General features: G+C 50.6%; 31 protein-coding genes. 16 read left to right on the top strand and 15 right to left on the bottom strand.

What is annotated here, in order from left to right:
- Positions 1–145: 145 nt before the first annotated feature.
- Positions 146–877 (bottom strand): tetratricopeptide repeat protein, encoded by a 732-nt coding sequence (locus H7U12_RS20730; protein ID WP_186641741.1) that lies wholly within the window; start codon positions 875–877, stop codon positions 146–148.
- A gap of 208 nt (positions 878–1085) precedes the next feature.
- Between H7U12_RS20730 and nudK the strand changes: the two genes are divergently transcribed.
- Complete coding sequence (gene nudK / locus H7U12_RS20725) at positions 1086–1673, top strand: GDP-mannose pyrophosphatase NudK (RefSeq protein ID WP_186641739.1); 588 nt, start codon at positions 1086–1088, stop codon at positions 1671–1673.
- Between the two features lie 97 nt (positions 1674–1770).
- On the top strand, positions 1771–2358 hold the full coding sequence (locus tag H7U12_RS20720; protein WP_186641737.1) for a histidine phosphatase family protein: 588 nt from the start codon (positions 1771–1773) through the stop codon (positions 2356–2358).
- Positions 2359–2439: 81 nt separating this feature from the next.
- Here the strand turns inward: H7U12_RS20720 and H7U12_RS20715 are convergent, their stop codons facing one another.
- Positions 2440–3657: an MFS transporter gene (locus tag H7U12_RS20715; RefSeq protein WP_206683967.1), complete on the bottom strand. Its 1218-nt coding sequence runs from the start codon at positions 3655–3657 to the stop codon at positions 2440–2442.
- A gap of 369 nt (positions 3658–4026) precedes the next feature.
- Here H7U12_RS20715 and H7U12_RS20710 point away from each other — a divergent pair, with 369 nt between their 5' ends.
- From H7U12_RS20710 to H7U12_RS20700, 3 genes are all read left to right on the top strand, one after another.
- Positions 4027–6456: an outer membrane beta-barrel family protein gene (locus tag H7U12_RS20710; protein WP_186641735.1), complete on the top strand. Its 2430-nt coding sequence runs from the start codon at positions 4027–4029 to the stop codon at positions 6454–6456.
- A gap of 187 nt (positions 6457–6643) precedes the next feature.
- Entirely contained in the window at positions 6644–7924 is a 1281-nt protein-coding gene (locus H7U12_RS20705; protein WP_186641733.1) for a sensor histidine kinase, read from the top strand.
- A 9-nt stretch (positions 7925–7933) separates the two neighbouring features.
- Complete coding sequence (locus tag H7U12_RS20700) at positions 7934–8659, top strand: LytR/AlgR family response regulator transcription factor (RefSeq protein WP_186641731.1); 726 nt, start codon at positions 7934–7936, stop codon at positions 8657–8659.
- 152 nt (positions 8660–8811) lie between these two features.
- On the opposite strand, the gene H7U12_RS20695 is transcribed toward H7U12_RS20700, so the two are convergent.
- A complete protein-coding gene (locus H7U12_RS20695) occupies positions 8812–9810 on the bottom strand; it encodes a phosphotransferase (RefSeq protein WP_186641729.1) in 999 nt (332 codons plus the stop codon).
- 148 nt (positions 9811–9958) lie between these two features.
- On the opposite strand from H7U12_RS20695, the gene H7U12_RS20690 reads away from it, so the two are divergent.
- On the top strand, positions 9959–10852 hold the full coding sequence (locus tag H7U12_RS20690) for an SDR family oxidoreductase (protein ID WP_186641727.1): 894 nt from the start codon (positions 9959–9961) through the stop codon (positions 10850–10852).
- A gap of 332 nt (positions 10853–11184) precedes the next feature.
- Here H7U12_RS20690 and H7U12_RS20685 read toward each other — a convergent pair whose 3' ends face one another.
- Positions 11185–12069: a carbohydrate kinase family protein gene (locus H7U12_RS20685; protein ID WP_186641725.1), complete on the bottom strand. Its 885-nt coding sequence runs from the start codon at positions 12067–12069 to the stop codon at positions 11185–11187.
- 245 nt (positions 12070–12314) lie between these two features.
- Here H7U12_RS20685 and lpdA point away from each other — a divergent pair, with 245 nt between their 5' ends.
- Both lpdA and H7U12_RS20675 read left to right on the top strand, forming a co-directional pair.
- Complete coding sequence (gene lpdA / locus H7U12_RS20680) at positions 12315–13709, top strand: dihydrolipoyl dehydrogenase (protein WP_186641723.1); 1395 nt, start codon at positions 12315–12317, stop codon at positions 13707–13709.
- A 247-nt stretch (positions 13710–13956) separates the two neighbouring features.
- Positions 13957–16425, top strand: a complete 2469-nt coding sequence (locus tag H7U12_RS20675) for a TonB-dependent receptor domain-containing protein (RefSeq protein ID WP_186641721.1) — start codon at positions 13957–13959, stop codon at positions 16423–16425.
- Positions 16426–16547: 122 nt separating this feature from the next.
- Here H7U12_RS20675 and H7U12_RS20670 read toward each other — a convergent pair whose 3' ends face one another.
- Together H7U12_RS20670 and H7U12_RS20665 are read right to left on the bottom strand one after the other, a co-directional pair.
- A complete protein-coding gene (locus tag H7U12_RS20670; protein ID WP_186641719.1) occupies positions 16548–16850 on the bottom strand; it encodes a YMGG-like glycine zipper-containing protein in 303 nt (100 codons plus the stop codon).
- A 109-nt stretch (positions 16851–16959) separates the two neighbouring features.
- Complete coding sequence (locus tag H7U12_RS20665) at positions 16960–17730, bottom strand: thermonuclease family protein (RefSeq protein WP_186641716.1); 771 nt, start codon at positions 17728–17730, stop codon at positions 16960–16962.
- A gap of 360 nt (positions 17731–18090) precedes the next feature.
- Between H7U12_RS20665 and H7U12_RS20660 the strand changes: the two genes are divergently transcribed.
- Positions 18091–19401: an ammonium transporter gene (locus H7U12_RS20660; protein WP_186641714.1), complete on the top strand. Its 1311-nt coding sequence runs from the start codon at positions 18091–18093 to the stop codon at positions 19399–19401.
- A 406-nt stretch (positions 19402–19807) separates the two neighbouring features.
- On the opposite strand, the gene H7U12_RS20655 is transcribed toward H7U12_RS20660, so the two are convergent.
- Both H7U12_RS20655 and H7U12_RS20650 read right to left on the bottom strand, forming a co-directional pair.
- Positions 19808–23476, bottom strand: coding sequence for an AAA family ATPase (locus H7U12_RS20655; protein ID WP_186641712.1), 3669 nt, complete (start codon positions 23474–23476; stop codon positions 19808–19810).
- Positions 23477–23548: 72 nt separating this feature from the next.
- Positions 23549–26098, bottom strand: a complete 2550-nt coding sequence (locus tag H7U12_RS20650) for a KAP family P-loop NTPase fold protein (protein ID WP_186641706.1) — start codon at positions 26096–26098, stop codon at positions 23549–23551.
- Positions 26099–26768: 670 nt separating this feature from the next.
- Here H7U12_RS20650 and H7U12_RS20645 point away from each other — a divergent pair.
- Entirely contained in the window at positions 26769–27299 is a 531-nt protein-coding gene (locus tag H7U12_RS20645; RefSeq protein ID WP_186641704.1) for a YMGG-like glycine zipper-containing protein, read from the top strand.
- A 130-nt stretch (positions 27300–27429) separates the two neighbouring features.
- Entirely contained in the window at positions 27430–27894 is a 465-nt protein-coding gene (locus H7U12_RS20640) for a YybH family protein (protein WP_186641702.1), read from the top strand.
- A 585-nt stretch (positions 27895–28479) separates the two neighbouring features.
- On the opposite strand, the gene H7U12_RS20635 is transcribed toward H7U12_RS20640, so the two are convergent.
- The 4 genes from H7U12_RS20635 to H7U12_RS20620 all read right to left on the bottom strand — a co-directional run bounded on the left by H7U12_RS20635 (position 28480) and on the right by H7U12_RS20620 (position 31001).
- The gene (locus H7U12_RS20635) at positions 28480–28806 is read right to left on the bottom strand and encodes a HesB/IscA family protein (protein WP_123127280.1); all 327 of its coding nucleotides are present in this window, start codon (positions 28804–28806) and stop codon (positions 28480–28482) included.
- A gap of 20 nt (positions 28807–28826) precedes the next feature.
- Entirely contained in the window at positions 28827–29234 is a 408-nt protein-coding gene (locus H7U12_RS20630; RefSeq protein WP_186641700.1) for a hypothetical protein, read from the bottom strand.
- 16 nt (positions 29235–29250) lie between these two features.
- Positions 29251–29664 (bottom strand): Fe-S cluster assembly scaffold IscU, encoded by a 414-nt coding sequence (gene iscU / locus H7U12_RS20625; protein ID WP_181304155.1) that lies wholly within the window; start codon positions 29662–29664, stop codon positions 29251–29253.
- A gap of 122 nt (positions 29665–29786) precedes the next feature.
- Complete coding sequence (locus H7U12_RS20620; protein WP_305123081.1) at positions 29787–31001, bottom strand: IscS subfamily cysteine desulfurase; 1215 nt, start codon at positions 30999–31001, stop codon at positions 29787–29789.
- 119 nt (positions 31002–31120) lie between these two features.
- Between H7U12_RS20620 and mce the strand changes: the two genes are divergently transcribed.
- Both mce and H7U12_RS20610 read left to right on the top strand, forming a co-directional pair.
- Positions 31121–31522, top strand: coding sequence for a methylmalonyl-CoA epimerase (mce, locus tag H7U12_RS20615; RefSeq protein WP_186641698.1), 402 nt, complete (start codon positions 31121–31123; stop codon positions 31520–31522).
- A 749-nt stretch (positions 31523–32271) separates the two neighbouring features.
- Complete coding sequence (locus tag H7U12_RS20610) at positions 32272–33702, top strand: CCA tRNA nucleotidyltransferase (protein WP_186641696.1); 1431 nt, start codon at positions 32272–32274, stop codon at positions 33700–33702.
- Between the two features lie 92 nt (positions 33703–33794).
- On the opposite strand, the gene H7U12_RS20605 is transcribed toward H7U12_RS20610, so the two are convergent.
- From H7U12_RS20605 to H7U12_RS20595, 3 genes are all read right to left on the bottom strand, one after another.
- On the bottom strand, positions 33795–34883 hold the full coding sequence (locus H7U12_RS20605; protein ID WP_186641694.1) for an alpha/beta fold hydrolase: 1089 nt from the start codon (positions 34881–34883) through the stop codon (positions 33795–33797).
- A gap of 192 nt (positions 34884–35075) precedes the next feature.
- Entirely contained in the window at positions 35076–37559 is a 2484-nt protein-coding gene (locus H7U12_RS20600) for a PspC domain-containing protein (RefSeq protein ID WP_186641692.1), read from the bottom strand.
- A 2-nt stretch (positions 37560–37561) separates the two neighbouring features.
- On the bottom strand, positions 37562–37900 hold the full coding sequence (locus H7U12_RS20595; RefSeq protein WP_186641690.1) for a PadR family transcriptional regulator: 339 nt from the start codon (positions 37898–37900) through the stop codon (positions 37562–37564).
- Between the two features lie 285 nt (positions 37901–38185).
- Here H7U12_RS20595 and H7U12_RS20590 point away from each other — a divergent pair, with 285 nt between their 5' ends.
- The 3 genes from H7U12_RS20590 to H7U12_RS20580 all read left to right on the top strand — a co-directional run.
- Entirely contained in the window at positions 38186–39265 is a 1080-nt protein-coding gene (locus H7U12_RS20590; RefSeq protein ID WP_186641688.1) for a putative type IX sorting system protein PorV2, read from the top strand.
- Positions 39266–39287: 22 nt separating this feature from the next.
- The gene (porU2, locus tag H7U12_RS20585; RefSeq protein WP_186641686.1) at positions 39288–44270 is read left to right on the top strand and encodes a putative type IX secretion system sortase PorU2; all 4983 of its coding nucleotides are present in this window, start codon (positions 39288–39290) and stop codon (positions 44268–44270) included.
- Between the two features lie 171 nt (positions 44271–44441).
- The coding region (locus H7U12_RS20580) for an acyltransferase family protein (protein WP_186641683.1) at positions 44442–45503 on the top strand (1062 nt) is incomplete at its 3' end.

Below are 45503 nucleotides of genomic sequence, written 5' to 3'. Positions count from 1 at the left end.
AAACCCGCGCCATAGTAAGGCCATAGAAAAAGAACCATAAGAGATTGTCCCAACAAAAGACCAGAACTGCCATGATCAGCAGGAGAAATTATTCCCTACCTCCTTCTAAGAGGGACGAAAGAGTTGTCCTACAGTACCCGTGAGCTTACTTGCAGAAACGCTTGAGCAGGTCATTGGCCTGCGGAGAACCCAGTTCAAAGGCTCTTTGCCAATCGGCGCAGGCGGCTTTCTTGTTTCTGCGGGTGTGGTTCAGAACGCCGCGGTTATAGTAGGCCTGCACCATGTTCGCGTCCAGGGAAATGGCTTTGTCATAGTCTTCCTTGGCGGGGTTGTACTGCTTCTGGCGCATGCGCAGGTTGGCGCGGTTCAGGTAAGCCACGGCGTAATCGTCCTGCAGGGTGATGGCCTGGCTGAAATCCTGGGCGGCCCCCTTCATGTCTTTGAGGCGGGCGCGGTTGAGTCCCCGGTTGTTGTAGGCTTTGGCGTAACTGGGCTGGTGCGTGATGGCCTGGTTATAATCCTCGATGGCTTGTTTGTACTCGCCCCGGTTCTGCTTGATGTCGCCCCGGAATTTGAACGACTCGGCATCATTGGGCACCAGGTTAATGGCCTGGGTGAAATCGGCGAAAGCGCCGTCAAAGTCTTCCATCTCGTACTTGGCCACGCCCCGCAACCGGTACAGGCTGCCGTCGTTGGGCTTCTTGGCGATGGCGGCATCGTACTCGCGCACGGCCCCGGAATAATCATCTTTGCTGGCCCGCTCCAGCCCCTCGCGGTAGTGGGTTTTCGCGGTTTTGCAGCCACTGGCCGCCACCGTCAGCAGCAGAAAAAAGAGATAGATACGGGCCAAAGGTCTGGTTGAAGAAAGCAGTCGCATATTGTTGTTTTAACTCCTGCTACATACTGTTTTTATAACATATAGTTATAGGTAAATATTTTAGCCGAACGAGGCGAATGCCTCAAAATCTGGCTACAAGCCTGAAAAACAAGCAGGAATACGCCGGCAGATTTCCAAATGAACGCCGCCTGATGTTATTTTAAGCCTACTTTCTCTTAAAAGGTGAAAAACCTATTCCGCACGACACATGCCTGACACCAACGTAAAGAACATCAGAAAAGAACTTCTCTCCAACAACTGGTACACCCTGCACAAAGTCACCTTTGACTACCGGAAACCGGATGGCACCTGGGAGACCCAAACCCGCGAAGCCTATGACCGGGGCAACGGCGCCTGTATCTTCCTCTACAACCGTAGCAGCAACAACATCCTGCTCACCCGTCAGTTCAGGATGCCCACCTACCTGAACGGCAACGCAGACGGCCTACTGGTGGAGACCTGTGCCGGATTGCTGGACAACGACAACCCCGAGGACTGCATCCGGCGCGAGACCGAGGAAGAAACGGGATACCAAGTGTCTGAGGTACGGAAAGTATTTGAAGCCTACATGTCGCCAGGTTCGGTCACGGAGAAGCTCTACTTCTTTGTGGCCGAGTACAGCAAGGACATGAAAGTGACCGAAGGCGGCGGCCACGCCGAGGAGCAGGAGAACATTGAGGTGCTGGAACTACCGTTTGCTGAGGCCCTCCACATGATGAATACCGGCGAGATCAGAGACGCCAAAACCATCATGCTGCTGCAGTACGCCCAATTGCACCACCTTCTGGCGGTGTAAACTCGTTTCAGGGCTCTTTTCAGGAAAACAGACCCAAAACAGGTGCTGGAAACGTGCCGGAATTGCCTTACTTTGGGTCTTCTAACTTCTGTTCACCATGAAACACCTCAAGCCATTTCTTCTGCTGGGCATCTGCTTCCTCACCATTTTCTCTTTGTCTAACTGCTCGGCCCAGAAAGCGTCCTCGGCCTCGGGTAAAAAAACGGGCTCTAACGGGGGCACGGTCGTGTACCTGGTGCGGCACGCTGAGAAAGCCCCTTCCTCCGGAGCCATGACCGATGACCCGGACCTGTCAGAAGCGGGATTGAAGCGGACCGAGGCCCTGAAAACCCAATTGGCTTCCGCGCCCATCGCGGCCTTCTTCGCCACCAAATACAAGCGCACGCAGCAAACGCTGGCGCCGTTGGCTTCGGCCAAAAAACAAACCGTCCAGCTCTACGAGGTCAAGGATAACGCGGCGCTGGTGCAGAAAATCAAGCAGGAATACCCTGGGAAAACCGTGGTAGTGGCCGGTCATTCCAACACGCTCTTGCCCTTGGTGGAAGCCTTCGGCGGAACCAAACCTTTCGCTGAGATCGCCGACCATCAATACGATTACCTGTTCAAAGTCACGCTGCAGGAAGGGAAAGCGCCATTGGTAGACGTGCAGAAGTACGGGGCAGCCTCGGTGGCTCCAGCCAACTAAGCGTTCCTTTAGCTGAACGAGCCATTCGTTTCAGGGCTGTTTTCGTGAAAACGGCCCTGAAACGAATGGCTTCTTCTTTTCTTATCCTTGCTCCACCCCAGAATACACGGTTTTGTCGGCGCGCATGAAGAGCAAGTGCAGGGCCAGCGCCAAAGAGGAAAAGATCAGCCCCACGGCTACCACGCCGTTCCATTGCCAGAGGTGCCAGGCCTGGCTCGCGAGGAACGTGCCGGAGGCGCCGCCCGCGAAATAGGTCACCATGTAGATCGTGTTCAGGCGGTTGCGGGCCTCGGGGATGAGCGAGAAAATGAACGTCTGGTTGGAGATGTGCGTGGCCTGAATGCCCAGATCCAGGAGAATCACGCCAATCACCAAGCCAATGATGCTGCTGCCAGAGAACCCGAACACCACGTAAGAGACCACAATCATCGCGATGCTGATGGTGGTCACGGTGAAGGCATCGCCTTTGTCGGTGAGTTTGCCCATGTAACCCGCGGCCAGCGCCCCGCCCGCGCCCACCAACCCGAAGAGTCCGGCCACGTCACTGCCGGCGTTGAACGGCGGCTCTTCCAGCAGAAACACCAGCGTGGTCCAGAACGCCCCGAAGGTAGCGTAACACAGCGCGCCCCGCACCGCCACCAGCCGCAGCATGGGTTGTTCCTTGATGAGGTGCACCAGTGATTTCATTAGGTTTTTGTAGGTGCCTTTGAAATCCGGATGAACCTCGGGCAGAAGGAAATAGAGCGCTCCCCACAACACCAGCATCATGCCCGCGGCAATGTAGAACATGGCGCGCCAGCCCAGGTGCACGCCCACAAACCCACTGATGGTGCGTGAGAGCAGAATCCCGATCAGCAGGCCGCTCATCACAAACCCCACCGTCCGGCCCCGGGCCTCGGGCTTGGCTAGATGCGCCGCCATGGGAATCAATAGCTGCGGCACCACTGAGGTAGCGCCAATCAGGAAACTGGCCGCCATCAGCATCTGGATGTTCACCGCGAAGCCCGCCAGCAGCAAGGCGATGATAATGGCGGCAAAATCTACCATGATCAGCCGTTTGCGGCGCAGCATATCGCCCAGCGGAATTATGAAGAGCATGCCCACCGCGTAGCCAATCTGGGTGAGCATGGCCAGGCTACCCGCCGAGGCTTCGCTCACCTGAAACGTTTCTGAGATGCGGCCCAGCAGCGGCTGGTTGTAGTACAGGTTGGCCACCACCAAGCCGGTGGTGATGGTCATGACCCAAAGGTTGAGCTTGGTGAGTTCTGGGTGCGCGGGAGAAGAGGTTGGAGTTGCCATGATAGAAGGAAGGCCACCGACAGGTACATTCTTACCTAGGATTTCCGGAGCGGCCAATTAAAGTGCGAGTATACGGCTCTTCCGTTTGTTTGTCTATACCGTTACCTGCTTTCTTCCGGAGGCAAAAGATCCGTTGGAAAATTGCCTCGGAATCATAAGAGAGGCTGCCGAAAAGAAAGGAGCCGTTTCAGGGCTATTTTTTAAAAAGACAACTAAAACGGAGGGCCTGATTCCCAAATTCAGGACTCATTTGAACCGGAGAAATCAGGAATGTAAGGCGTTGGTACCGGGCAAAGGCCCGTTGGTGTAGAAGTTTTCGGGCGGTGGGGCAGAAGGAATAAGTTTGATCATTCCTTAACCAAACGCCCTATGAAAACCTCTACTTTCGCCAAAACCATCGGAGCAATTTTACTTGGTCTCACCGCCTTCACCGGCCAGGCTCAGGTACACCCCGGCAAGATAAGCGGCACCGTGAAAGACAGCCTGCACCAGAACGTGCTGCCGTATGCCACCATCCAACTGAAGAAATACACAGACGCTGCCTTTGTAGAAGCGGTGATTTCTGATGACAAAGGCAATTTCCAGCTGGCCAACCTGCCCCATGGCCTCTACTTTATAACCGCCGATTACCTGGGCTACAAGAAAGTGAAAGTAGACTCGCTGCGCGTGGGGGAAACCGATGCGGCGAAACCACTGGCGCTGTTCCTGCCCCTGGATGCCAAGCTGTTGAAGGCCGTGACGGTGACTGGCTACAAACCGTTCATTGAGCAGCAAGCCGATAAACTGGTGCTGAACGTAGCCGATAGCCCATTAGCGGCCGGAGGTACGACGGATGAAGTCATCACCCGGGCACCGGGCGTGGTGGAGCAGAACGGGAATTTCCAGGTGCGGGGAAGAACCGCGCTGGTGTTGATTGACGGCAAGAATACCAACCTCAGCGGCGAGGACCTGAAGAACTTCCTGAGCTCCATGCCTACCAACGGAGTCTCAAAGGTGGAAGTAATCGCCAACCCGTCCGCGAAGTACGATGCGGCGGGCGGCGCGGTCATCAACATCATCACGGCTAAAAACAAGAATTACGGCACCAACGGCACTCTGACCCTGGGCACCGGTATCGGGCAGAAAGCCCGTTACAACGGCGGCCTCAGCCTGAACCACCGCACTCAGAAACTGAACGTGTACGGCAGCTTGGACCGCCAGCACAGCCAGCCGTTCACCACCATCACCTCAGACCGCATGCTCAATGAGGAAAGCCGAATTAGGGAGCGTTCCCACGAGGTGAGAACCCAGGACAACAACTCGTTCAAAGCAGGGCTGGACTATGATTTCAGCAAAAAGTCATCGGGCGGCATTCTGGTGCGCGGCATGCTGAACCAGCGCCGGCGCGTGGGTACTACGGTTTCGCGGGTAAGCCAGGGGGAAATGCCCGGTGACCTTTCTACCGTGGACATTTCGGGTAAAAGCCGGGTGGTGAGCCCCTCGGTGAACGTGTTCTACAAAACGCTGCTGGACACCGCGGGAACCGAGCTGCGGCTGGGCGCCGATTACTTCAGCTACGGCAAAGACTGGCAGAACCAGTTTTCCACCCGGTATTACCACGGCGGCGGAGAAGAAGCCCAGCCCGCCTCTTTCCTGCGGGATAACTCCCCGGCTAGCAACAGCATCCAGACGGTGACGGCCGACTTGGTGCATCCTCTGAAAAAAGGCTCCCTGGAAGCCGGCCTGAAAGCCACTTTCACCAAAACCGACAATGACATCTTCTGGGAAGGCCGCACCGCCGCAGAAGGAGACTGGGCCGTGGACGCCGGTAAAACGAACCACTTCGTGTACCGCGAGAACATCAACGCCGCCTACGCCACTTACAATACCACGTTCCGGAAAGTGAGTTTGCAACTGGGGCTTCGGGCCGAGCAGACCAACACCAAAGGCACTTCCCTTACGTTGGAGCAGGAAAACGAAAGAAACTATTTCAACTTGTTCCCGAGCGTGTCTGGGCAGTATGCGGTGTCAGGGAAACAGCAGGTGGGCGTGTCTTACCGCAAGAAGATAGACCGCTTCCGGTTCGATATCGTGAATCCGTTCGTGATGTACCTCAGCCAGTACTCGTACGCCCAGGGCAACCCCAACGTGCAGCCGTCCATCTCGCACAACTTTGAACTATCACACACGCTCAATAACTCCCTCTTCACTTCGTTGAGCTACGGCCGCCATCTGAACGTGCTGTCTGAAGTGGTGAAGCCGCTGGAAGGCACCAACGCTGTAGTGAGCTCCTACGCCAACTTCAACAGCGCCGACCAGTGGAGCGGGACCATCACCCACATGAAAGGCTTTTACTCCGGCAAGTGGAACACCAGCAACACCGTAGGGTTTCTGTACGCCCAGGTATTTGCCAACGGCGCCGCCCGGTTCCGCGATGCCCGCGGCTCCTTCATGCTCTCCAGCAGCAACACTTTTCAGCTAGGCAGAGGTTTCAAAGCCGAAATCTTCGCTTCGTACATGTCACCCATGACGTTTGGGGCCTATGCCTTCAAGGCGCAGTACAGCGGCAACGTGGGCCTCTCCAAAAGTGTGCTGGAGAACAAAGGCACCCTCACCCTCAACGTGGCCGATGTGTTCAACACCCGTACCACCCGCTATGAGACCGAGTCGTTTGGGGTGCGCAGCCTCAGCGAAAACAAAACCGAGAGCCGTCTGGTGCGCCTCAACTTCTCTTACCGTTTCGGGAACAAAAACGTGAAAGGCAGCAAAAACCGCAAGACGGGCAACGAGGAAGAGAAATTCAGAATGGAAAGCAACTAGCCTTCTAAAGCGAAAAAAGTAATCCTTCCGCTTTGGGGCCGTTTTACCGAAAACGGCCCCAAAGCGGAATCATGGCAGAGTTCCGGTTTCCTGGTAAAGGAATCTTCCAGATATGTATTCAAGCCATGGCCCCGCCGGAGAGATGCTGGAGAAAGGACAAGCTCACCCACATATAAAAGCTGTTTACATGGCGAATTCCCAGAAGTTGCCCATCTCTACATCCATCAAGTCCGCAGGAAAATCAGCGGGGGATTTTCGTTTCTCTGGATTTGGCAATACATTTAGGAACAAGCTTCCCCACCTGGCGGGGCGGCTTTCTTCTCTGACCGCATCACTGGAAATGGCTCTTTGGCAGTATATAAAAAAACACCGCGTGGTTCTGGCGCACCTAGGCGTGTGGCTGGGTTTTCTGGGCATGTGGGCTCTCACCTCGGTGTCCTTCAAACTGAGTGCGCTGGGTTTGCTGGGCATGTGCGTCACGTTTCTGCCGGCCGCCTTCGCGTTCTATGGCAGCAATTTCCTGCTGTTTCGGTATCTGCCGGGGCAGCAGTACCGGAAGCTGATTTTGGCCGAGGTCTTGTTCTTTGTAGGCTGTTTTGTGGTGCTGGTGTTCACCATCCACGTGTGGCGACCCCTGGCGTTCCAGGACGAAGTGATGTGGCCCACCCTCCGGACGTTTACGGCCTGGGCGTACTGGCGCGATTCGCTCTGGCTCTACGTGCTGCTCTCGGCACTATCTTTAGGCTATTATTACCTGCGGCAGACCGGCAAGAAAACGCGGGAACTGAAACTTACTCTGCAGCAGAAACTGGAAGCCGAGAAAGGCAAGCTGGAGGCCGAGTACGCGTTTCTGCGGGCGCAAATCAATCCGCACTTTCTGCACAACACTCTTAATTTCTTCTACGCCAAATCATTGGGGCACTCAGACGAACTCTCAGACGGCATTCTCACCCTCTGCGACATCATGCGCTACTCCCTGGAAAGCGACGAAGACCAGAACGGCACCGTGCTGCTCACCAAAGAAGTAGAACACCTGCGCAACGTCATCAAAATCAACCAGCTGCGGTTCAGCCACCGCCTGCAGATCGATTTCCAACTGCGGGGCGAGTTGCACGGCTTGCGCATCATTCCGCTGGTCTTGATTACGATGGTGGAGAACGCGTTTAAGCACGGTGAACTTACCAATGCCGCGCATCCGCTGCGGTTCACCTTAGAAGTTGACGCGCAGAACCAGCTTTTCTTCACCGTGGCCAACAAAAAACGGAGCGGCCCCAAGGAAACCTCGCACGGCATTGGGCTGGACAATACCCGCAAACGGCTGGCCGCCGCCTACCCCAACCGGCACCTGCTGGAGGTGCAGGACCAGGAAGATTTCTACACCATTGCCCTGCAAATTCAATTACCGGCGGTCGCCCAGCCATCAACCAACGTTCACGTATCGGCCGTTCCGGCGGCCTTTTCCAACTAGCCTACTTCTATGAACTGTCTCATTGTGGACGATGAAGAACACGCGCAGGAGGTCATCAAACACCACCTGAAACAGGTGCCCGCGCTGCAACTGGTGGGCGCCACCACCAATCCGCTGGAGGCGCTGCAAATTATCAACTCCCAACCCATTGACCTGGTGTTTTTGGACATTCAGATGCCGGAGCTCTCGGGGCTGGACGTGGTACGCGCTATTCGGGGCCGGTGCAAAGTGATTATGACCACCGCTTACTCAGAGTTCGCCGCCGAGGGTTTTGACCTGGAAGTGGTGGATTATCTCCTGAAGCCCATCTCGCTGCCCCGCTTCCTGCGGGCCGTGCAACGCGCCTTGCCGGTGGAAGCAACTGCTCACCAAGTGCCCAACGCGCTGGCCGAGCCGCTGGAGAATGACTATATTTTTGTGAAAACAGAGCTGAAAGGCAAGATGCTCAAGATTAACCTCCCAGACATTGATTACGTGGAGGGCATGAAAAACTACGTGGCCATTCACCACAACGGGCACCGCACCTTGGCGCTCCTGAACATGAAAGCCTTGGAAGAACGCCTGCCCGCCAAGCAGTTCATGCGCGTGCACAAGTCCTTCATCATCGCCCTGAACAAAATCACCGCCATTGAGGGCAACCAGATCCAACTCCAAAACATCAAAACAGACATCACCCTGGGCGACACGTACCGCAGTGCTTTCCATGACATCATGCGCAAGAAACTGATGCAGTAGAGTTTCGCCAGTTCCTGTTTTAAGCCCGTTTTTAGAAAAGAGGCCTGAAACCAGGTTTAGGTGGGTACGTGATTTGCTGCCTGCCGCAAGAAAGAGTATGGGTTAGGCTGTTCTTGCCGATTTCTGTTGGTAGGCAGGAGGTAAATTTCAAGTTAAGCTTTCGCCCAATACTTTTGCGTGAGTTGTCTGATCAATTGCATGCGAGCCTTCAACCTGTGGGGCTGCAACAGCGGGAGAAAGTGGTCATGGGTGGCGTAAAAGCCTTGGTAGAATACCCAGAAACCCAAGGCCAGGTAGGGCATGGCGGCCAGTTCCTCCTCTGAGAGCGTACGAATTTCGCGGTAAGCCGATAGAAAAGTGGCGAAGGCCTGGTCAGCGGTTTCCTGCATCATTTTCCCATAGTGCACGTCAAGGCACAAGTGTTGCCAGAAGACCATGACATCGTTGACCAGATACCCACGGCCCAGAAAATCGAAGTCAAAAAGGGTGAGTTTCTCGTCGCCGTCAAAGTGGAAGTTCTTCGGGAAGAAATCATAGTGGCAATAGCCAAAGGAGAAGGAACTGGTGTTGAATTGCTCCAGGCGCTGCTGGGCTTTCTGAGCCGCTTCCTGTAGCCACAAGTAATCTTCCCGGTCTTCAGAAAAGAAGTCCTTTATGGCTTGGATAGGCTTGGTAAGCGTGGTTTCAGCATCCAGGATTAAACGCGCATCGCTTAAGGGAAAGGAGGCAGAAACGTTATGAAACTTGGCCATCTCTCTACCCAAGAGTTGTAATTGTTTTTCGTTCAGAAGGGGCACCCTGCGGCCCGGCGCATAGGTGAACAACACGGCCGGTCGGTTTCCTTCAGCAGCGGGTAAGGTTTGGATCACGTGACCGGCTGCATCAGAAATTGGGTAGGAGACCGAGACTTCGGCTTGCGCTAAGGCAAGGAGCAGATCCGTTTCAGCTTGAACCTGGGCGTAGTTTCTATGCGAGGCGCGGTACACCCGCAGGATATAACGGGCATCCGCTGCGGTGATCAGGTAGGTATCGTTCACGCCTCTGGTCAGAAACTTGCCTTGCACCGTGCCCAGGTTGTACTGCTCTGATACAAAGGAGGCAAGCGCGTCGGCACGTAGGGTGGAATAGGCGGTGGGAAAGACGGAAGTCATGGCACGGTAATGTTAGGGAATAAATACTGAATTTGCCCGAGATGTTTACTTATCGTTAAAATTGGGGGCTTACACTGGTTTGGAGATCAACCCTTTGCCTTCGCTCTCGTTTCAAAATGGGTGTTATTGTTCCAACCATTTTGAAACTATGAACCAGGAAGAAGAAAACAAACAGCAAGATCCTACCCAAAAATTTGATGCGCCGCCATTCTCTGAGTCCACCCAAAGTGAGCCGGGCGAAGAATCAGAAATGAAGATCAAACCCGATCACGGCGAGGAATCCTACAAGGGATCGGGGAAACTGGTGGGCCGCAAAGCCATTATCACCGGCGGCGACTCGGGCATCGGCAAAGCCGTGGCCATCGCGTTCGCCCGCGAGGGAGCCGATGTGCTGATCTCGTACCTGAACGAGGAGGAGGACGCCCGCGATACAGCCCAATGGGTTGAAAAGGAAGGCCGGAAAGCCATTCTAGTGCCCGGCGACATCAGCGACGAGGCGCACTGCAAAGCCATTGTGCAGCGCGCGGTGGACGAGTTCGGGCAGATTGACATTCTGGTGAACAACGCCGCCTTCCAGATGGCCCGCGAAAGTTTGCAGGACATCCCCAGCGATGAGTTCGACAAGACGTTCAAGACCAACATCTACGCCATGTTCTACCTGTGCAAGGCCGCCGAGCCCCACATGAAGCCGGGCAGTACCATCATCAACACCACCTCGGTGAACGCCTACAAACCCTCGCCCATGTTGCTGGCCTACGCGGCCACCAAAGGCGCCATCCAGAACTTTACGGCCAACCTGGGCCAGATTCTGGCGGACAAAGGCATCCGGGCGAACTGCGTAGCTCCCGGCCCCATCTGGACCCCGCTCATTCCGGCCACCATGCCCGAGGAGGCTGTGAAAACTTTCGGGAAAGATACGCCGCTCAAACGTCCCGGCCAACCGGTGGAATTATCAGCGATTTACGTGTTGCTGGCCTCCGAAGGTTCCAGTTACATGACCGGCTCCACCATTCAGGTCACCGGCGGTACGCCCACAATTTAGGGCTGATTTCAGGAAAACGAGCCCAAAGCGCTCCTTCCGGTTCAGACGGGAGGAGCGTTTTCGTTTTAAGGGTTGTTTTAGGAAAAAGGAGCCATAAAACGTTATTTCTTTTGATGGGGCTTTTGCTTTTCTATGGCGCGGAAGTGGTATTAAAGTAAATTCTCCTCTCTTTGTCATCCTGAAAGGACTTTGTAGGCAAACGGTAATAGCGCTTACTACAAAGCTTTTCTAGTTCGTCCACAAGATCCTTTCAGGATGACAAAAGAGAGAGGGGAAACCTGAACATAAATCAGCAAATGCCATAAGTCAGCAACTGCCATTATCACCAAGTGCTACTCAATACCCAGGGTTTTCCTGATTTCAGCGGAATAGGTGGGGATTGGGCCGCGTTGCGATGCCACGTAGCCGCCCAGTTTGTTCGCCAGAATAGCGGCGTTGGCCGCCGTTTCTCCGGTGAGGTACTTCAACACGAAGGCCGCGCTGAAGGCATCTCCCGCGCCAATGGCATCGGACACCGTCACCGGCTCAGCGGGGGAGAAGGAAAGTTGCCCCTGCTCATACACGAAGCAGCCCTGCGCGCCCGCCGTGATGAGGATGACCTGCGGGCCATAATCCCTCGTAATCTTTTCCGCAAAAACTTCCAGCTCCAGTTCCTGGCCGTAGAGCAGGCCGGAAAGCGCTTTGGCCTCGTCTTCGTTCAATTTCAGGATGGTGCACAGCGGGAGCGATTCCCGGATGATTTCCGGGGTGTACGATTCCTTGCGCAAGTTGACGTCGTAGAAAATGTGGGTGAAGGGTTGCTGCTCAATGAGGTGCCGTACCGTTTCTCTGGAGGTCTGGTTCCGTTGCGCCAGGGTGCCGAAGTACAGCACATCATAGGTGATGCTCCAGATGTCCTCGGCGTTTTCGGGGAATTGGATGTAATCGTAGGCTACTTCTGGCAGGATGGTGTAGTCGGGTTGGCCTTTCTCCAATGTTACCTGCACGGTGCCGGTGGGGTGCTTCTCATCGGTCTGAATCAACGTCGTCTGCACGCCCAGTTCCGCTATCTGCTCTAGTGCCTGTTGGCCCAGGTCATCTTTGCCCACGGCGGAGAAAATATAGGCCTCGGCCCCGCACCGGGCAGCGTGGGCGGCAAAATTAAGGGGAGCGCCTCCCAGGTAAGGAGCCTCCTCAATGAGGTCAAACAGGATTTCACCGAAGGAAAGAATTTTCATGCGCGTAGGGGTAAGTGCAACAGGGATCAGGGCCTTTCTGCTAAGTTAGGATTGTTTCTGCAACCGGCGGCACCCTTGGCCCGGAACAAGCCGAAAAGATGAAACGGGAGCATCGGCTTTGTGGCTTGCCTGCGTTTAGGGCCTTCTTTTCAGAAAACAGGGCCTAAACGGCTTCTGAGTTATAAACTTGGCAAAAGCCCGATTATGATGTAGCTTTGCCTGTACATAACCTTACATCCAGACACATGGCATCAAAATATGATTTGATAGTGGTGGGAAGCGGCCCCGGTGGTTACGTAGCCGCCATCCGCGCATCACAATTGGGTATGAAAGTAGGCGTGGTGGAGAAAGCTGAGTTGGGCGGTATCTGCCTGAACTGGGGCTGTATCCCTACCAAAGCCTTGCTTAAGAGCGCACAGGTATTTGAGTACATCCAGCACGCCAAAGACTACGGCATTAACGTAGGCGAAGCCAGTGCTGATTTTGGAGCGGTTGTAACGCGTAGCCGGGGCGTGGCCCAGGGCATGAGCAAAGGCATCCAGTTCCTGTTCCGCAAAAACAAGATTGACCATATCGCCGGTTACGGCAAACTGAAGGGCCAGGGCCAGCTGGAAGTGACGTCTGAAGACGGCAAAGCCGAGATCTACGAAGCCGCCCACATCATTCTGGCCACCGGTGCCCGTTCGCGCGAGCTGCCGAACCTGCCCATTGACGGCAAGAAAATCATTGGCTACCGCCAGGCCATGGTGCTGGAAAACCAGCCCAAGAAAATGGTGGTGGTAGGTTCCGGCGCCATTGGCATTGAGTTCGCCTATTTCTACAACGCTATGGGCACCGAGGTGACCGTGGTGGAGTTCCTGCCCAACATTGTTCCGGTAGAAGATGAAGAGGTTTCCAAGCAACTGGAGAAATCCTTCAAGAAAGCCGGTATCAACGTGATGACCAGCTCAGAAGTGCAGTCTGTAGACACCAGCGGCGAAGGCTGCGTGGTGAAAATCAAAACCGCCAAAGGCGAAGAAACGATTGAAGCCGATGTGGTGCTTTCTGCCGTGGGTATCCAAACCAACCTGGAGAACCTGGGTCTGGAAGAGCTTGGCGTAGGCGTAGAGCGCGGCCGTGTCTTGACGGATGATTTCTACCGCACCAACGTACCGGGCGTGTACGCCATTGGCGATATCGTAAAAGGCCCTGCCCTGGCGCACGTCGCCTCGGCGGAAGGTATTATCTGCGTGGAAGCCATTGCTGGTCACAACCCAGAGCCGCTGGATTACAAAAACATCCCGGGCTGTACGTACTGCTATCCAGAAATCGCGTCGGTTGGCTACACCGAGAAAGAGTGCCGTGAACTGGGCCGCGAGATTAAAGTGGGCAAGTTCCCGTTCTCGGCCTCGGGAAAAGCCAGCGCCGGCGGAAACAAAGACGGTTTTGTGAAAGTGATTTTTGACGCCAAGTACGGTGAGTTCCTGGGAGCCCACATGATTGGCGCCAACGTAACCGAGATGATCTCTGAGATTGTGGTGGCCCGTAAACTGGAAACCACCGGTCATGAGATCATTAAAGCCGTTCACCCGCACCCTACCATGTCTGAAGCCATCATGGAAGCTGCCGCTGCCGCCTACGGCGAGGTGATTCACTTGTAGTAACGTCTGACGTATCATTTTGCAAAGGCCTGGGCTCTGCCCGGGCCTTTTGCGTTTTAGGGCAGTTTGGATAAAACAGGCTCAAAACAGAAACGATTTTAAGTTGTTGTATGAAAAGAATGAGATGGAGTTAAACCTTTCGTGTTAAGCAGACTCTAATAAGTTCAGATTTTCTAAATCAGAAGCGCTTTGTGGCCGTTTCTGTATAAAGATAACTAATCCAATACGCGTACTTTATTCCTCCTGCATGAAACATCACCTCTCGTTCTTTCTCCTTCTCTGCTGTATTTCGCTCCTTAGTACCACGGCCTTTGGCCAAGGTAAAATCACCGGTAAACTGCAAGATGCCACCACCAAACAACCGGTGGGCTACGCCACGGCCGCGTTGCTGGCGGGCGCAGATTCTTCCATTGTGGCCAGTGCCCTGGTAGAAGGCGATGGGAGTTTTGTCGTGGCTCCGGTGGCTGCCGGCCGCTATCATCTCAAAATATCGTTTGTGGGGTATGCCACCCGCGTGATGCCCAACATTCAGGTGACGGCTGCTGCGCCTAACGTGAACCTGGGGGTAATTGCCGTGCGGTCGTCTAGCACGCTGTTGAAGGCGGTGGAAGTGGTAGGGCAGCGGGCGCAGGTGGAATACGGCCTGGACCGAAGAGTGTACAACGTGGGGCAGGACTTGTCTACGGTGGGCGGCACGGCGGTGGATGTGATGCAGAACGTGCCCTCGGTGACGGTTGACCAGGAAGGAACCGTGAGCATGCGCGGAACCTCCAACATCACTATTCTGATTGACGGCAAACCCTCGGCGCTGAGCGGCCTGGGGCTGGACCAAATTCCGGCCAGCACCATTGAGCGCGTAGAAGTGATTACCAATCCCTCGTCTAAATACGACCCCAGCGGCACGGGCGGCGTTTTGAACATCATTCTGAAAAAAGAGAAGCAAAGGGGCTTGAACGGAGTGGCATCGGCGAACGCCGGAATAGGCAACCGCTACAACACCTCACTTAACCTGAACTACCGTTTCGGCAAATTGAACCTGTTCACCAACTATGATTTCCGGCAAGATTACAGAAAAGGCACCGGAAGCGTGTTCCGGACTAATTACAGGAGAGATGATGCTAAACCAGATTCCACTTCTTATCTGGACCAGGAGTCGGAAAACGAGAACCGGCGGGGAAACCATAACGTGCGTTTCGGGGCCGATTATCAGCTAACGGATAAGCAAAGCATTACGGGATCGGTGCTGTACCGCTACGGCTACCGCGAGAATGAAGGAAACACCTTTTACCGCTTCTTAGAGGAAGACCGGTCGCTCAACAGCACCTCCACCAGAACCACTTTCGGGGACGAAACCAGTCGGCTTTTTGAGTACACGCTGGGTTACCGGAAAACCTTTGACCGTGCCGGTCGCGAGTTGACCGCCGATGCCGTTTTCAACCACGAGGAGGAAACCGGGCAAGACGATTTCAGGCGGTTGTTCTACAACGCGGAAGGGGGCGAATTGGCCGATAAAAGTGAGTTGCAGAAAAACGAGGGGCTGGAAAAAGAACGGGAATTCTCCCTGCAGGTAGATTACGTGCACCCGTTCAGCGAGAAAGGCAAATGGGAGGCCGGTTACCGCAGCACCTTTGAACGCAGCGACGAAGACGTGCAAGCCACTGACTTCAACCGAAACACCGGCCGCTATGAAAACAGCATCAACCGCACCAACCATTTTATCTATGACGAGTGGGTGCATGCCGTGTACGGAAACTACGGGAACGCGCTGAACAAATTCAGTTACCAGTTGGGTGCCCGCTTAGAGCAGACCAACATTGTCACCGACCAGATTACCCAGAAGCAACGCAATAAGCAGGACTACCTGAACCTGTTTCCCAGTTTGTTTCTGACCTATGAATTCTCTGAGGAGCAGAAAGTGCAGACCAGCTACAGCCGCCGCATTGACCGCCCCTGGACCGGACAACTGAACCCGTTCCGGGATGTCTCGGACCCCTTAAACATACGACAGGGAAATCCTTACCTGCAGCCAGAGTTCATTGATTCCTACGAGGTCAACTACCTGCGTTTCTGGAAGGAGACCACCGCCACCGTAGGCGTTTTCTACCGCCGGATGACCGATGTGGTGCAAACCATCAGGAGTGACTTCAGGAATGAATTGGATCAGGATGCCACGATTTCTACCTTCCAGAACATCGCCTCCGGCGAATCTTACGGCGTGGAGTTAACCGGAACCGCCAACCTGTTTAAGTGGTGGCGCCTCAACGCCAACGTCTCGGGGTTCAACTACAAGATAGATGCCACCGAGCAGGGGCTGGCCACCAACAGCCGCCTAAGCTGGACCAGCCGCCTCAATTCCAACTTCACGCTGCCTTTCAAAACCGAGATTCAGCTTTCCATGAACTACCGTTCACCCACGGTGACCTTGCAGGGCGAGCGTTCTTCGTTTTACACCACCAGCCTGAGTGCCCGCAAGGAGATTCTGGGCGGCAAGGGAAACATCATTGTGCGGGTGCAGGACCTGTTCAACACCATGCGGTTTGACTCTTACACCTTCATTGAAAACCAATTGGAGGAAACCAGCCGCTACAAACCGCAGAGCCAACTGGTGTTCGTGGGCTTTAGCTACCGTTTCGGGAATACGGGCCAGAAACGGGAGCGGGAAGAAAAAGAAGGCGAGCTGCCGTCCGGCCCAGAACGCGAGGGCGGCCAGTATTAAGCAGCCGTTTGGTTTTGCCGTGTTTTCTGTAAAACTGGCGTAGAACACACTTGCAGTTAGGACATAAAAAAAGCGGCTTCTCCAGGAGAGAAGCCGATTTTCTGACTTAAAGTTAAAGGGTATTAGTCATTATTCTTCTTGGCGTACTGGTCGTAGCGCTTAGGGTCTTTTTTGCGGTCTTTCTTTCTACCTATGGCGCCACCGGCCACGGTACCGGCTGCGGCCCCAATGACGGCCCCTTTACCGCCGCCCAAAATGGCACCTGTGGCGGCACCACCGGCTCCGCCAATCACGGCGCCTTTGGCTTTTTTACTCCAGCCTTTCTTTTCTTTCTTTACTTGCTGGGCTTGTGCTTCATGGGTGACACTTCCCCCTAATACAAATACAGAGCACAGCATGACCAAAGATATCTTCAGATTTTTCATAATCTTCGTTTGGTTGATGTTTTGTATTTTACGGGGTGATTAGTTCTCTGTTTTGTATGAATTAGAAGAATGTAGTTGGATTAAAGAAATATAAGTTCTTGTAGATGGCTTATGAGCAAACCTTACAGGGAGTTCGGTCCTGTTTGCGCGCCTGGGCCACGGTGATCGTTCCCGTTCCGCTTTTGCATTGCTTCAGCCGGTTGCAGTTGGGGTCCAGGTGATAGGTGGTGGCGCCTTTGCTCTCGCAGAAATACGCTTTCCCATTTTTAGAGGAAGTTGTGGCCGAAGTGGTGGAAGCCGTCTTAGGAGTGGCCGCCGTACTCTTTTTAGCTCCCGAAGAAACGTTAGCGCCTGATGCTGCATTGCCGCGGTTCTTTCTGAAATCCCAGGGTGCCTGCGGCGATGGCTGCTCCCACAAACCCTTTTTCGCGGCGCGGGCTTCTGCCTCCAGGCGGGCCAGTTCAGGGTCTTTGGAGTAAGCGGTGTAATGCCAGGCGAATCCTTCTTTCACCAGTTCGTGGTTCAGGTTGCGCCCGTCGGGCAAGATAATCTCGCCCACGGTGCGGCCGTAGCGGTCAATGTCATGCACCACCAAACCAACGGACTTGCCGAAGACCAGATCAGACGTGAATTGCCGGGCCCGGGTCCCGAAGTCCTGGTTTTTCTCAGGGCAGTCCACGCCCTGTAACCTGATGCGCAGCGGTTTTCCGTCTTTCAGCAGCTCAATGGTGTCGCCGTCTTTGATCGCGATGACTTTGTACTGGTTCTCAGCGGTCGTCTCCTCGGTTTTCTGATCCTGGGAGTAATCACGGCTCTGCTGGCAACCCAGGCAAAAAATCAGGAAGGCAAGCCAGACGCTCAGGGGCAGAGTTGGTTTCATGAAACGCATGGGTAGTGGCAGGTTAGTCATTCTCATAATACGCCGCAAAATAGCGCTTAGTGTCCAGTAAAACAGGGGGCGGGGAATAAAGTTGAAGTCCGGGCGAGTGGAAGGCCAGTAAGGCGAATTTTTGCCAAAAGCTTAAATCAGTAGAAAGCTTTTTGTCAATCTGTTATCCGGTGAGGTTTCTTGCCCAGGGTAATTATCGGAATGAAAATAGGCCTTTGTCAATTTGGTAAAACGATGTGTTGTAAGCTGAAATTATCTCAAGGATAAGTTTTAAAGAGTAAAATGTTTTTAACAAATTAAAAGCTTGAATACGACCCAACACCAACCTAACAAACATTATTTGGCTCTTTTATGCTCACGAGACTATCCAAGATTCCGTTCATCCTGCTGGTCATTGCGGTAATCCTGACCTTTTTTTTCCCCTCCATTCCTAGCGGGAAACCGATAGCAGGGCTGGACCCCGCCGACACGGCCTGGATGCTGACCGCCACGGCCCTGGTGCTCATCATGACTCCCGGCCTGGCCTTCTTCTACGGCGGCATGGTGAACCGGAAAAATGTGATCTCCACCATGCTGCAGAGTTTTATCTGCATGGCCATGATCTCGGTCATCTGGGTAATTTTTGGTTTTAGTTTGGCCTTCGGAGATTCAATAGGCGGCTTTTTCGGGAATCCGGCCACGTTCTTCATGATGCGGAACGTGCTGGACGGCGCTCCCTGGGAACTGGCCCCCACCATTCCGCTGGCCTTATTTGCCATGTTCCAGCTGAAGTTTGCCATCATCACCCCGGCCCTGGTTACCGGCGCATTTGCAGAGCGGATAAGGTTTACCTCGTACACGGTTTTCGTGCTGTTGTTCTTTATCTTCATCTACGCGCCGCTGGCCCACGCCACGTGGCACCCGCAAGGACTCCTGTTCAGTCTGGGCGTGCTGGATTTTGCCGGAGGTACCGTGGTGCACATGTCGGCGGGCTGGGCGGCCCTGGCCTCGGCCATCTGTCTGAAGAAACGGCACGAGGTAAGCCATTCACCAGCCTACATCACCTTTGTGCTCCTGGGAACCGGCTTGCTGTGGTTTGGCTGGTTCGGGTTTAACGCGGGTTCTGCCATGGGAGCCAACTCCTTGGCGGCTACGGCGCTGGCCACGACCATGACCGCCTCGGCCGCCGCCGCCCTGGCCTGGATTTTCTTTGACGGCGTGAAAGGCCGTAAGCCCAGCGCCATGGGAACCTGTATTGGGGCCGTGGTAGGACTGGTGGCCATTACGCCGGCCGCGGGCTTTGTGACTCTGCCGCATTCCATTGCGATAGGCGTTATCTCTTCGGTGATCAGTAATCTTTTGGTGGACTGGCGTTCCCGCACCAGCCTGGACGATACTCTGGACGTGTTTCCGTGCCACGGCGTAGGCGGAATGGTGGGGATGCTTTTAACCGGCGTTTTCGCGAACAAAGGCGTAAACCCCGCCATCCCAGATCAGGGACTGCTGTTTGGCGAAACCAAGCTGTTCCTGGTGCAACTAGGCGCTCTGGTTGGGGTTTCCATCTACGCCTTCGTCGGTTCCTGGATTCTCCTGAAAGTCACAAATCTGATTGCCCCTTTGCGCGTGTCTATGGAAGAAGAGCAACTGGGGCTGGACTTGTCGCAACACGATGAGAAGATGTAGCTGTGGTAGTATGCAGTGCGTAGCACGTAGCACGATAAAACAGGAAAGGCTCCCGCATACATGGGAGCCTTTCCTGTATTTAGGCCGTTTTCAGAAAACAAGCCGAAAAACACCCCTTACCTAAATAGCAACTGGCGCGAGTCTCCAGACTCGTGACACGGGATGAAGGGAGTCTCCAGACTCCCTTACGCCAATAGTATGCCCTTTCGCCAATATCCTGTTCGTGGTTCCCGGCGAGTCTGGAGACTCGCAGCATCCTTTGTCACGAGTCTGGAGTCTCGCGCCAGATGCCTGCAAGAACCGTGGCGCAAAAGACCTCGTAGCGTCCGGAACCTGCGAGCGTCTGTGACAAGACCTAAAGACACTCGTAGGACCTCCGGACACTATGAGGTCAAAGAGCTTACTTCTACACTTCCATGCCCACGGTGCTCGTCACCCGAATGGTGCTTCGGCCGCCGGCTTGTTTTTCCACCACAATCTGGGTGCTGATGCGTTCTTTCAGGGCTTCTACGTGCGAGATAATGCCAATCATCTTGCCGCTGGCCTGCAGGCTTTCCAGCGCATCCATGGCGATGTCCAGCGTCTCGGCATCCAGGGTCCCGAAGCCTTCGTCGATGAAGAGCGAATGGATCTGGGCTTTGTGGCTGGCCAGATCAGACAAACCTAACGCCAGGGCCAGGCTCACCAGGAAACTTTCTCCGCCTGAAAGGGAATTGACCGACCGGATGGCATCGCCCTGATACGTGTCCAGGATCTGCAGTTCCAGTTCGTTCTCGGAGCTCTTGAGAATGCGGTAGCGGTCGTTGAGGCGGTGCAGGTGGCGGTTGCCGAGGTCCACCAAACGGGCCAGTGTTAGACTCTGAGCGTATTTGCTGAACTTCTTGCCATCGGCGGAGCCGATGAGGCGCGCCAACCGATCCCAGCGCTCGGCCTCGCCTTTCTGTACATCCAGCTGCTGGGTAAGCTGGCGGTGTTTCTCACGCAGGGCCTCGTCTTGTTGCAGTTTCAGTTCCAACTGACCCCATTGAGTCTGACATTGTTCCCTCTCTTCTTCTAAAGCTTGGATGAGTGGCGCCAACTCAGGAAGAGTAAGTTCTGTGAGGTGGCGCTCTTTCTCACTTTCATACTCCACGCGGCATTGCTTTAGGCTGTGAGTCAACTCATGCAGCGTTTTCTGCAGTCGGTCCCGTTCCAGGCGCAGGCGTTGCGCTTCGTCCGGGGGCAGGAGCACGGCCTGCAGTTCGGCCAGTGACCCGAATCCCTCCGGTTTGATTTTCTGCATCAGCGACGATTCCAGCTCGGTCTGCACCTGGTGGTTTGCCTGTTGGTCTTTCTGTTTTTCCGATAGCTGGTGTCGGAGCAGGTTTAACTTTTCCTGCTCGCGCTGCAGCGCAGCCTCTGCAGCCTGAAGCTGTTGGGCAGTCTGAGTGACGGTTTGCTGCAACCGCTGTTTCTCAGTCTGGGGCTGTACGCCAGCTGGCAGCAACGCGTAGCGCTGGGCGAGGAGGTGCTGGAGCTGTTCTTTGAACGCGTGTAGCTGTTCGGTTTTGTGCTGTGCTTCGGTTTGCTTTTCCTGCAGGGATTGCGTGCCGCTGTTTCGCATGGATTGGGCCTGCACCAGTTTCTCCCGAAGCTCTGGGAGCTGCTTTTTCTGCTGCTCAAACGCTTGCCGACGGTCTTCCAGTTGGGCGAGTAATTCGGCACCGTTGTTCCCGGTGTAGGTGAGGCCGTAGGTGCTGAAAAATCCGCGGATGGTGTCAGAAATGACGCTTTCCTGCTCAGCAAGGTCTGTTAGTTCTTCCTGAAGTTGCGTGAGACGCGCTTGGGCCAGGGTGCGTTTCTGGGCTATTTTTTCAATTTCATGCCTAAAACGCTGCTGCTCGGTTAAGGATTTCTGCTCGTCCTGATGGGCTTTCTCTATTTGGGTTCTCAGGCCGCGCAGCCCTTCCAGAGTGTCGGTAGCCTGCTGGAGTTCGGTTTTCCGGGCGTTCCAGCTCTGGTGAATAGCGTCTGACACGGCAATCTCATGGGCCAGCTCCAAGGCCGTATTCAACGCGGAAAACTGGGCTTGTAAGGCCGCGTTCTGAGTTTCTAGACTTTGGAGTTGCTCCTGTGTGTGTTGTTCGGCCAGTTCCAGGCGGTGTACGGTGGCGGCTAGTTGGCGTTCCTGCCCGTCTAGTTGCTGCAGGCGCTGCTGCTGGCTTACTACGTTTTGCTCCGCTTCGCTCACCATATGCGGCTGGTGCTCGTCCACCAGCGGGTGGTGCGTAGAGCCGCACAGCGGACAAGGTTGCTCGGGTTGCAGTTGGGCGCGGGCGTCTTCATATTTCTGAATTTGCCGCTGCAAATCCAGAATCTGCTGCACGTCATTTAGTTTGTCCTGGGCCTGCTCGCGCTCGGTTTTGGTTTGGACCAATTGGGTGCGCTGCTGGTGCAGGGCCTGCGTGGTAGTGGCCAGGTGCACCTGTAAATCCTGCCGACGGGTTTCCTGCTGCAAGAAGGTCTTGCTCAAATCTAGCTGTTTTTCTAGTTGGCTGCACATGCTGGGCAGGCGTTGGCAAAGCTGTTCCAGCGCATCAGATTCCTGGCCTTGGAGTATGGTACTGACCTGTTGCTTCAGGTTGTCTAAGCGGGTTTTCTGCTGCTGCATCTGGCGCTCCAGTTCCTGAAGCTGCTGTTGTAGCTGCTTTTCGTTTTTGGCCTCGTTTTGTGAAATCAGGGCAGAATCAGCGTGCTCTTTCTGGTACTTGGCTTGCTGCGCGCGCACGTCCCGCAGGCTCCTGGCCTCTGCCCGAACCTCAGATAAACTTTCGGTTAACTCCTCGTCCTGTAGATGCTGCAGAAGCCATTGCGAGATAGTTTGCTCCTGTGCGATCAAGGTCTGAAGTTCTTCCTGCTGGGCAGCCAATTGCCTGGAAAGTACCTGGATCTGTTGTTGCAGATGAGCGGCGGCTTGTTCCTCTTTGGCATATTGAGCCTGCTGGGCCGCCAGATGCGTGTCTTGCTGCAAAACCTGATCCAGGCGAGGCTCGGCCTGGGTTAAGGTTTGCTGGGCGTGTTCATGGGCCGTGCGCGCCGCTTGGGAAGCCTTGGTCTGGGATGCCACTACCTCTTCCTGGCGGGGTATCTGCGCCTGTAAAACTGCTAGGGTTTGCGCCAGTCTTTGGCCTTGGTGTTGTACCTCGGAGAGGCGGGCCAGTTCGGTTTGGAACGGCTGGGCCTGGTCATTGCGCAGCAGTTTCTCCAGGTTGGGTTGCCAGGCGCGCTGCTCTTCCTGGGCTTGGGTGGTCAGCGTGCGTAGTTGAGCTTCTTTGTGCGTCAGTTTCTGGAGATGCTCCAGCCAGGTCTGTTGCTGTTGGTGCTGCTGTACCTGCTGATTGGCGAGGCGGGCGGCGGCTTTCAGTTGGGTGACTTCGTAGGCCAGGGCCAGCCGCTTTTCTTCGGGCAAAAGCTGGTCTACCTGCAGGAGGCGCTCCAGGTCCTGTAGTTTCAGCTTCTCGGCTTTGGCCTTCTCGTAGGCGGCCATGGAGATCTGGGAGTAAATGCGGGTATCGGTGAGTTTCTCCAGGAGTTCGCTGCGTTCGCTTTCGCTGGCTTTCAGGAAACGGGTAAAATCGCCCTGGGAGAGCATCACGGACCGGAGAAACTGCTGGAAATCCAGGCCGCAGAGGTCAATGATGCGCTGGCGGGTCTCCGATAGACGTGATTCCAGCACCTCCTGGGTTGCCGCGTCTATCAATTCCATGACCGGGCTTTGCAACTTGCCATCGGCTTTGCCGCGGCTCCGCCGAAGGTTCCAGCGCGCGCGGTAGGTTTTCCCTTCGGCTTCAAACTCCACTTCAGACCAGCACTCGCCGGTGTGGCGGGTCATGATCTCGGCCACCTCGCGGCCATGGCGCGGCACCTGCCCGTACAGGGCCACCGTGATGGCGTCCAGAATGGTGGTCTTTCCTGCCCCGGTAGGTCCGGTAATGGCAAACAGGCCGGAGTCGCTCAAAGGCGGCTCATTAAACCGGATCAGGTGCTCGCCCTGCAGCGAGTTCAGGTTGAGGAAACGAACGGAGGTTATCTTCACGGGAGTGGAAACTATGCGAGTTAGTAAAGATAACAGGTTTTGGGGAAGGGGAGGAGAAGTAGGGTTTCTGTTTTACTTTTTTACTGGTATAGTTTTAAAATTGAATTCAATTGAGTTTTCAAATCCTTTTTCACTTGCTGCTGTATAAAATTCTATAAATTCATCGATGTACTTCCAGTTATTATTTCTGTTGTCAGTTAAAAACTCAATAAATTCATCCCAACTTTCCCAGATTCCTATAACATATCCAGATAAACTGTACTTTGCTTCATTTCGTCTATCAGGTTGTATTATATCTACTATCACACCATCAATATCCTTTTCAATTAAGAAATCTAAGAAAATATCTTTTGCTCTTTTAGGTATGATTGAAGTGTTAGGCGCCTTTTCTGATTCTTGTAGTTGGCAATCGTAAAGCATCTCCCAAACGTATTCGTTAAGGTTAAGTGCTCTAGAGCAGTATTCTGCAAAATAACTTATTGCATAATCTCTTAGCTCATCTCTTGATATTGGGAAATTATCTATAGAGCCTTTAAGCCAGTCCCCAATTAACCTGCTCTCAAATAAATAAGGATACTTTGCATTTTGAAAAAGCTCTCTGAAAAATGTTTTATATAGTATTTCTGAATTAGCCGAGTTGTAATAATTCCTGCTTAATTCTTGGTTGTAATCTGAAAGCTTATTTCTAAGGTCATCTACATCATAGCCTACAATTGAAGAATAACTATTGTATGGAGGCTGTGATTTAAGGTTTGCAAAATGAAAAATACCCTTAATTACCCTTTCGAAATCTTCTCTGCTTTGGAAATCTTTTATGTTCATGAATCTATACCTTAGTTCAAGCTGAAGCCCTTCGTTAACGTAATGAGATATTAACCTATTAAATTCTTCTTGTGATGAAGCTCGAGCTTTGGTGAATGATACTTCTGAAATATTCCCTTCATTTAAATTGTACATAAAATATTTGTTCCTATGAAGAGGGAATACTACTGATAAGTGGTCTTGCTTGTTATCCCAATCACGAGCGTGCTTGTCAAAAATGATAACCAATAACTTTATTATTTTTTCTATATCATTATCATGAATTGAGAAGTAGCTTTTGTTATTACTTAAATATTCATCTAGTATATAATGTTTTGAAGAATTGTTGGTTCTTCTGTCAACTTGTTTCAAAAAGTACCGATTATTTCCGTATGAATGGTTGTTAGATTGCAAGTAGGCGTGATAGTTTTTACTTAAATGCTCAAATACAGAAGCATACTTCATACGCAAAAGCTGGAGATAAAAGAAATCTCTAAAATATATTTCCCCATGTAGTCCTTCCATAGTAACAGCAATAGTGTTTGTAACTCTTGTGACATCTCGAATGCTGCTAATCCAATCCAGTAAATTTATATCATCTCTATGATTTTTGTTAGATATAGTTGATTCTATGGAATGATGTAAAGAGGTAGGTAATAAATGTTTTAAATTAAATATTAATCTATTTTTTAAAATTGCAGGTTCAAAATAAGGTAGATTGATTTCAAGTTGAAAAATTTTCTCTAAGAAAAGTTCATAGTTATGTGGGTTGTATTCACTAATCGCTTTTAAAGCATAATCTCTATCATATGCTGCTAAGAAGATTGTTTTTTGAAAGTTGGCTGTGTTTCTAACCAAACGGAAGACTTCAATGATCTCATGTTTGTCTAAGCGGTCTAAGTCATCTATGAAGATGATTATTTTCTTATCAATCTTTATTAGTTTTTGATTGATTTGATCATGAATGCTACTGAGGGAACTATCACTTGTAAATAAGCCAAGAACAACTTTCAAAGATTGCGTTATGCTATTATCATTCACTGTGACTAGTTTGTCAGAGTAAATTGCAAGCTGATGAGCTAGTGAAGAGTAGTAAGGATTTAGTGCTTCTTGAAGTGTGTTAAAGAAGTCTTGTATGATGGCGCGTGGAGAGCTATTGTTCCAAGCATTAAAATCTATGATGATGTTCTCTTCTTTGTTCAGCTCTCTTTTGATGAGGTCAAAAAAAGATGTTTTACCCATTCCCCATTTTCCATTAACACCAATAGCAAAAGACTTGTTGTGGTTGTAAGCTTCAATCTTGTCTGCTACTGTTTTCGCATAAATGCTATAACCAAGTTTGTCTTCTTTTTTATCACTAAGTGGTTCGTCATCAAAAAATGTTGTTAAGGAGGTCTTCTCTACTTGGCGTTTCTGGAACTGCCTTGACCAATTCAAAATAGTTAGAGCTGTATATAATAATATGAAGTCTGCATACTTAATGTTTGGTATTGTTTGGAAGCCAGTAAGTTCCCATGTGCTTTTGAAGATTCTATGATATAAATAGAAAGCACTAATTGCAAGTAAGATAAGAATGGAGTTGTTGGCAATAATTCTTTTCCTCTTTCGGTAGGTAAGTAAAATTAGTGCCACTGCTGCTAAAATGAAAATGACATCATTAAACCAATTACTTTCGCAGTAGGTTAGCAGGTGTTTTACAACCGTATCGCTTAAAAGCTTCTCTACTGGAGTATGGAAGACAGATAAACCTGCAATAGTGGCTAAGATTGTTAAAGTTTGCCCGTTTATTATTTTAGAGGCTAGTTTAGATATTCTGCTCATAAACCAAATATAAACAAAAGAGCACCTGCTTTTTCTTGAAAGCAGGGGCTCTTTTCATGAAATAGCAGTTGTTTCAATTGGTCATATAGTACAGAAACTCACCCATCCGTTTCCCGAACTGTAATATAAAGTAGATAGAGAGTGCTATCAGGAAAAACTTTACATACCGGTGCCGGAGCAAATACATTTTTTTCTGCATGACTTTTGAAGAGGAGCGAGGGCGTTGAAGTGGTTACTCTAACAAGATATGCATTCTTCAGACAACCCACAAAATCCAAAGTAGAGGTATTTTGGTAGAGGGCTTTAGGCCTCTTTTCTCATAAACAAGCCTAAAGTGCAAACGGTGATTCCTTCAAAATATCTGACCTTAAAATCGCTCTGGCCTATATTATTAGACAAAGTAGTTTGGTGGTTAAGCTGTTGTATAACAGGATAATAAGAAGTTGGTCTGCCTTGATAAATAGGGGTTTAGGCCGGTTTTTAAATATTAATGTATCTAAATATTTAAAAATCCGTTCTAGCTCCTGATAACGGGAGGAAGCGTAACCTCCTCTATTGGTGCCGAAAAGGGTTTAAGGCTTTTGGGAAAAGCAAATTCAGTTTTGGCACGGAAGTTGAAAAGAGACAAAACACAAGAGATAAACTTTTATAGACTCTAAAAAGTACTACCATGAAAAAGCTAAGTTTGATATTCGCCCTGATGTTCTTAGTGACTGTTGCTTTCAACAATGCTCAGGCGCAAGAGAAAAAGAAATGGAGTCCGCAAGCCAAAGGCGCGGTGATTGGAGCTGGTACTGGTGCTGCGGCAGGTGCCATCATCAACAAGCGTAACCGGGTAGTGGGCGGTGTTGTAGGTGGTGTTGTAGGTGGCGCCGCCGGATACGGAGTTGGTAAAATCGTAGAAAACAAGAGAAAGAAAAAAGCAGCTGAAGAGGAGGCTGAGTTCAACAGAACCGTTGCCGCTAACAGAGCCTACGCGTATAGCTCTTCTAATAGAGCTTCTTCCGCTAAGAAATCAACTTCTACCGCAGCTAAAACCGCTGCTGTTGCCGCACCGGCTGCCGCTCTGGCCTACACCGGTTACACTGCCGGTCAGCCGCAGATCATGACTATGTCTAACCTGTCTTTCCTGCCTAACGAGAACTACGGTGACTATTCTAAACCGTACGCCGATTCTGAATACAGAAGAAAAAGCTGGTAAGTTGGCAATAGCCTATAATTATGAAGCCCAAGCCTGTGCTTGGGCTTTTTTTGAATACCAATTTAAAATATTTGAAACTCCTAATATTCTAATGGAGTATGTGGTTTAATCATTCACCAAACACACTACTATGAAATCATACCTCTTTATTTTCGCATTTGCTGCCGTGCTTTCTTCCTGCTCTAAAATGGAGGATAAAAAAGAACCTGTTAACGTGCAGCAACTGAATCAACAGTTTATTGGTGCGTGGAACAGCAAGAACTCTTCCCAGTTGGATACCCTCTTAGCCGATGATGCCCATTTTGTACAAGGCGAGGTTCATTACAACGGTAAATCCGAGGTATCCCAGAAGTGGGTACGGGAAACCATGGGGACCATTGAAAACCTCAGGACGTTCTCGGTAAGTTCCGGCGCCGACGAAAACATCGCCTTCGAGGGCGGTACCTTTACCGTAGACGTGATTCCGTCTGACCGGCAGTTGCCCAAGGGCGAAGGCGAAGGTAACTTCATGTTGATCTGGAAAAAGAACGACAAAGGTGCCTGGAAACTACATTACGCTCAGTTGGAAGACCATCCGGTGCAGGTAGCCAGATAACCTACCGATAGCATTCATTTATAGAGGCTTGGAGATGATTTCTCCAAGCCTTTTCTTTTGAGGTATGCACATTGAAATGCAATCTTTTCGTCTCCTTGATTATCCCGAAAGCATCTTAAAGACGAACGGAGACACCAGCTGAAGAGAAGACTTGTGGCCCGGCATATGATCCTACCAGAACGGATAACTACATTGATTGTGCGTAGAGTTAGCGTCAGCGCTCTACGCACTTACCGGACAGCCAATCTCCTGATTGGCGTACTGGAAAAGGGCAGATGTTTTAACCTTGCTTTTAGAAAGAGTATGGGAAATGAATTACAGTATTCAGCTGACAAGTTTCTCCAATCAGGAGATTGGCTGTCTGAGAGTGACGTCGTCAGAGACTACGCACAACGCAGCATCATAATTTGGCTTGAGTCTATGCACAATGCACCGCACGACGCATCTTGATAGGGCTTGTGACTACAAACACATACAAATGAAAAAAAGCTGATCATTTTACGCCCGTTTTTCTGAAAACACCTATAAATCAAAAAGGCACCGCATGCGGTGCCTTTTTTGCATTGATAATAAGAGTTGTACTGCTTACACAGAGAAACTGTCGCCGCAGCCGCAGGTACGGCTGGCGTTGGGGTTGTTGAAGAAAAAGCCTTTGCCGTTCAGTCCGTCAGAGAAATCCAGCTCGGTGCCGGCCAGGTACAGGAAGCTTTTCATGTCTACCACTACCTTCACGCCTTTGTCTTCAAACTCTTGGTCCATGGGCTTTACCTCGTCATCGAAGTCCAGCTTGTAGGACAAACCAGAGCATCCGCCGCCAGCCACAGAAGCTCTCAAGCGGAAGCTGTCATCTATGTTAGAATCGTGCTTCAGCTTTTCTACTTTTTCTTTTGCTTTATCAGAAACGGTAATCATACGCGTGTCCTTTCTTTATTTTAGGAGACTGGGTTCAGCACCACACTGAATACCGTGATGGTGTTAATGTCCCGGCCGTAATATAGTTTATCCAACGCATCATACATGTTGGTCGCCCGGAAGTAGGAGGTGTTCAGTTCGCGCTCGCCCCGTGCCACCCACTGGATGGTAAAGGAGCTTTGTTGGTCACGCGACTGCCGCACATAGTCCAGCATCTTCCGGAGCGCATCCACCCGGTCATAACCTGTTACCGTATGGAACAGGAAAGACTGGTGGTGCCGCGGGTTCACGGTAATCAAATCCAGGCGCATCCGGTCTTCCATGGGGCGGAAGTCAAACAAAAGCTGACTTCCCTCCAGGCCTAAATGATCCTCAATCTGTTTCTGAATCCGGGCGCTCTCTACGTGCACATTGGTGGTTGCCTCCATTGCGCTCGCAGAAATCTTAGTGGTGTGCTTTAGCCTCTACCAATGGCTCCAGTCCGTTTTTCACGCGGTAGTCATTGATAGCAGATTTGATAGCGTCTTCGGCTAAAACAGAGCAGTGAATTTTAACCGGCGGCAACGCCAATTCTTCCACAATCTCCATGTTGTCAATGGCCAGCGCCTCGTCAACCGTCTTGCCCTTCAACCACTCAGTGGCCAAAGAAGAAGAAGCGATGGCAGAACCGCAGCCGAAGGTTTTGAACTTGGCATCGGTGATCACCTGGTTCTCATCTACTTCAATTTGCAGACGCATAACGTCACCGCACTCAGGGGCACCTACTAAACCAGTACCCACGTTTGATTTTGATTTGTCCAGCGTACCTACGTTGCGTGGGTTGCTGTAATGATCGATTACTTTATCTGAATAAGCCATGGCTTTATTTTAATTACAATTGAATATTTATGAATCAAGAATGGAAGTAAGTAACTAGTTTATACGCTTTTAACTAAAAGGAGGTAATGCCAGGTTACTTATTTCCATTCCTAACTGAAATGTTAGTGTTCTGCCCACTCTACGGAGTCAAGGTCAATACCCTCTTTGAACATTTCCCATAGCGGGCTTAGTTCACGAAGTTTAGTAACCGCTTCTTTCACGTGGCTGATGGCGTAATCCACTTCCTCATCGGTGGTGAAACGGCTCAACCCGAAACGCAGGGAAGAGTGCGCCAGGTCATCGCTCATGCCCATGGCTTTCAACACGTAAGACGGCTCCAGGGAGGCAGAAGTACAAGCCGAACCAGAAGAAACGGCAATGTCTTTCACGCCCATCATCAGACCTTCACCTTCTACATATTTGAAGGAAATGTTACTTACGTGTGGCAGACGGCTCTCTTTGTTTCCGTTCAGGTAAGACTCTTCCATTTGCAGCAACTCGCGCTCCAAGCGGTCACGCATGGCGATGATACGAGCAGTGTCAGAGGCCATGTCGGTGCGGCAGATCTCGGCGGCTTTGCCTAAACCTACAATACCAGGCACGTTCAGGGTACCGGAACGCATGCCGCGCTCGTGTCCGCCACCGTCCATCTGGGCAGTAACTTTCACCCGTGGGTTTTTACGACGCACGTACAGGGCACCAACGCCTTTAGGACCGTACATTTTGTGACCGGAGAAAGCCATAATGTCAATGCCATCGGCTTCCACGTCCACCGGAATTTTACCTACGGCTTGGGTGGCGTCTGAGAAGAACAGAACGCCGTGTTTCTTGGCAATCTGTCCAATCTCTCTGATAGGCTGTATTACGCCTACCTCATTGTTCCCATACATGATAGAAATCAGGATGGTCTTGTCAGTGATCGCGGCTTCCAACTCGTTCAAGTCAATCAGACCTTCTGAGTTTACTTGTAAATAAGTAACCTGTCCGCCTAACTTCTCAATGTGCTTGCAGGTATCCAATACCGCTTTGTGCTCCGTAGTAGCCGTGATGATGTGGTTACCTTTGGAGGCATACATCTCAAACACGCCTTTGATAGCCAGGTTGTCTGACTCAGTGGCGCCTGAAGTGAAGATCAATTCTTTAGGGTTACAGTTGATCAAGGCCGCGATCTGCTCACGGGCATAATCTACCGCTTCTTCGGCGGCCCAGCCGAACGGATGGTTCCGGGAAGCAGCGTTCCCGAAATGGTTGGTAAAGTACGGCAACATGGCCTCCAACACGCGCGGGTCCATGGGCGTGGTGGCATTATTATCTAGATAAATCGGAAATTTCAGCATCTTCGTCAGTAGTTTTCCTTGGTTGGCTTATCAAAAAAACAGATTTTCTTCTCAGTTAGTTTGATTTGCTCGCAAAAATACACAAAAATCGTTACTTAGAATACCTTTAAATAAACCGTATGCATGTAGAACATATTGGCATTGCCGTAAAAAATTGCCAAGACGCGAATCAGTTGTTTGCCAAATTACTAGGAGCAGAGCCCTATAAAGCCGAAAATGTTGAAAGCGAAGCGGTTAATACTTCCTTTTTTCACGTGGGGAACACCAAAATTGAGCTGCTGGAAGCCACCGCGGAGCACAGCGCCATCGCTAAGTTCATAGAGAAGAAAGGGGAGGGAATCCACCACATCGCTTTTGAAGTAGAGGACATTCACGCCGAGATGGAACGCTTGAAAGCCGAAGGGTTCCAACTCCTGAACGAGGCTCCCAAACGCGGCGCCGACAACAAATTAGTCTGCTTCGTACACCCAAAATCAGCGAACGGCGTGCTGGTGGAATTGTGCCAGGAGATTAAGGAATAGCGGTTTAGTGCGTTTTGGGGCTGTTTTGGAGAAACTAGTGGAGAAACGTATTTGGCGGAGACGCTCGCAGGTCCTCCGGACGCTACGAGGTCTTTGGAGCAGGCGGGAAGGTGCTTTGAAGGGCTGTTAAAATCCGGTTGTGCTTGATGTACTGTTTCAGAAATCAAGCCTAGTGGAAGTTTCGTGTGGCACTATCCTGAAAGATACCAAGTGTAGAAGAAGTAAACGGGAAAAGCCGACACAAGAACTGACAAGGCCATCAACGCAAAAGACCTCGTAGCGTCCGGAGGACCTGCGAGCGTCTCTCCCCCCGCTGGCGCGAGCCTCCGGCTCGTGTCCGGACGCATATCTGATTTTTCAAGACAGGCAAGGCGTTTATATAGCATGAGGAGCTTCTGCATTACCAAAAAAAGGAATGGGTAATGTATCAATCGGCAATGCCAGCGGACACGGGCCGGAGGCTCGCGCCAGCAGACGTGCTAACTTCTATTAGCCTACTCAAAAGGAGAAACGCAGCCATTGTCGTCTGCTCAAAAGACCTCGTAGTGTGCGCAGCTCCTGCGAGTGTCTCCGCCAATCCCGTATCCAACGCGTTTGCCAATCCTGTTTTCCGGCCGTTTTCCCCAAAATAGTCTCAAATCACTGGGGTTTGCCAAAGCCTGCCCGTTGCCGTACCTTTGCAGCCTAAACGACGCTGTTTTTCCAATCCGGAAGGGGCGTTTAGAAAGAACAGAATCAATTTGTTGCCCATGACTACCCCGGATATCACGCTTCCAGAACACCCAGTTTTTGCCGTAGTGGCGCAGGCCGCAAAGGAATTGAATACCGAGGCGTACGTCATTGGCGGTTTTGTGCGCGATTTAGTCTTAAAGCGCCCGTCCAAAGACATTGACGTGGTGTGCATTGGCAGCGGCATTGACCTGGCGCAACTGGTGGCCAGCAAACTGCCCAACAAACCCAAAGTGGCCGTGTTCAAAAATTTTGGGACGGCCATGTTGCGGACGCAGGACGGCTGGGAAGTGGAGTTTGTGGGAGCCCGCAAAGAGTCTTATCGGTCGGATTCCCGGAAGCCCGAGGTAGAGCAGGGGACATTGGAAGATGACCTGAACCGCCGCGATTTCACCATCAACGCCATGGGCATCAGCCTGAACGAAGGCAGTTTCGGGGAGCTGATTGACCGCTTTGAGGGCATGAAAGACCTGCGCCGCAAGAACCTTAAAACACCCTTAGAACCCGGCATCACGTTCTCAGATGACCCCTTGCGTATGATGCGCGCCATCCGGTTTGCCTCGCAGCTCAACTTTGACATCGACCCCGACACCTTTGACGCCATTGGCGAGAACAAGGAGCGTATCAAGATTGTGTCGCAGGAGCGCATCACTGATGAGCTGAACAAGATAGTGCTCTCCAAGAAGCCGTCGTACGGGTTCAAGCTGTTGTTTCAGACGGGTTTGCTCCACTTGATCTTCCCGAAGATGGTGAAGCTGCACGGCGTGGAAACCATCAACAAGAACTCGCACAAAGACAACTTTTACCATACCCTGCAGGTGCTGGACAACGTGGCAGAAGTCTCTGATGATCTGTGGCTGCGCTGGGCCGCCATCCTGCACGACATCGCCAAGCCCGAGACCAAGCGCTACAACGAAAAAGTGGGCTGGACGTTCCACGGCCACGAAGACCGCGGTGCCCGCCAGGTGCCCAAGATTTTCGCGGACCTGAAACTGCCGCTCAACGACCACATGAAGCAAGTGCAGAAACTGGTGCGGCTCCACCTGCGGCCCATTGCGCTGGTGAAGGAAACCGTCACCGATTCTGCCATCAGAAGATTATTGTTTGAGGCCGGCGATGACATTGACCTGCTCATGCAACTCTGCAAAGCTGATATCACCTCCAAGAACCACGACAAGGTGAAGCGCTACCTGCAGAACTTCGAGAAGGTAGAGGCCAAACTGAAAGAAGTGGAAGAGAAAGACAGCCTCCGCAACTTCCAGCCAGTCATCACGGGCGACCTGATCATGCAAACCTTCGGGATTGCGCCGTCCAAAGAGGTGGGTGTCCTGAAGAACGCCATCACCGAGGCCATTCTGGAAGGAGAGATCCGGAACGAGTACGAGGAGGCGTTCGCGTTTCTGCTGGAGAGAGGCAAGATACTGGGCCTCGCTCCGGTAGGCTCTGTCTAAGCTACTCCCTTACATGCCGTCAGCCCTCGGTTTTGGGCCTGTTTTCAGTAAAACAGGCCCAAAACCGAGGGCTGACTTTTATAGCTGCGGGGCTATTGAAGCAAGGGCAAAACTTTCTCCTGCAGAATCTTCAGCTGCGCATCCAGTACCTGCTGGTTGAACCCGTGGGCCGTTTGGGGCAACAGCACCAGGCTTTTCTGCGGCGCTTTTAGTTTCTGGAAGAACGCAGTGGTTAGCTCCGGCGGAGTCAGGATGTCCTCTTCGCCCTGAAGGTAAAATGCCGGAACCTTCAGCTCAAATCCATCTCGTAGATAATTTATTCCCGAGGCCATGGCGGGAACCCCCAAGCGCTCATCTCCTGTAAAATGGACAAAGGAATAATCATCCCCATCGGCGCGGTGCTGGTTTTCGGGTTCCTTGTCATATTCCGGGGAAAGGACCATCCAGGCAGAGGGGGCCGGAAGGGAGCGCTCCCTTTCATACTTCTTGACCACGCGCAGCATCTGGCCATAACTTTTGGCGGCAGTGTAAGGCGGGGCACCCAAAGAGCGAAGGAGAGTTAGGGAAGGTTGATCGTCTGCTTGTTGGGCCAGTTGCAGCACCTTCTGGTAAGCGGCCGTAAAGTTTTGGGAAGCGTTTACCACCTGCGAGTGCCCTACATATGCATGGAAAAGATCCGGGCGCTTGAGGGCCATCTCCATTCCCAGCACCGAGCCCCAGGAAGTACCCAGCAAAATGACTTTCGTTTTACCCAGCCGCTGGATCAGGTACTCCGCCAAGGCGATGCCGTCTGAAGTCATCTGTTCCAGCGTCAGGGGATTTGCTTTCAGAAATTCCGGGCTTATCTCAGAAGGGGCGATCCGCCCGAAAGTTTTCCCCGATCCTCTTTGATCCCACTGCACCAAAAGAAAGTCTTTGGCCCAGGCACCGTACATCTGATCTGCGTAGGGGCTTAACGGACTGCCGGGGCCGCCGTGCAGGAACAGGAGCACTGGCTTAGAAGGGTTGCCTTGCAGCGTCACCCACTGCTCCTGGCCGTTGATTTGGATAAAGCTTTTTTCCTGCAGAAAAGGACGGGTCGAAGGAGGACTTCCCTTTTTAGCTTGCGCTGTCCCCAGGAAAGGGAGGGAGAGAAATAAGGCGATGCACCAATACGAGAGCGTGAAACCAAGGCTTTTCATTTTTTCAAGTTCAAATGAGGTGGAAAGGAAGGGGAACTGGGTAGGATGGGACATGTGAGTCCATAAAAAAAGGAGGACTTTGCCAGAAGCGCGTCCTCCCCAACAAAAGCTTCTCAAGAAATCCAGAAAGAGAGCTTTCGGTTGCTTTTCTGTTTCGGGCCTGCTTTTCCAAAACCAGGCCCGAAACAGGATTTATTTTCGGCGGCTGATGTGGGAGCCCCCTGATTGTTCAATCTCTACCTGCTGCACGTCGCCCAGGTACTGCACGTTACTGGCCCCGCTGGCATCGGCTTTCAGGTGTTTCTGCACGTTTACCACGCTGCGGCTTGCTCCGCTCAGGTTAATCTCGGCGGTTTGCGCTACCAGCTTAGAAGCCTCTACCTGCGTAGCGCCGCTTCCGTCAATAGTCAGGTTATCGGCGTGGCCTTTCAGGTTCGTTCTGGCGGCCCCGCTCAAGTCCAGTTCCAGATGGCCCGTGCTGATGCTGCTGGCGACCACGCTGGCCCCTGATTGTCTGATGGTGAAGTTCTCTGGCGCGAAGCCAACAATCTCGGCTTTCACGGCTCCGCTGAAATCCACCAGCGATAAGTCTGGCGTTTCCACCTCAATGAGGACCGGAGCTTTGCTCACTTGCCAGATTCTGAAAACCTCGCTGTCCCGTTTGATTTTCAGTACACCGTTTTGTACCCGAAGCTGGAGTTTTTCCAGTTCCTCTTCTGAGCCGGTTACCCGCACATTGTGCTGATAAGACTGCCGAACTCGGATGTGATAGGCGCCTCCAGCTTCAATCTCAGTGAAATCGCGCACATTGTAGCGTTTGGTGATGCCGTCGTACTCATCGTTCAGCACTGACAGGTCATCATCCAAACCAACGACCGGACGGTTGGCGGCGGGGTTGGCGGTAGTGTCCACCTCGCTGCAGGTAAGGCAAACCAGGCGGCCGTCTTTCATCTGCCAGGTGTTGCCGGCCAGATCGTCTGAATAATAGTCGCCGTTGGAGATCTCCTGCGAGAAGTGGTTGGCGAATCCTTCAGAGAAACGAAGCTGTTTTCCTTCGGGGATCAGAATTCTGATGTCCAGATCCTGGTCACGGAAGACAGAGTTCGGTTTGAACGTGAAAGCGTCATCGAACCGCAGCACCGAGTCCTGCTGCATCATCTTGTAGGAAATCATCTGGGCGTTTTTGATGGCATCCTCCTCGTTCAAGCCTTTGGCCTTGTACGTCTGGACTACTTTAACATCGGTGCCGTTGTAGCCTTCCAGCTTCACCTTCATCCGATGCCCGTATTGGTGATTCGTGTCCCGGATGTTGAAGACCATGGTCTTGAACGCGGCCGCCGGGAAATTCTGCTCCGTGGCATACTCGCCCGATTCCTGGAAGTGACGGGTGGTCAGGGCAATGCCGCTAAGCAAAGCCGCCACCGCTAAAAGCCACACGCCTAGCATAGACCAGCCCACGGCCGGGCGCAGTAAAAAGCGTCTCGCCAGTAACCCCACGCCTAGCAGGAAAAGGAGCAGCGCCGGGATGATGCCCGCAAAGAAAGCCGCCCAAACCAGCCACGATGGTACCGCATTGAAGAAAGCCGATGCCGGAATAGACCCGAAGTTGATGTATTCTGGTTGCTCATAGATGCCTAACCCTACCATCAAACCCGTGAGCAGCGCAATCATAAAGGCTCCTGACACTAGCATCATCATCAGCCCCGCAAACACCCGCACCATCGTGATCAGGAAACCGATGATCGGGTTCAGCACCCTGGATAGAGCCTGGATCACCTGCGAAACCAAACGTACCGGGAACAAAAGGACTTTGGCTAAGGTGCTCTCCTGCCCGTTAGCGTCCCGCATGTTCAAGTTGTTTTTAACCGATTCTTCTATACTGGAGAGCGTGACGGGGTTTCCCTGCATTTGCACCCGCTCGGTTATAGATTTAGCCTCCGGAACGGCAATCCAAAGAATGATGTAAGGAATCAACCCGAAACCGCCGATCAGGAACATGACCAGAAACAGCAACCGGATAATGGCAACGTCGGCCCCAAAGTAGATGGCGATACCGCTGGCCACGCCCCCTAGCTTTTTGTCTACCGGATCGCGAAAGAACTTACGCACCGGAATATCAGGCAAGGCGGCGTTTTGAGGCAAGGCAACCCAGCAGATGACGTATAAGACGACGCCCAGCAAGGTGAAACCACCGGTAAAGGGTACCCCTAGCACCAGCAGAACAAACGCCAGTCGTACCCAAAGTGGGTCCATTTGCAGGTAGTTGGCAATACCCGATGCCACACCTGCCAATACCTTGCGGTTCACATCGCGGTACAGGCGTTTATGCTCTTTGGGGATCTCCGTGAAAGGAGGAGGGGTGGCGTTGCTAGCAGAGGCTTTGGCCGATGCAGCTTCAGTTTCCTCGGCCTCTACGGTCTCAAAATCAGCAATGGTTCCCATCTGCGCGGTGAGGGCCTGCACGTCTTCCCGGGTGATCACCTGTTTGGTGGGGTTCAGGCGCGAGAAGAAGATCTCGGCAATACGAGACTCAATGTCTGCCACAATCTCCTCGTGCCCCTCATACGAGGAGAAATAGGTCTTGATGGCGGCAAGGTACTGGCTCAACATCTCGTAGCCGTCTTCCTCCACATGGAAGATCATGCCTTGCAGGTTGACACTTATATTCTTTTTCATGGCTAGTTGGATTTCTTGCGGTTGATGATGAAGGTGGTGGAGTCTACCAGTTCTTGCCAGGTGAGACGGAGTTGGTCAAGGAACTCCCGCCCAGTGGCGGTGAGGGTGTAATACTTGCGGGGTGGCCCCGAGGTGGATTCCACCCAGGAGTAGTCTAAGAGGCCGGCGTTCTTCAGTCTGGTCAGTAATGGGTAGAGCGTCCCCTCCACTACAATCATCTTGGCGGCGGTCAATTCCTCCAGCATATCAGAGGCGTAGACTTCGCCGCGGGCGATGATCTCCAGAATGCAGTACTCCAGAATCCCTTTCCGCATCTGCACTTGTGTGTTTTCTACTTTCATGGTCTGTGAGTCTGAATTATTGATACAAATATATAAGAAGGTACTATGTAAAACAAGGTACTAGTGAAATTTATTTTTGGTTACCGATTTATGCCTGAAATGCTTGCGGTAAGTACTAGGAGGGCCTTAAACGGGAGCGGTGGGCGAGCTAGGAAAGAAATATGAATAAAGTTGGAACAGATCTGACTAAAAGCTTGTAATAGCGCTACAGGAATGTTGTTATAATGTAGAGACAGGGCTCTATATTTACATATTATTTCTGTCTATGATCTATTACTATCTTTTATGGTAAAAAAACTTATACTAAATTTTTGCCTTCTTGCTCTCTATCTGCTTCCTGACCAAAGTCAGGCGCAGAATATCTCTGCGCCCAAATACAGCAATGAGTTCCTCAACATTGGGGTAGGCGCAAGAGCTTTGGGAATGGGAAGTGTGCAGTCAGCGATTGTGCGGGATGCCACAGCTGGTTTTTGGAATCCTGCCGGATTGGTGGGCCTGCCCAAACGCCATAATGCCGTGTACATGCACTCAGAGCTTTTTGCGGGCATCATCAAAAACGATTACGGTTCCTACGCCACCAATCTTGACTCCACCAGCGCCCTGGCGTTCTCGGTTATCCGGATGGGGGTGGATGACATTGCTGACACCCGTCGCCTGCAAAATGAATATGGGGCCATCCAGTACGACAGTATCGAGTTCTTCTCGGTGGCCGACTATGCTTTTCTGGCCTCCTACGCCCGCCAAAGCAACCTGATCAAAGGCCTGACCCTGGGTGCCAACGCCAAAATCATCTACCGCAACGTAGGAAAGTTCGCCAACGCCTGGGGCTTCGGGATTGATGCGGGTGCTCAGTTGCGCCGGGGCAAATGGCAGTTTGGTTTGATGGCCAGAGACATTACTACCACCTTCACGGCCTGGAAACTGAACCCCGATGAACTGGAAGCTACTTATCTGAAAGATGAGGAGTCCTTTAACGCCAACAGCATTGAAGTTACCCTCCCTCGCCTGATTCTGGGCGTAGGTCGCTCCTTTCAGGTTGCCAACCGGTTTTCTGCCCTGGTGTCCACAGACCTGGAAGTAACCACCGATGGCAAGCGCAATACCTTACTTTCTACCGGAGTTGTGTCCGTTGATCCACGGGTAGGCCTTGAATTAGGGTACGCCAATACCGTGTTTTTACGCGGAGGCCTCAACAACGTGCAGAAAATTGAAGACCTTGACGGGAAAAGCAGTTGGGAGATGCAGCCTAACTTTGGAATAGGCGTGGCTACGCGTGGTTTGCAGCTTGACCTTGCGTTATCTAAGGTATCAGACAACTCCCAAGTCTCCTCTGTGATTGTTTCCCTGGCCTATAGTTTTGATTGATTTTTGTGTGCGAACTAATCTTATGAAGACACCCTACTATCTCAAGTATTTTCTTTTCACCGCTCTCTTTACCCTTGTTCTGCTGGGCACTTCTAACCGTGTCAACGCGCAGCAGGTCACGTACGGAAATGAGTGGATCAACTACAGCCAAACCTATTATAAAATCAAAGTGCCCACCACCGGCATTTACCGCCTAGACAAAGCCTATCTGCAAGCGGCTGGAATCAATGGGGTAGACCCACGTAACTTTCAACTCTACCGCCGGGGCCAAGAAGTCTCTATTCACGTTGAAGGCGAGGCGGACGGTTCTTTCGATGCCAATGACTTCATTGAGTTCTACGGGCAGAAGAATGATGGCGCTCTAGATAGAGAACTTTATAAAGACCCTACTGCCAATCATATCAATCCCTTCTATAGCCTATACACGGATACCGCTGCCTATTTCCTGACCTGGTCCACCACTCCAGGGAAACGGATGGTGAGTTATTCCCAGACCTCTTCCGGGTTAACTCCTGCAACTTCGCACATGCAGGAGCAATCATACTTCGAAAACAGTCAATACTCCAGAGGGAAGAGGTATGGTGAAAACTATATGTCTTGGATGGACGCTGGCGAAGGGTTTACTGGTGGTTCTACTAATGGTACTACCTATAACTTACTAGCTATGGCTTCTAACATGTCCACTGAAGGCCCAGCTCCAAAAGTTGAGATTGCCCTAATCGGAGCTAATGACAACAGCCACGAGATGGATGTTTTTGTAAAGCCTCCTGTTGGCGCAGAGCGTTTAATAGGAACTATCAGAGTTGTAGGTTACAATTCAATAAAACAGGAATTCACCTTAGCTAACAGTGATTTTTTTACAGATGGAAAACTCGTGCTTCGCATTGCCGCTAAAAATACAGCGTCACGGTTCCGAGCTATTTACTTTAAAACAATCTACGCACAGAGGAATATCCTTACCGAGAATAACTTAACTGTTTATCCTGTTGTACCTAACGTTACCCCCTCTTATTATTTATTTGAGGGAAGTACTGCTACCAATGCCTTTGGGTATGACCTCACCTCCTTAGAGAATATTAAGCGAATAGCCGGCACAGTAGCCGGCACCCAAAAAGGCTTTGTTTTTCCTGCCTCATACACCAAGGGAATACTATGGTCTGGGGCAAATCTGGTACCCCCGGCAGCTAAGGAAGTAAGATTTAGGTCTGTAGCCAATAACAAAGCTGACTATCTGATTATTTCACATCAAAGCTTGATGGTCCCAACTGGCTCTTCCTCTAATCCGGTTCGTGATTATGCCGCTTATCGAGCATCTATATCAGGAGGAGGACACGATACACTAATCATGGAAGTGGGAGATATTTACAACCAATTTTTCTATGGTGACAAGTCTTCTGCTGCAATCAAAAGGTTTATGAAGTATTTAATTGCTAATGGGAAACCAGAATACCTGTTCCTGTTAGGAAAAGGGTTAGAGTATGATAATGTTACGGCAAGAAAAAATCCTGCATCCTTAGCTTACAAAGATTTAGTACCAACTGGAGGAACACCTGGGTCTGACGTCTTTTTTACCTCTAATTGGGAAACTGGTGATTATACTCCTAAAGTAGCTACTGGCCGCTTACCCGCCAGTACTCCACAACAAGTTTTGGATTATCTCTCAAAAGTACGGACACATGAGAGTCTGCCATTTAGTTTGGATTGGCGCAAGAACATGCTTCATTTGGTGGGAAGTAGCGGCGATGAGCAACGAACACTCCTATCTTATATGAGAAGTTATGAACGTATTGCGGAGGGAGTGTGGCTAGGTGCCAATGTGCTGACCAAAATCAGAAGTGCTACCGGGGGGCTTGATACTCTAAATATAGCGAGAGAGTTGAATTCTGGTCTTTCACTAATTACGTTTTTCGGCCACAGTTCTTCCACCGTTTCTGATTTGGATATTGGCCTAGTATCTGATGTGGTGAATGGGTACAGGAACAATGGCAAGTATCCTATGATTCTGATGAACGGGTGTAATGCCGGGAATACCTTTAGTGTTTCCCGCTCATTCGGTGAAGATTGGCTTTTAACCCCTGAGAAGGGATCTATCTCCTTTTTAGCTCATGATAGCTACGGATATCCTTCTCTGCTGAACATTTTCTCTTCTAATTTCTATACCACCGCCTTTGGTGACTCTGCTTATTTGTCCAAGCCTTTAGGGCTCCAACATCAGAAAACTATTGAATTAACCGCATCCAGAATCAGTGGTGAGAATGCTACTGCCATGTTCATGCAGATGGTACTGCAATCAGACCCTGCCCTACGCTTACTAGGCCCTGAAAAAGCTGATTATGCAGTTGCCAATGGGGGAGCTACCCTTCACGCTATCGATGGATCTAATATTACAGCAAATTCAGAAAAATTCTTGCTTAAGTTGGATATTCGTAATTATGGTAGAGTGAACTTAGACACATTCTATGTCTCAGTAACCCGAAAGCTGGAAAATGGAACTGAATTGGTCTATGAAAAGATGAAAGTTGCTCCTATTTACTATCGGGATACCCTTGAGTTTGAACTAGACGCAAGAACCACGGAAGGGGCAGGTATTAATACGTTTACCGTCAAATTAGACCATACAGATACCATAGAAGAATTAGACGAATCAAATAACACAATTACTACTGAATACTTCTTCTCCAAGAGCGGGGTATTGGCAGTATTGCCACGGGAGTATGGCATAGTAAAAGAACAAACAGTGAAATTGATTGGGCAATCCACTGATCTACTCGCCGATCCCCGAGGGTACTACTTTGAACTGGATACAGTTCACACCTTCAATAGCGCTTGGAAGAGAACCCATGTAGTCCAGTCTGCCCTGATGCCAGTTTGGGAGGTGACCCTTCCGGCCAACACATCTACAAGAGACAGTGCAGTTTATTACTGGAGAATGCGGTATGAAACCATTGCAACTGGCGAGGATACCATTTGGGCAACTAGCTCTTTTAGATATATCCCTGGTAGTGTGGAAGGTTGGTCTCAGAAAGGATATGGCCAATTACAGAAGGCCGATAAGCAGAAACTCGTAGATAATCCAAGTAACAAGACATACAGTTTTGCGCCTACTTTCCGAATATTCGAAATAAAGAGTGTGGGTGGAGCTGGAGCCTTTGGTTATCCTCCTTATGGGATTTTCTTGGATAACTTCAAAACGATTGAAGCTGACTGTGGCGGGGTGGCTTCAAATATGATGGCCATCATCTTGAATGACAAAACCCTTGAGCCTTATACCGGAATGCCTACTACTTCTGGTTCTATATGTGGTACTACACCTAAGTTTGTATATCATTTCTCCAACTTGAATAACGCCGCCAACCGAACCCGTTTGGAGCAGTTCTTGAATTCCATCCCAGAAGGATACCATGTAGCATTTATGTCCATGGGAAATGTGCCGTTCTCTACTTTCCCTGAGAGCATCAAAGCTGGGTTTAGAAGCCTTGGTTCGACCATGATTGATCAGTTGATGACCGGAGACCCTTTTGGGCTGATTGGTAGGAAAGGGGCAGCACCTGGAACAGCTATGGAAGTGGGGCCAGTATTGACAGATACAACACCTCGTAACTTGCAGACTATCCGGCTTGAGAAGCAAATTAATTCACAGGAGTCACAAGGTGCTTTGTTATCAACCCTCATTGGTCCTGCCAGAGAGTGGAAGACTTTACATCATCAAGTTAAATTGGAATCTTCAGACAGCTACAAACTGGATGTAATTGGAGTGGACAAGAATGGACGTGAAATATTAGTGGCCTCCAATGTAACTTCATCTACCTTTAGCTTAGATGGGGTTGATGCGAATACTTATCCTTACCTCAGATTAGGGCTTACAATCAAGGACGAGACTCAACGAACTGCTCCTCAATTAAACCAATGGATAGTCTTGTATGAAGGTGTTCCAGAGGGATTAATGCGTCCTGATCTGGTGGGACTGGATAAGTATAAAAAACTTTCTGAGCAGGCTGCCAATGGGGAAGTGGATATCCAGTTCGCTTTTCATAACGTGAGCGAAGTTAGTTTCAATGACTCTCTCACTGTAGAAACTACTTTATTTGAGGAAAACGGCTCAAAAACGTTAAAGACCTTCAAAGTAGAGCCACTGCAGAAAAATGATACCGTTTTCTTCAGTCATAAGATCTCTACCTTAGAAATGAAAGGTTCAAGCAGATTAAGGGTAACGGTGAATCCAAGAATTTTGCCGGAACAGAATTACTTGAATAACACCCTTGAAATTCCTTTCACCAGTTTACTGGCACCTGGAATGCCTCCGGTGTTGGACGTAGCGTTTGATGGTGTTCGCATTCTAGATGGGGATATCGTTTCTCCTAGTCCGTTGGTAAGCATTGTCTTGCAGGACAACAACCGGAAGATTCCAATCACAGATCCCACTTCCGTGAAAGTTTATCTGAAAAGGCCAGGCTCAGAGTTTGAGGAGCTGAATCTATCTGCTAATTCAAACATTCGCTGGTATCCGGCAGATGATAAGAATGACTTCAGGGTTGAATATCATCCGGAGAAATTAGAAAACGGAAAATATACCTTAGAGGTGCAAGGGTTTGATGCACTTGGACAACGGGCCGGAAGCGAGCGATACAGTGTCAACTTTGAGGTGATCAATGAGTCTACCATCACTAATTTCTATCCTTATCCTAACCCGTTCTCTTCAAAAACAAGATTTGTCTTCACGTTAACTGGTTCAAAAGTACCGGACCGAATGAAACTTCAAATCTTAACAGTAACTGGTAAAGTAATTCGTGAGATTCAGAAAGAAGAGCTAGGACCAATTAAGATTGGGAACAACGTTTCTGAGTTTGCCTGGGATGGTACTGATGAGTACGGAGATAAATTATCCAATGGAGTATACCTCTACCGGGTAGTCATGGACAATGGCCCTGACGAGATGAAACACCGGTACACCGAAGGAGACAGAGCCTTCAAAAAAGGTTATGGTAAAATCTATATTCTCCGGTAGAGGGTATTAGACACCATACTTCTCAAAGTTTATATTTAAAGCAAAAGCCACTTATTTCAGTGGCTTTTGCTTTAAATATAAGTAACACACAGCCTTAGTTGTTTTCTGATAAGAAAGGGAATTGAGGCTGATGAAATAAGATAGCGAAGTAGTAATGAATAGAATATCTGTATGAATGCAATTTCTAAACTGGCCGTAGATCAGAAGGTAGAGATACATAGAATCCATTCTTTGGATTACCTGAGAGGATTGATGGCTTTTCTCATTGCCGTTTACCATTATATCATTTGGGTGTCTGACCTTCAGGGGGCAGCGAGCTTTTTCGGGAGAATTGGTGTGTATGGAGTTTCTATTTTTTATATACTTAGTGGATTAACACTGTACCTCGTCTACAAGGAGAAATTAACTTTTTCAACTCAATCTATAACCTCCTTTTACATAAGACGGTTCTTTAGAATCTATCCATTGCTTTGGGTGAGTATGGGACTAACCATTTGGCTGAATAAAGGGGAATATACCTTCCAACTTCTCTTTTTGAGTTTTACCGGGCTTTTCGGATTTGTTGCACCCAGTATGTATATAGGTGGCGTGACCTGGTCCATTGGCAATGAATTGGTTTTTTATAGTTTATTTCCATTTTTAGTGCTGGCTTTAGAAAATAGGAAAAGATTGTTCTATTTGATCATGGCAGGATTATTATCAATCAATTTGTATTTTATATTTTACGCATTTGATCAAACAATCTCTTTGTTTGATGGGCAGTGGGGCATATATGTAAATCCTTTCAACCACGTCATTCTATTTGTCATGGGAATTCTGTTGGGGTATATTGTGACAAATAAACCGTTCAAATTAACTCCAAGAATTCAGGTAATACTTTGGTTAATAGGAATCGTTGGCCTTTTCTTTTATCCAGCTTCAGGAGATTTGATCCATATAGTGCAAGGATGGGCAAGAGTTTTTCTTACACTCTTCTCCTGCCTTATTTGTTTATGCTTTTATATTTCAACTTTTAATCCCCCGAGATTGCTGCATCGGTTGCTCGAAAATATAGGTCAGGTATCTTATTCTATCTACCTTATCCATCCCGTTTGCTTTATCGTTTTAATTCGTTTGAACCAACAGACTTTTGATGTTAAGATACGTTATGTGTTTTTGGTGTATATCTTAGTGACGTTAGTGGTGAGTAATTTCCTATATTATGTATTAGAGAAGCCGATGATCAAACTTGGT

This window comes from Rufibacter sediminis (assembly GCF_014269285.1).
GTDB lineage: Bacteria > Bacteroidota > Bacteroidia > Cytophagales > Hymenobacteraceae > Nibribacter > Nibribacter sediminis.
This window is presented reverse-complemented; position numbering and strand designations above follow the sequence as displayed.

Excerpts from the sequence above, each read along its gene's own strand:
- H7U12_RS20635 (WP_123127280.1), bottom strand. The coding sequence starts at position 28,806 with ATGATTACCGTTTCTGATAAAGCAAAAGAAAAAGTAGAAAAGCTGAAG.
- H7U12_RS20695 (WP_186641729.1), bottom strand. The coding sequence starts at position 9,810 with ATGACTTCCGTCTTTCCCACCGCCTATTCCACCCTACGTGCCGACGCG.
- nudK (WP_186641739.1), top strand. The coding sequence starts at position 1,086 with ATGCCTGACACCAACGTAAAGAACATCAGAAAAGAACTTCTCTCCAAC.
- H7U12_RS20715 (WP_206683967.1), bottom strand. The coding sequence starts at position 3,657 with ATGGCAACTCCAACCTCTTCTCCCGCGCACCCAGAACTCACCAAGCTC.
- H7U12_RS20600 (WP_186641692.1), bottom strand. The coding sequence starts at position 37,559 with ATGAAAAAGAATATAAGTGTCAACCTGCAAGGCATGATCTTCCATGTG.
- H7U12_RS20650 (WP_186641706.1), bottom strand. The coding sequence starts at position 26,098 with ATGAGCAGAATATCTAAACTAGCCTCTAAAATAATAAACGGGCAAACT.
- H7U12_RS20610 (WP_186641696.1), top strand. The coding sequence starts at position 32,272 with ATGACTACCCCGGATATCACGCTTCCAGAACACCCAGTTTTTGCCGTA.
- lpdA (WP_186641723.1), top strand. The coding sequence starts at position 12,315 with ATGGCATCAAAATATGATTTGATAGTGGTGGGAAGCGGCCCCGGTGGT.
- H7U12_RS20605 (WP_186641694.1), bottom strand. The coding sequence starts at position 34,883 with ATGAAAAGCCTTGGTTTCACGCTCTCGTATTGGTGCATCGCCTTATTT.
- H7U12_RS20675 (WP_186641721.1), top strand. The coding sequence starts at position 13,957 with ATGAAACATCACCTCTCGTTCTTTCTCCTTCTCTGCTGTATTTCGCTC.
- H7U12_RS20690 (WP_186641727.1), top strand. The coding sequence starts at position 9,959 with ATGAACCAGGAAGAAGAAAACAAACAGCAAGATCCTACCCAAAAATTT.
- porU2 (WP_186641686.1), top strand. The coding sequence starts at position 39,288 with ATGAAGACACCCTACTATCTCAAGTATTTTCTTTTCACCGCTCTCTTT.
- H7U12_RS20705 (WP_186641733.1), top strand. The coding sequence starts at position 6,644 with ATGGCGAATTCCCAGAAGTTGCCCATCTCTACATCCATCAAGTCCGCA.
- H7U12_RS20710 (WP_186641735.1), top strand. The coding sequence starts at position 4,027 with ATGAAAACCTCTACTTTCGCCAAAACCATCGGAGCAATTTTACTTGGT.
- H7U12_RS20630 (WP_186641700.1), bottom strand. The coding sequence starts at position 29,234 with ATGGAGGCAACCACCAATGTGCACGTAGAGAGCGCCCGGATTCAGAAA.
- H7U12_RS20665 (WP_186641716.1), bottom strand. The coding sequence starts at position 17,730 with ATGAAACCAACTCTGCCCCTGAGCGTCTGGCTTGCCTTCCTGATTTTT.
- H7U12_RS20730 (WP_186641741.1), bottom strand. The coding sequence starts at position 877 with ATGCGACTGCTTTCTTCAACCAGACCTTTGGCCCGTATCTATCTCTTT.
- H7U12_RS20720 (WP_186641737.1), top strand. The coding sequence starts at position 1,771 with ATGAAACACCTCAAGCCATTTCTTCTGCTGGGCATCTGCTTCCTCACC.
- H7U12_RS20595 (WP_186641690.1), bottom strand. The coding sequence starts at position 37,900 with ATGAAAGTAGAAAACACACAAGTGCAGATGCGGAAAGGGATTCTGGAG.
- H7U12_RS20685 (WP_186641725.1), bottom strand. The coding sequence starts at position 12,069 with ATGAAAATTCTTTCCTTCGGTGAAATCCTGTTTGACCTCATTGAGGAG.
- H7U12_RS20670 (WP_186641719.1), bottom strand. The coding sequence starts at position 16,850 with ATGAAAAATCTGAAGATATCTTTGGTCATGCTGTGCTCTGTATTTGTA.
- iscU (WP_181304155.1), bottom strand. The coding sequence starts at position 29,664 with ATGGCTTATTCAGATAAAGTAATCGATCATTACAGCAACCCACGCAAC.
- H7U12_RS20590 (WP_186641688.1), top strand. The coding sequence starts at position 38,186 with ATGGTAAAAAAACTTATACTAAATTTTTGCCTTCTTGCTCTCTATCTG.
- mce (WP_186641698.1), top strand. The coding sequence starts at position 31,121 with ATGCATGTAGAACATATTGGCATTGCCGTAAAAAATTGCCAAGACGCG.
- H7U12_RS20660 (WP_186641714.1), top strand. The coding sequence starts at position 18,091 with ATGCTCACGAGACTATCCAAGATTCCGTTCATCCTGCTGGTCATTGCG.
- H7U12_RS20620 (WP_305123081.1), bottom strand. The coding sequence starts at position 31,001 with ATGCTGAAATTTCCGATTTATCTAGATAATAATGCCACCACGCCCATG.
- H7U12_RS20640 (WP_186641702.1), top strand. The coding sequence starts at position 27,430 with ATGAAATCATACCTCTTTATTTTCGCATTTGCTGCCGTGCTTTCTTCC.
- H7U12_RS20700 (WP_186641731.1), top strand. The coding sequence starts at position 7,934 with ATGAACTGTCTCATTGTGGACGATGAAGAACACGCGCAGGAGGTCATC.
- H7U12_RS20645 (WP_186641704.1), top strand. The coding sequence starts at position 26,769 with ATGAAAAAGCTAAGTTTGATATTCGCCCTGATGTTCTTAGTGACTGTT.